Source organism: Ligilactobacillus sp. 110_WCHN, from assembly GCF_030518115.1.
Classification (GTDB): domain Bacteria; phylum Bacillota; class Bacilli; order Lactobacillales; family Lactobacillaceae; genus Ligilactobacillus; species Ligilactobacillus aviarius_C.
Genome location: NZ_JAULLI010000015.1, coordinates 1 through 47947, shown reverse-complemented (window position 1 = coordinate 47947; position 47947 = coordinate 1). Strand labels below are relative to the sequence as shown.

Here is a 47947-nt window from a genome sequence, read left to right as displayed (position 1 = left end):
ATAGTAAAAAAACAAAGATGTAACAGAATTGTAAATTATTAAGAAAGCATTAACGTCCCAAACGCCTTTTAAATCAACATTTTTGGCACTTTATGTTTTTTTTTATTCGAGCAATAATTTGACACATTATATAAAGAACTTTAAAATATAATACGGGTGTATTTTTAAAGACTATATTAGTTATAGGAGTGAAAATTTTTGAAGAAAACAGCAAAGAAAATCGTTGCAGGAACGGTAGGTGCCGCTGGATTATTTTTAGCTTCAGCTGCAACTGCTGTCAATGCCGATTCTGTTCACCGCGTCGTTAAAAACGATACTGTGTGGGCCTTATCTCAAAAGTTCGGAGTTTCAATTAAATCAATTGAACAATTAAACCATATTGATCAAAACACCAATTTGATTTATGTTGGCCAAGATTTACAAATTCCAAATAAGGACGCACAAGCTCCAAAGAACAACACACATACATATACTGTTCAATCTGGAGATTCTCTTTGGGCAATCGCTCAAAAATTTAATACAAGTGTTGACCACTTAAAACAATTAAACGGTTTAACATCAAACTTGATCTATGTTGGTCAAACATTAAAAGTTGACGGTCAAGCTACTGCTCAACCAGCTAAGGCTGCAACGCCTGCTCCAGTTAAGACAGTTGCGCAACCAGTTCAACAGCAAGCACCAGTTGCAAAGGCTTCAGTTGCTTCATCAACTCAAAAAGCAGCTCCAGTTCAATCTGTAACAAGTTCAGTTACAACTTCAAAGGTTGCTCCTGCAGTTATAAGTTCATCAGCAACAAGCTCAAGCAGCTCTTCACAACAATCAGTTGCAAGCAGTTCAAGTTCACAATCTTCAGTTGCTTCATCTGTTAGCTCACAAAGCAGTTCAAAGCAAGCTGTTATTGCAGCTAACCACGTAACATACACGGTTAAGTCTGGAGATACACTCTATATTATTGCCCAAAAATATGGGGTATCAGTTGCCTCATTGCGTGAAGCTAATCCGAACTTAGGAAACTCATTAATCGTTGGTCAAAGCATTATTGTTAATAATCCAACTAAGAATCCTGCTGCAGCTGCTTCATCTTCATCACAACAAGCTCAAGCAAGCTCAAGTTCTCAACAACAGCCTTCACAAGTACGGACAAATAATAACCAAAGTAACCAACAAACTGCTCAGAACAACAATCAACAACAAAATAACAATAATAATCAAGCTGTAAAGGCCAGTTCACAAGCTCAACCAGCTTCAACAACGCGGACAGGCAGTGGAAGTAATGTTGTTTCATTTGCTGAATCTTTGGTTGGGGTTCCATATGTATACGGCGGAACAACTCCAAGCGGTTTTGACTGCTCAGGCTTTGTTCAATACGTATACAGCCACTTTGGCGTAAACTTACCACGGACAACAACGCAGCAAGAAAATTGCGGTACTCAAATTCCTGTAAGTCAGGCTCAACCTGGTGACTTATACTTCTGGGGACCAAAAGGCGCTACATACCACGTTGCCATCTGTGTTGGTAATGGTAAATACATCGCCGCTCCGGAACCAGGTCAAAGCGTTTCAATTGGAAGCACTCAATATTTCCAACCATCATTCGCTGTTCGGTTGTAGGATTAAAAAATAAGGTTCTCTATCAACACGTACTGGTAGAAACTTTTAGGCGACTTCGTCATATGGCGGAGCCGCTTTTTTAATTTCAATTTTCACATTATGAAAGCGAGTAAGATTCTTAAACGGAAATTATTAAGGTTACGGAACCCGTAAGCAGTTCTTTTGATGACTTTTATTTTATTATTAATACCTTCAAGTGCACTGTTTGCCAACCTTGTTTGAAGACTAATCCCGACTTCGTTGTAGTGTTTTTTCAATGTTTTGTGAGCGTTATGTTCCTCAAATGGAATTTTTTCATCAAAGCGAAGATATTTGTCTTTAATATTGAACAAAAATTTGATAGTATTGTTCATGTAGGTTTTATGTCCTTTCTATAAGGATTATTTTAAGCGGCTTGGCGGAGTCGCTTATTTTTTACCCTAATTTATCATTATTTGAACAAAAGAAAAAGGCACTGGTAGAGAAGTTTAATCTCCATCAGTACCAAAAAGTATACAACCTTCTTAAAATAGTCTCACTTTTATATTATATATTCACCTGTCCAGCTGTTGATTTATTCCAACTTCCTTGTTGATCTCCTTTAGGAATCATAAATGAACATTTATCATTCCATTCATTCGGATTTTCACTTCCAACGTCAAAATCAGCATCGTCCACTTCCCAATGACCCGATTTTTCTGAATAGACCATTGTTACGTCAACTGTTCCATCATTTGACCTAATACTTGTATCCTGATCGTTGTTAGCTTGATCCTGATCAAGGTTTAAAGTCTGCTTCCGGTCCACAAAAGCTGTAAACTTAACGGTCGGTTGGGCTCCATAAGATTGAATTTCAACCGACGAATTATCGAGTGTAACCTTGTCAAACTCATTACTATATGAGTTTGAAACTTCTTTCAAATCGTTATACGTATCGTTTAATAATTTGCTTTCACTTGAAGTTGCAAATGGTAAGTTGTTAAAGCTCATCGTTGGGATCACTCTGTTCCATGAAACTAGAAATGCTGAAAAGCTCTCAATCAATGTTTGATGAAGTCGATTACTTTTCTCAAAGGAAACTTCAGGACTCAATACAATATTTTGATTATCTTTAGTCAAATCAATCTTTTCGGATTTTTTTACTGTTCCATACGCTGAATTATTCATCTTCAACGTTAACTGGTACTTTCCTGGGAAAAGGTTAACATGGTTCATATTTTTTACAGGGATGGCTTGCTTTCCATTAGCCACTGTTACAGTCGTTCCCGAAACGTCATCTAATCCAGAAATCGAAATCACTCTTTTCTGAGGTTCCCAGAGCTTAGATCTAAACATTCCGTGGTTAACTAATTGACAATCATCAGTTAAAAAATGACGGATCTGTTTTCGCGAAGGATCTGTTTCCATAAAAGTTTGGTAGGCTGATTTATCAATCTTAGAATGATTACTGTACTCCGGTAAATATTTCTTTACAGTTTTTAAATCCTTTTTTTGAATCGCATTAACCAGCCGATCCATCGTTGCCGGAGTTGATTGATAATATCCCCAACCACAAATCCCCAAAATTCCAAGTATAACTACAACAATACTAAGTTTCTTTTTCATTAATCAATTAATCCTGCAAGGAATTGGTCTCTCATTGAATTGTAATCGCCCGAATCAGATCCAGAAGTTGCAACTTCCCACTTACCATTTTTCTTAGTTAAATGAAGTTGGTAACCAGAATTTTCATCAGTTGAAACTTGCGCCTTTGAAATCATATCAGGTAACTTATTAAGGACATACTGTGCAGCTTCTTTATCAACCTCATCTTCATTGATATTATCATCATCTTTATGACTATTCATAAAGTCTTTTTCAAAATCTGATGACAATTGATCAAAATTCATATCATCAATATTAACATTTTTTGCAACTACATCGATTGTAACCTTGTCTGGTTCAGCTTCGTATACTTTGTATGAAATGCTGTCCCGTTTAGCTGCATCATTGACATAGTCTTGGAAGATTTTATCTGCTTGTTGGTCCGTAACATTATTTTTGTCAACGCCATTACGTAATCCGTTAACAAAGTCATCATGATACTTCTTAGCATCGGCATTTACATTATTAGCCAAATCATTATGCTGTTGGTCCGTCTTATTGTTTAAAAAGACGGCTTCAATATATTGCTTAGCCGCTGTTTTAGCACTTTCACCCGGATCTTTGAAGCTACTTGCATTAACGTTCGTTGTTGATGATCCGAGCTTATTGTCATTTTGAGAGTTAACTGCATCTGGACTAAACTTTAATTGATACTTGTCCTTTTTATTAACTTTAAAGAAGACATACCCATTTGTCGAATCTCCCTTGTCTAACTTTTGATCATCAATTTCATTGATTCCATCAATCGATACTGACGCTGGAGAAATCGATTGTTTGCCTTTCATCAACTTAAAGTCATCATTCGAAAGATTCAATTCCTGGCCAGTTGTATTCCGAATATTAACTTTCAATGCTAAATATCCCTGACCACTTTTAGCAGGTTGATCTGCTTCTTGAACGTAACTTCCACTCAAGATCTTAATATCGGCTGTCTTTTTCGATCCGCAAGCCGCCAAAACCAATAATAAGCAACCAATTAATGCCGCTGTGATTAATTTTTTGCCTGCTCGCAATTTATGCTTTAAGCTTACGTTTTTGTGTTGATTATTTTTCATCATCACATTCTCCTTTATCCATTTTATTTTTTAATTATTTGCTTAATTCATAAGTAAATAATCATCAAAGGTATAATATCAATGTTTCTTAATAAAAGCAACTAAAATTCGACAAAAAATAATTTTCCTTATTATATTACAGCATAATATTCACTATTTTAATAAAAATACAGGCTTAAAGTTAACACTAAGCCCGTATCAAAAAATTATTAATTGTCTAATTTTGTCATTATGACCTTTCCATAATCATCATCTGATTTAAGCGAATAATCACCAATAATTTTCTTACCCTTATTTTCAACCTTCAAATTAGACATTGAAATTGATCCTTCTTTGCTTTTAAGCTTTAAGCGGTCACCTTCAACAGTGTAACGAATTCCTTTTCGATATGCTTGATGCATTTGGCGATCATAACTAATGGGATGCTCATTACTTTCTGCTGTAATTTTTTTCAAAACACTTTGGCCTAACCTACTATCATTTGCGGGAATCATAATATATGAGTCAATTTCATCATCCTCACTTGCATTGTCAGTATAAAATTTTACATAGTAATTCGAACTTATTCCCAGACCGTCTTCCATGCTAACCAAATACGTATTGTTTTGAATAGCCATTTTAACTCCTGGTGCGAAAGTGGCTAAACTAACTCCTAAGCCAATCAACATTACCACATAAACTGATGCAATCCAATTAGCACGTGTTAATGATCGGTTATTAATCCGAATATCTTCTTCGATGTCAGTACCATCAGGGAAAAATACGGTAGTTGGTTGAAGTGCTTGCTTTTGACTCAAATCTCGATAAAAAATCATCATTCCGACTTCCATATATGATCCAACCCAAAGCATTCCAATAAATAACGGCAACATTCCAAGAATTTGCCATCCTGAATAACTAAGTTGAAAAATAAAGAAATCTTCCTTATATCCATTCATCATTAATGAACTTTCCTTTAAGCACTGACGAGCAGTTATATCTTCATCATTATCATAGTGATCTTTCATGATAAACAATGCTTGCGAATATTCAAGTTGCTTAATCCAACCAGGAACAATGAAAATCATTTTCCAAAATTCTTCAAAAAAAGCTGAAGCGTATGCCACGCGGATTACTTTCCCTGCTAAACGATGATCACTAAAAACTTGCCAAATTTGTTTAAACCAATCATCAGCAAGTTTACCTTGACGAACCCAATCAAGAAATACATACTGTACACCAGCGCCAACCATGACAATAACCGGAATGAATAGAACAAAAAATAATGCCCCCATTCCAAAGTTTCCACTCATCAACAATCCGATTGAGCCGCCAAGCCAAACTCCAAATGATAACCAGGTAACTAGCACCATTGTGATTGCCTTTCCCCAGTTTCCTTTTAAAAGATCTTTACTTTGCTGTTTAATTAACGCACGTGACTTCATTATTGAACTGCCCCCTTCTTAACCATCATAAATTGTAAAAATTTATTAGGACTGTTTGTTTTAAACTGTCCACTTGGAACAAAAATGGCAATCCAAGGCATTGCAAACATTGAAAGTAAGGCCAGAATATCAATAATTGGAACAAAAAGTAAAATAATCTGGACAACCATAATCGCTAATGTTGCCCGAGCCTTAAATCCAATATCACGCATTCGACGAAAATAAGCCGCTAGATACATCATAAAATAAGCCAGCATAATAACGTCCATTCCAATCGCCGCAAACGTTACGTATTTTGAAGCTTCGATAAATACATCTAAAATTAAAATCAATGGAATCAACCAAAGGAATCCAATTGACAATCCCCAACCGAAGCCCCGGCGCGTTGTTACGCCTAAATAGTTAAAAATTCCTTTAAAGAAGTCAATTGTTGCTTCTTTAATTGTCACTTTTCCTTTTTCAAGAATGTGCATGATTACATCTCCTTCGAAGAATTACTAAACTTCCCGGTTGGCATGCATCCAAGAATTGCAAATATAATAATTAGGATGATACCTGCAAATGAAACAAATGGAACAACTAATGAAGCCAATAATAATATAATATAAATTGCAATAAGTGCTGTTATAACGCCTTCCTTTAATCCTGCATCGCGAAGACGGCGTGCAAGGACTGATAATATCGGAATAAATAATACTAAATGAATGATACCTGTAATAAAAATCATTGTCTTATCTAATCCGATACTATATAAGACGTGCATATTGTATGATTTTACAATTGAATTAATAATGTTCCATACAAAATTAATAATGAAATAATCTAACATTGCCCACCAAAATCCAGCACGAGCTGATGTTCCTTTAAAGTCAACATACCCTTTCCAAAAATCCTTCCATGCTTGTCCAAATGTTACTTTTCCTGATTCGTTAACCTTATTCATTTTCTTCTCCTTCCAACTCTTTAACATTAAAATGTTTGCCACGAAAATTTTTCTTACCATTTTCAATGCTTATTTGAATTTGATCTTCATTTTCATCTGTAAGACCGTAAAAATTTACTTCCTTTATATCCTCATCATTAAAATAAAAATTCGATTTCATTTCTCCTTGAGGAAACAGACATCCACCATAGTCAAAATATCCAACTTCGTTATTTATTTCTAAAATTGGTACTCGATTTGTTATTAGAATTTTTTGACCATCTTCACTATTTTTCAATGAAACTACTGAGCCCAATGGTAAATATTGTTGCATGGTTCACACCTCATTTCTTTAAAAGATCTAATAACCTTGTAAGTGGGTCTTTATTTTTTTCATTGTTTTTGAGTTTCTTCCAGGGCATCATTTTTTCACGATTTTTAAGTTCTTGTTTTAATTTGTCTAACTTTTCAGAAGTATATCCTTTAAAAATAATTTCTTCTATATCCTCATTATTAAAATGAAAAATATTTTCTCCCTTTCCGTTAGGATATAAAACAGCGCCATAATCAAAGTACCCGTTTCCTATTTTTCTTGTATATAACGGCAGATACTCCGTGATCATATATTTTGAATCTCTCGCATCTTTTAAAGTAACGATAGTTCCAATTGGTAAATATTCTTTTTCTACCACTGATCAATTACTCCTTCTAACTCACTAAGTGAGATTTTTTGAATGTTGTTGTCTTTATATTCTCCTTTCAATTTATTAAAATAATCAACTTCATCTGAGACTCTATATCCTTCAAAAAAGACTTGCTGAATATCTTCAGAATTAAAATATATTTCTATATCTTCTATTTGCCCATCTGGATAAACAACGCCACTATATTCTACAAAGCGTTTAAGATGATTCGACTTTACATACTTATCAGTAATCATTACCCAAATATCATTTTTAGCTTTTTTTAATTTAACGACTGATCCTAAGGGGAATAAGGACATATTATTCATCTCCATTTTTTGAAATCTTCTTATATATTTTCCTTTCTTTAAAATATTCTGGAATGCTTGTAATAAATAAATCTTCCAAAAAATATACGCCAATGGTTCTTCCACCACTTGGCGGACATCCTATTAATCCAATTAAAAATATTATTACAGCCAATTCCATACACATTTCTTTAAAAAAATTTTTTCTATAAATCTTAATAGCCTCAGCATTCGATAATGATAAATATTGAAAATTATTTTCTTCATTGTCGCGAATACATCTAACTACAAATGTAATGATTCTATCAAGAATAGGTATTAAAATTAACAATGATAATCTTATTTTGGAAGAAAAAATAGCATCATATGGATCACCATATTGACTTACGAATTTATCATAAATAGAGCCTAAAATTACCATTCCTACATACCCTAAACTCCTCCACTGTCTATTACGTCCAGTTACAAAATTATTATTTTGACAGTCATAATAAATCCATTCGCTTTTTCCGTCGCTTAGCTTATGCGTAGTAAATCGTCTAAATCTTATATTTTTAATAAACATATTTTTTCACCGCATTATTAAAATTATTTTTCAATTTATCAGCTTCAGAGGTAATTTCTGTAGAAGCTATCCCTGGAAATCCTCCTAATTTTTCATCTGCTTTGCTTCCAATTAAAGAACCTCCTTCATCAATTACAGTATCTCCAATAGCTGCTGTAGCGGCTTGTTTATCCGTTTCACCTTTCATCTTATTTTCCATATAATTTGCTTTAAATGTTGTATATACCGTAAATTCTGTATAACCTGGAATAGCTTTTATAGCATCTCCAGCTGCAATACTCCCTGCCTCTTTTAAAACATTTCCAATTTCTCCTAATTTCTTTCCTTTTTTTAGTTGTGATGTTCCTGTTCTTGAATGAGTAATTCCTCCCGCTTCCATACATTTACTCATTCCTTTAGATCTCTTCTTTTTTCCCTCAGTGGTGAATGCATCGCCTGCTGTATTTAATCCCCATGCAATTACACTCGTTACCTTATTTCCAATTGGATCTTCCCAAAATTCATTATCCTTTCTTTGCTTGCTATGCATATATTGAGAATACCACTCACTATTTACATCTTTTGTCCAACCTGTATCCTTGCACTGAAATATTCCTTTTCCTTGATATCCTTTTGACATCGAATGAATTGCACAACTAATCTGCCTTAGCTGGACTTTTTCCCCTTCCATTTGAAAGCCACTTAAGTATGAAGCTGAGGTTGAATTATATTGGAGTAATTTACTTTTAATTTCTTCATACTTTTGAGCCTGATCTGTTAAAACGTCCATTTGTTTGTTATTATTCTTAATTTGATCTTTATCTTTAGAAGCATCTAATCCTTCATTATTGCTAGCTATTTTTGCTTTTTGACTATTTATTTTTTCTATAAGATCATTTAATTCTTTTTCACTCCAATCCTTACTATCAACTTCTGATGCATAATTATCTGCAATTTTAGCCAAATCTTCAGCTAAACTATTTCCCGTTAATAAGACAGACTTTACAGCGGGAATTACTACCGAATTCATATAACGTCGAGCTGAACTATACGCCTTTCCCCTAAAATGAGTATCATCATTAAATGAATCAATATAGTGCATGACCTCTTGATAGCTTTCGTTTAAATTTGATACTGCTGTCTTTAAGCTCGATGCTTGTTTTTTTGAATCTGATTGTTTCATACAAATACCCTTATCAGCCATTATTCATTACCTTCCTTCTTTATCTCTAAATATTTTTTACGATTTTCTTCTTGTGACTCACTATTCTTTTTCAAATCTTTTAATTTGTCGTTTAACTTTTGGTCTAACCTAGTTAACGTCTTATTATCGTTTTGCTTTATAATTTCTCCGATTTCATAAATTTTATTTTGAATTCTGCTTCCTGAACTAGCTTCATATAATTCTTTTTGCAAAGTTCTATTTTGAGATGTCATTTCTCTTTGTGAATCAATATTTCTTCTCAAGCGCTTAATGTCTTCTCTTAATGTATCTTCCTCTTCTTCAAGATCCTTTTTTCTTCGAAAATATTCCTCTTCGTTAAATTCTGTCATTTACTTAACCTTTCTAATTTATTGGATTAAACCTGACATACCATTAGCTGTCGCATTATCAGTATCTTCAAAATATTGCGCCGCTTTATTTAAATTACTTACTACATTTTTCAACTCTTCATTAAAAGATGAAATTGCGCTTTTATATGCATCAATACACTCTGATGCTTTAGTATTTCCTTGCAAATTAGTCTCTGTATCTTTCTTAACACTTAATTTATTCTGTGGAATAGATGAACTTATCCCACTTATATATTGCTGTAATTCTACAGAATCACTTTGTATTTGATTATCCATAATATTCGCTCCCTTTAATTAAAATATTTAACTTTAATGAACTGCCGATCCAATTCTGCCCAGGCATCTCCAATTTCTGGATCAATTTCATTTTGATCATAATTAGCTTGGACAATATTTTGATCTTGTTTCCGCATTGTTAATACCATTGACTTGATGTACTTTTTATACAATCGAGCTACGCCTGTTATATCACTCGACATAAATGTACTATCTAGTCCCATTACTAAGGCAATTTTTACTTCAGTACTCATATGTAGAATCTTTTCCAATTCTGAATTATTCATATTGGTCTTTTCAATAAATTTCGCCATATCAGTGATATAAACATAAAGCCATGGCATATCTTCTTCTAAATTATTCAAACGATAGTCAATATTTTCTAAAATAGTCTTCTTTACACTTTGTAGCTCATCGTCAGAAGAAAATGTATCATCAAAGCCACTTAATGATCCATCTGAATCAATCAAAAGACTAGTTGAATTTTCTGATAGTTTAATAAATGTTTGTCCTACCACTTTCTTCAACGGATTAAATCTCTTCGTCTGATTTCCCATCAACAACAAGTTTCCATGTTCTTCCGGATCATACACAACTGCTTCAACATCTTCGTAGTCCAATCCAATTGGTAATTTTTGATTTGCCAATGCTTCTTCGACATCTTTCCGATTGAAGAATTCATCTGCTGGCAATTCGTCCTTCATCATTGGAATTGGTGCTGGTAAGCTGCCAACCCAGTCTTCATTGATTTGATCAACTTCATTCCGTAAGTTACTGATAATTTCAACATCATCTTGACCTTTAATCGGTAACGCTGTTTGGAATAAGCGAACTTCATCTAACATGATTAATCCTCGACCAGGCGTATCATCAATACTTAATCTGGTCTTTCCTAACAATTGATATAAATCATCATCACTATTTTGCTTCAATGCGATCCGCCGTTTGATATTATTCAACAATGTTGAATGCATGGCCCGCACTGATGACGCACTCGCAATTAAGTGAATCCCCAAGCTGTTCCCATCACGTGTCATCTTAACCATTGTATTCAAGAACTGTTCGCCATACTTGGTATCGTTGATCCCATCGAAGTTATCGATCACGACCATTACTTCCGGAATGATTTCACCGGTCATTTGTTGATACATTTCAATGTTTGCCACTGAATGCTTACCTAACATGGCCTGGCGTTCCTTCATTAAGCGGTTGATGCGCTTAATGAATTTGCGAATCTTTTCGTCTTCGCCTAAGCCAATTAAGTCAGCAACATGCGGCAAGTTCCGTAATGGCATTAACCCATTTGTGCCGAAATCAAGTAAGTAGAAGTTAACTTCGCCCGGCGTATTCTTCCGTGCTAATTCCATGATCACCGTTTGTAAGAACGTTGACTTTCCATAACCTGCGGCTGAATATAATCCGATATTGCCATCTTCGCCAATATTAATTTCCACTGGCCGTTGGTCTTGTTCACTTGGCACATCAACTTGCCCAATTGTAACCGTCAAATCTTTCTGATCTTCCTTAAAGACTAATTTTCGTAATTCAGATACAAAAATTCGCTCTCTTAATGGCGGCAACCATGGTTGAGCTAATGGCTTCGCGCCACTTTCTTCAAACAGATCATGCACCTTATTGACAACTGCCTCCAACTGCGTTGGCACTTTTTCCACATGACCAGTTTCATCAAGTCCGCTGAGGTCTTGACTGATGACTTGTTGTTGCCCCATCTTATTGATTTTCTTAATCAAGAAGCTTTGCTTTGTGTCATCCTCGTCTGGGCGGTAATCAGCACCACTATATGCGCTTTGGAACAGTTCGTATAGCTCGTTATTCCCGACTTCAAGGTATGCCCGTCCGGGTAATGTAATACTTGCGGCATCCGGGGTCTTCAAGACTTCCATTGAATCTTCACGATCTGAAACCTTTAATGAAATCTTGAAGTTTGAGTTTGACCAGATTTGATCGTTAACGACCCCCGCTGGTTTCTGCGTTGCCAAAATCAAATGAACCCCTAAAGAACGTCCAATCCGGGCGGTTGAGATCAACTCATCCATGAAATCTGGTTGTTCGGACTTCAATTCCGCAAATTCATCAGAAATCATGAATAAGTGTGGCATTGGTTCTTCTGCTTTCCCTTCCTTAAAGAGCTTTTGGTAAGCATTGATGTGGTTAACGTTATATTTTGCAAACAAACGTTGACGTTTCTTCAATTCAGCATTGATTGATTCCAATGCCCGCATACTTTGAGCTTTATCCAAGTTGGTGATCGTTCCAACTAAGTGTGGTAAATCTTTGAACAAGTTCGCCATTCCCCCACCTTTGTAGTCGATCAATAGGAACGCCACATCGTATGGGTGGAAGTTAACGGCTAAACTCAAAATATAACTTTGAATTAACTCAGATTTACCTGAACCAGTTGTTCCGGCAATCAATCCGTGCGGCCCATGAGCCCGTTCGTGCAAGTTTAAATCAACGATTTCATCCGGACCACTAACGCCTAACGGGACTGCTAAAGTCTTATATGGCGAGTGTTCATTCCACCGTTGGGTAATATTCAAATCTTCAACTGTTTTAACGCCGTACATCTGCATAAAGGTCAATTTTTCTGGAACTGAACTCTTCAATGTTTCTAAGTGATTCAAGCTCGCTAATTGGCGGGACATTAATTCCTTATTCTCATTGTCTAAGTGATCTAACTTAAATTGTTTTTGGAGTAACTTTCCTTGTTCCATGACCAATTCACCAGTATGACGGTCGCGAATATCAATAACGGTCTTAATGTTTTCAGGAAGACTACTCATAACGTCCTTAACATAAACCAAACTCAACCCGAGTTTTTCAGGTTCTGCCCCTAAGATTTCCATGATGGCGTGATCAAGAATTAAACGTTCATCTTCAACGATCAATACATACCGTGGCGCAAACTTCATCTTCTTTTGCTCATTTTCACTTGTTTGATTCAACTCATTCTGGCGATCTTTCAAAATCTGATTTAAGTAATTCATGATTGTATCGCGGCTTTTAGCGTCAAAAACAAACCCAGTCATTTTTAATTCCGGTAAATTAAATTGTTTTAACCATCGCAGCCATGACCATTTATCATAATCGTCTTCATTAAAGACCGCGATAAAACGAACATCATGATAACTTTGAAATGTTGCTAACTGACACAACATCCATTGTAACTGTTCGACCACTAAATCTTTCGGACCCACGTAACCAACCGGTTGATGCATTAAATCCGTTGTAATTGGCATGTTGTTTAATGTTTGCTTATTATTAACTAGCCGGTAAGCCTGTTCCATTAATGGATCATCAAGGTCGATCGAACTGCTACCACTGTTATTAATTTCGGCTGAACTTTCAGCTGTTCCCAATCCTAAACGGTATGTTAAGAAATCAAAATCATCGGCCTTCTTTTCATAAATTCGTGAATCATATTGACCAACCATTTTAAAAATTTCATTTGGTGATGGGTAATGATAAAAAGCATTTCCCCGTTGATCTTTTTGGACTTGGTAAATTTGCTTTTCCTTATCTTCAAAGTATTCTGTATATTTTTCTTTACGCGCCTTAACATCATGTTTATACTGTTTTTTATTTTTAAAGAATTCAATAACTGCCATCACAACCGTAACTGAAGTTGTGGCCAATGACATTAACATAAAAAGGGCATTTGCCCGAATTAATGCCATTACAATACTGACTCCGACCATTACCAATGGCGGAAGGATTGTTTTTAGTAATCCTTGATTATTTTTCTGAATCGGAGCAGGCGGATTTTCAACCGTAATTTTATCTTTGGGTGCTCGCTTAATAATCCGTGGTGAGCGATGATAATCCGGGTAATCCTTCGGTAAAACATGAGCTGATTTTTTAATTCTTGTTAGGGAAGTTTCAATTTGCCCTTCAAGAACATGCAACTCATCATTAAACAATTTCAAAGTTGTTTGCCCCAACTGAATAATTGATCCTTCAACCAACTTAATTTCTTTTTCTTCTGGATAGAAGTAATTAACAATTACGTCACCATCTAAAATATGTAAATTCCAACTGTCTTTTAAATCTTTCTTTGTTAAAAGCAACTTGACTGGTTCTTCAACCTGAATATCAGCACCAGGCTGATTTGTAATATACAATTCTTTTGAAGTAAAGAAATCATAGAGTTCCATTCGTCACTTTCCTCCGTTTTTATTGTCCTGGGTTAGGGGTTACTTGCTGTTGATCATTATTAATCGTTGAATTTGAATTTTTATTTAAACTCTTACTATACTTACTGTATTGGCTTTGTAAGCTTTCCAACTGTTGTTCCCGTTTGGTAGGGCTAAGCTTTTTGTTGGTTTTTACACTGTCCATCTTTTCAAGCAACGCATACATAATTAAATTCGAGTCCTGTAATTGCTTAGCAGTTGCCAACGCATCATCTAATTGGCCCCGACCATCCATAATCCAAAAGTTTAAATAATTTGTGTTTGATTGCAACGTAATATTTTTCATAATATTATTCCGCTGTGTCGTATCAAATCCTTTTCCTTGAACGTATGCATAAGCTAATTCATATTTCTGAGTTTTCCCGAGTTTCGACAATTTAACATGTTGTAAATCATTAATCGTCTTGTCATATTTTTGAGCAAGAAAATCCGTATTGGCATTTAAACATGAAGTATCAGTTGGGACCTTATTAATTAATAGGTATCCTAATGGAATTAACGTTAAAATTAACGCGATTCCAAACCACAATGCTAATTGTTTAAAAAGGAAAAATTTCTTTCGCGGAACCTTAACAACTGATTTTTTCTCTTCTTGGGCATATTGTTCATATGTTCTCTTCAAGAAATCCTGCATTGCCGTTAAGTCATCGATTGCCAATATATCCTGTAAAAATCGACTTTCTTTAGCAATTTCTGGTAACAATCCATTATACAGATCATCAAATGAATGCTTGGTAAATAAGTAACCTGCTAAACATTTAACTTGCCGTAAAAATTCTTCATCACTCGGTTGACTCCCGGGCATTAAACCAACAATCCCCCGGTAGATTAATTTTGGATTTCCATTATAGTCAAGGTAAATATTTTGCGGATGAATAAAAGTTGTTAACTTGCCATCTTCTAAAATCTTTTTAACAGGCATTAAATTCAACAATAACTTTAATTTCTGACTGGTTGTTTGATTTTTGACTTCATTTGCAAAATATCCAACCGGTAACGCGCTTTTTAAGTTTACAAAGTCTTCCTGCCAATCAAGGGTAACGCTTAAAAATAAATCATTTTTTAATTGTAATAACAACAAATCATCTGAATTCTGCGTTGTTACATCTGCCCGACTAATCTTTTGAATTAATTGCAAGCTTTGTTGATTGTATTCATATTGATATTGTTGATGATTGAATTCATACTTCACACTTTGACTATTCATGTAGATCCTCCATTACCTTTAAAACATCACCTGTTGTAATTTTTAATTCAGCCAACGTTTGATTACTTCGTAATACCATATTCTTAGTTAAAACCAAAACTGTATACGGTCGTTCTGCCAACCCATATATTTCTTTCAGTTGGTCGATTAATTGCTCCAACCTAATTTCAGACGAAACACTAATATCCTCTCGAATATTACCCGGCAATTCGACGGTGATTTGCACTTCGTTGTCCACGTTTTTCACTCCTTAACATTCTCCATGTAATTAACAGTCCAATTAAAATTCCTAATCCAGCAACCATCCAATAACTAAAATGAAACTGCTTTTTAGTCTGTGACTGTTGGGTATAATCATAGTTTGGTTTCTGAGCCTTTACATGCTTAATAAATACATTTTTAGTCGTATACGGATCTGGTTCTTTTCGCTCCTTTTGAAATACTTGAACTCGTCCCTGTTTTTCAAGTTTTTGACGTTGTTTTCCAAGATCGCCGACTTGATCAGTTTGAAAGAGTTGTTGATTATCATTGCGAGTTTGCTGTTTTCCATTCTGTCCAATTTGATTTAATGGTAAATTTAAATTTTGATTAGTATAATGGTTCCGCTCAACCTGGCCAGCAACAATGGAGTTTCCTCCTAATAAAAATACTCCAATCACAATCCCTAAAAAGAAGTTAAACCATTGCTTCTTCATGAAGAACCTCCTGATTTCGTTCCGGTACAAATAAAATCACTAAACTTGCAGCAATCATCAATACTCCCATTACCACTAAGCCTAAAATGGCATTTGTCGTATTGAACATCGCAACACTTAACAATTGATTTCCAACCAGTCCTAAAACGTTCAAATGTTGCAAAATTACATTCTTTAAGAATTGAGTTTGGTTAAAGACATAGTTTAGTAAAGAAGCAATAATTAAACCTGTCCCCCAAATCTTTGCGTAATGCATTAAACAATAAAATACAAGCGTCAAGGTCATACTGAGGAAAATAAAGCTTAAGTTCCATAATAATCGATTAGAATCAATGATTGGGAATTGTTTAGCTGCAATTGGAGCCAAAATAACTCCGCTCAGCAAGCTTGCAATCCCAAGGAAGATCAGTTTCCGTGCATGAATGTTTAATTTGGTCTGCTTCTTTGAGAAATATTTTCCACTTTGGAAATATTTCATATTCTCAACTGCATAAGCAATAAACCATGCTAAAATTGCAAGAACGATTGTCCACATTCCCATGTTATATGACTGAGTTCGTTCAGAAACAACTTCATTTCCAGCACCACCGACTGGATTTGTAATAAAGTTCAGTAACTTTTGATTAGGAACTCCATTCTTATAGGCAGCATTTAACACATTAATGAATGACTGTGCAAAATCGCCGCTCTTCGCTAATTCATTTCGGAATGTCTTTTGTAAATTCATCGATTTACCATTCAAACTCTTTCCGCTATTTTGAATTGAACCCAATGAACTATTCAAACCTGTTAACTCTTGATAAATCCCATCAAAAGCCCCATTGTCTTGAGAAGCATCTTTATTCGTACTATCGGCTTGGTCACTTAAATCAGATAGATCACTCGTATCTGATGAACCACTATCTGTACCCATTTTTTGAGCCATTTGATTTAATTTATCTTGTGCTTGCTGTAACTTTTGAATTTGACTTTGTGCATTCTGCAAAGTTTGCTTTGAATTAGCCCCTACGGCAGCTAATTCTTTTTCGTAATTAGCTTTTTCCTGAGCCAATTTTGCACTATCTTGATCGAGGATCGTCATTAAATTAGAATTGTCTTTCTCATTTTGATCATTTGCCTGTTTTACTAACCCGCTTAACACATCGCTTAATTTTTCGTTCATCAACTTCTGGATTGGTTGATCTTTCAACAAGTTAGCACGGGCTTGTGCCATTTTGGCAGCGTCATCGTACTCAGCGAGCCATTTACCCGTTAATTTAGCCATTTCGGCTTTTGAAGATAATTTGTTTTCATTCATAGCCGCTAAATTAAACGAAATCGAAAAGCTTCGATCTTTATCATTCGAAATATTTTGTGTTTGGAAAGTTGTTTTCGGTTGATTTTCTGTCTTTGCAGCCGCATTATTTGCTTGATTTTGATTATTATTCTGATTTTGTTGTTGCGAGTTACTCTGACTTGTCTGGCTTACCTGGTTTTGATTTTTATTTTGATCTTGTTTCTGAGGTTCAACTGTTTCAACAACTTGTTGTGTTGTTTGATTTGATATTGTAACCTTTTGAGGTGCATCCTCCTTATGATTATATGTAACTGTTACTGTTGAATCCTCATTTTTCAAATCAACTGGTCTATAACGTAATTCCAACGTTATCTCTGAAGCGTCTCCTGGCGAAACCCGATATTTATTATTTTCAATCTTCTGAGCTACTAAGTTAACGACCGTTACCTTATTTGGAACGGTTACTTCAAATTGATCCTGACTAACATTCTTTAAATTGTTTAATACAATTTTTTGAGTTTGTGGCTCAGTATTATTTTCATTTTCTTTTTTAGCTAACTTATCATATAAATCGTTAAAACTTGAAACTTCATCCCGATTTCCATTAAATTTCGGATCCGCACCTTCATCTTTTAGTTGGCGATTATAGTAGTTAATACTATCAATATTATTTTTAATTTGCTTATATTCTTCACTACTTAAGACGTCTTTTGCTTGATCTGAAATTTTATTATTGAATGGTAATGGTTCATATAAATCGTTTAAATCATCAGCTTTACTTAAATTCATTAATTGATCATACAAATTCTTATCATTGTTTTGTAAATATTCACCTAAAGTCGTTGTGCTTTCATTTGCTTGGCTGCTTTGACTTGAAGAACTTTGCTTTATTGGGTTTGTAACTGATGTATCTGGCGACTTTTGATGATCAATTTCATTCTTAACCTCATCTGGATCAAGCTGTCCATTCGTACTTTGTAGGGCTTTTTTAATTGTATTAATTTCTTCTTCATATCCCTTACTATATGCCTCAAAGTCTTTTTGTAACTGACTTGCAGCATCATTTTTAGAGTCCCCGATTCCTTGATTTAACTGCTTATTCTGATTATTTAAAGCATTAATTTCTTGAGGAATTTGATCATCAGTCGATTCAGAAGTTTGCATCATCGACTTTGCCAATTCAGCCTTATTTTGGTTATTTTTAGCTTGCTGCTGCATAATCTTAGTAAGGTTGTCCTTCTCACTTTTAGCCTGGGCGGCTTCAGAAAGGGCAGCTGCTTGATTAGCCTGCTTTTGCGCTTGTTGATATGCTTGACTCTCGCTTAGTAATGATTTAGTTCCCTCTTGTAAATCTGGGAATCCTTGACTTAGATTTGAGATTGGCTCTGCTAGACCGTTACGATATATTGCAGCTAACGTTCCCTGACGTGCATAAATTCCTGCTACTTTATTTTGTGCGTCAAACAAATTGCTCATAATTCCTAAATCATAAATCGAAACTAATTTTCTATTCAGTCCTTGAATAATATCATCAGCTTCACCATGACAACGTGACTTCATTGCTTGACTTTTAGCATTAATCTTATATTGGATATTTAACTTTTGCGGGTTAGGATTATCAACATCAACAATTTTGGCAGAAAAGTCAGTTGGAATAAAAATTGCTAATTGATAACTATTATTCTTTAATCCACTTTCTGCAACTCCACGTGGAACAACATCCATTGAAACATTTTTGGGAAGCTTCAATCCGTTCAAGTAACTCTTGGCTAAAAGGTATTTTTTGCCACGATAAGTTGTCCCGTTATCTTCATTAACAACTGCCATGTTTAACGTCGGGATATGTCCTGAAGCTGAGTTCAATTTCTTTTGAATAAAGTTTTGACTTCCAAAGAAAATTAAAACTAACAATAATAAAACACTCAAAAGAGCTAAAACAATATTTCGCACATTATGATTTTTAGTTTTTTTCAATGTTTTCCTCCGATTCTTAATATCCAGTAACAACTTATTCCTTTTATATAAAAAAGCCATCAGCCAGGATAACTGATGGCTTTCAAACCACAAATTTAATTAAATTGTGACGCAATTTGTTGGTCTGTATCTTGCATTGCTTGTGCTGATCTGTTTAATTTGTCGCCAATTTCATCAAGTAATTGTGCAAATTGATCGACTTTTGGTTTTAATTGCTTAAATTCAGCATCAAATTGATCAAAGCCTCGACCTTGCCATTCTTGTTCAATTGTGGCTTCTAAACTATTTAAACTATTTGATAAGTTTGTAATTTCTGATGAACTTTGCTTATAGCGAGATGCATATGTATGCATCTCTTCAGGGGTCATCATAATCTTTCCAGCAGCCATATTACTTACTCCTTTCGTTTAAATAAATTTGTAACCTTAACTATACGATCACAAAAAGCAATATTATCAATTTTTCTTCATAATTTCAACTTAATTTTTTCATAAATTGTATCATTTAGTCCATCTTAGAATACATAAGTCTTGATCGCCCCCCCCCCCATTTAAAATTTTTTAAATTTTATAAAAGCTGATATTTCAACGATTTTCCATCCACTCTCTTAGACAAAAAGAACGCCTAAATATAATATTAAGATTCCGTTAAATTTTAAAAATATACTCTAAGTAACATGATTTTAAATGATCGATACTAATTTATAGTGCTTTTATTAAAGCTTCAGACAAAATTATAGATATTTAGAAGACTCCTGTCTTCAAGATTAAAAAATTCGATAGCATATATTCATATAAGTTTTATGGTCTTTTTATAAGAATTAATTTAAGCGACTTGACAAAGTCGCCTATTTTTAACCCCAATTTATCATTATTTAAAACAAAAAAGGTACTGAAAGAGAAGTTTAATCTCCATCAGTACCAAAGAGGATATAGCCGATTTTTATTATGTTTTTAAACTTTCAAAATCACAAATCCATTTTGAGCGATTTTATTTTCATCTTCCATTAAGTTCTGGCTCAAGACAACTTCGGAATTTTGCGGAATAACGACCTTCACACTTCCGTATCCAAAGTTAAACAAACAGAACAGTTTCTGACCGTCATATTCACGGGTCAACGTAAAGTACCGGTATTTATTGCTTAATTGACCCCATTCAAGGGTGCCGTCATTTAATAGATCAGCGTATTCCCGCCGCATTGCAATCGCTTTTTTCATAAATTGCAACATTGACGAGGATTGCCCTTCATCTTTCCATTTCATCGGGGCAAGATTCGTTGGAACGTCCTCGCCAGTTACTCCAACCTCAGTACCATACATGAACGATGGAATTCCAATTTGCATAAATGTAAATGCAATGATTGCCCGTGCCAGGTCTTCTTCGCCGTTGCACTCACTGATCAGCCGCGGGGTTACAAAACTTTCAACCTCGTTGATCAGCGTTTGGTTCGTATAAACGGTATTCTTCATTAAGGCATCATTGATTCGCGAAATCATCTCCGTAACGTTTAACTGATGGGTAACGAAGAAATCGTGCATGATCGTATAAAAGTCGACGTTATTCGCACTATCAATGTAGTCCTTGGCTAAATCACCGTTTGGTAAATATTGATATTGGCCCATCACAACAAAATCGGCCTTGATACTGTGCATTTGCTGGGTCATTAAATTCAAAAATGTTTGGTCGATCTCGTCAGCATTCAAAATTTCCCAGCCGTCAATATCAAACGTCTCGATCCAATACCGGGCAGTCTCCAGCAAATACTGCTGAACCGTCGGGCTTTGCAAGTTTAATTTCGGCATATGGATATTGCCGTCAATCGTTAAGTAATACTTATCCGGATCTTCATTTTCACTTGGAATCTGGACCGGGAATTGTCGAACCTTAAACCAGCTTGCAAACCGTGATTGTGCTCCGAACCGTTGAACGTCTTGCCACTGAAGCGACATGTCACTCATCCGGTCAAGCGGCAACTGTACCATTACGCGCATTCCGTGCTGATGAGCCTTTTGGACAAACTCGCGGAAAAGTTCCTTTGAACCAAACATGTAGCTCAAATCATAAAAATCGACCGGGTCGTTTTTCTGATTCGAATATGATGCAAAGATCGGTGAAAGCTTAATGCCGTTGATCCCGAGTTCATCAAGGTAATCAAGATGATCAATCACCCCTTGCAAATCACCGCCATAAAAGTTTGTCGCCGTTGATTTATCAAGATCCCACCGGGCTTTTTCAAGCGGTTCATTGTTTTCGTCGCCGTCAGCAAACCGATCAAGCATAATTTGATACCATACCGTGTGCTTCGTCCATTCAGGATTTGAATGCATTAAAAACATATTTTGATAATATGGGGTGTTAAACGGGGTTGCCTTTTCCAAAAAATCAGCCATGTAAAGACGGACGTTAACCGCATCATAAAGCAGTTCACCATCATGATCGCCAATCAAATGGAAAAGATATTGGGTCCGTTCCCGAACTTTAACCGGAATCGTGATCTCCCAGTAATCATACAAATCCGTCTTTAAGGTACATTGCATTGCTTCCACGTTTGGCCGGATGATTTCCATATCTTCACTGTCAGCTGCCAGTTTTTGTTGTTTAATGCGATCCAGTCTTCCGTAAATGATTTCAACCTGATGCACATCGGCATGTTTCGTTCGAAGCCGAATCCGAAACTGGTTTTTGCCCGCCAAGTAAGCCATTTCGCTTTCCGGGCGGTGATAAATTGCCGCCTTTTCCATAAACTAATTCCTCGCTTTTATTTCATAATAATTTTTAAGTTTGTTGGTTGAACTGCCTTGATTTCAGGATGTTTTTGCAAGTATGCGATGATCATCCGCGGCATTTCGTTTTCAACCTGTTTGACCATTTTATCCATACTATACATTGGATAATCACCGCCACCAACAGCCCGGTACTGGTTGATCGCAACGTTTAATTCATCGGTATCTTGGACATCTTTGTCATGATACTTCAATTCAGTTACCCGATGGCCTTGCGGTTGCCGTAAATCAAAGGTGTAATCAATTCCTGAATAGTAGTCGTAGTTATATAACTGCATCTTTGGATATGAAAAGTCCTTTGAAACGCTAAGCTTGCCATCCTCACCAACTTCAAAGAATGATGCACAGCGTTCCAACGCCGCCTTAAGATCCTTTCCAGTGATCTTTTCAACAACTAAAGTATTCGGGTAAACGTAGCTGTTCATGACATTTCGAATCGTAACTTCATGGCCTAATCCGGTAACTTCATCGTTAAACAAAGCTGTTCCGGCAATGTCAGCGCCCGTGGCATCCATTTCAACTTTATTGACCAGGTCAAGGTAAGCGTGACCGTGTAGCCGGGCTTGCATCGGATCATGGATCTCCATATCACCGTCGATCGTCGTCAAAGTTTGATCAAGCCAATCTTCAACATCATTGCGCCAATCAGCAGTCAGGGCATTCATCCACATTTCTTCATCGGCATCAGCCGTATCGATCAGTTCAGCCTTTGAACCAATGACTTGTTTTTGATCATTCAATTCAAGTGTAATGCAGCCAACCTTTTCGCCACGAAATCCTGGTTGAGTCGTTGGAATTCCATTGACCACTTCCGCAATTTGGCGGTGTTGGTGGCCAGTAACTAACGCATCGATCCCTGGGACTTCCGTCAATAATTGATAGCCTTCATTTTCGCCGGTCAAACTTTCAGTTGGTTCGCCAGTTGCTAAGTCACGTTCAAATCCGCCATGATATGCAACAACAACGATGTCAGCCTTTTTCCGCAGTTCAGGAACGTACTTTTGCGCAGCCTTTAATGCTGGTTCAAATTTCCAACCTTTAATATGATCAGGTTGTTCCCAATGCGGAATGTATTGCGTTGTCAGTCCGAGAACCCCGATTCTAACCCCGTTCTTTTCAATGATTTTATAAGGAGCATCGATAATATGGTAATCCGGTCCTTCTTGCATATTGGCATTTAAAATTGGATAATTCCGGTCTGCAAGCGTTGGGTTCAAATAGTCTGGGCCATAATTAAATTCGTGGTTGCCTAAAATTCCAACGTCTGCTTGAAGGTGATTGACCATCTTAACCAGATCAAGGTTATAGTGCTTTTCATCGCAAGTTTGATATGCATAATCCGTCATCGGCGAGCCTTCAACAAAGTCCCCGTCTTCAACGTATAATACGATATCCCCGTCTTGTTCTGCTTGGCGCCGAATCTTTTCAATAACTGCGCCTGCCTTTAAATACCCTAATCCATGATAGTCATTCCGACTTGTAAAATTCGTGGGATAAATATATCCGTGAACATCACTTGTTGATACGATCTTAATTTTCATGACGACACTCCTTCTCAAATTTTACTTATAATCTAATTTTACCCTTTTCGATCATTAAAAATAAAGTAAAGACATAAAAAAACAGTGATAACAAAATAAAGAGGCTGGACACATGTCCCGCCTCCTTATAATATCCGCATAATCGGGTTCCAAAACAAACGAGCTGCGACGCGAAGCTAGTGGAAGGACGCAAACCTCCGAATCTATGCTACGCGATTCGTTCGCTTTTCTGCTTCCACCACGCTCGTTTTGACTGTTTTGTCACACCTTCGATTTTTAACCAAGTTTTCTTCTCAAAGTTCCAGAAATCCAATCGATTACCGTAACCGTCACAACGATTCCCAAAAGGATGATGCCGACCCGGCTCCATGTCCGGGTTTGAATTGCGAACAACAATGGCGTCCCAATTCCGCCAGCGCCAACCATTCCTAAGATTGAAGCCGAACGAACCGCAATTTCAAACCGGTACAAAGTGTATGACAGGAACTGTGGCATAATATCCGGCAACGTTGCTAAGAAAAGCGCATCACTTTTCGTTCCGCCAACAGATAAAATTGCTTCTTCAGCCCCGTGATCCATGTTTTCCAATGATTCACTAAAGAGCTTTCCCAGCATCCCGATCGAGTGGATCGAAACGGCTAACACCCCGGCAAAGGCCCCTGGGCCAACCGCTTTGATGAACATGATCGCAAGCACGATTTCCGGAAATGTCCGGATAAATACCAGAATAAACTTTCCAATTTTTGACCGAACTTGAAGATGCTTTGATGACCGGGCGGCCAAGAAAGCGAACGGCACACTCAAGAACGCTGAAACAAATGTCCCAAGAAACGCAATCGCTAATGTTTGAATGATTAGTGATACTAAGTCTTCGCCGCTGCCGTTATAGACATAATGCCAATCCGGATGGCAAATTCCATTAAAGATTGATTTTGTAACTTCAACTGCTGATGATTGGATTCCAGACAAGTTCATTCCAAGAATTGCCCACACATACACTGCAATGATTAAAACCCCCCAGAATATCCAACCATATTTTTTATTTTTCGATGCTTTAACCATTTAATCCAATTTCTCCCGTAAATAATTACTTAATCCATCAATTACCAGAACAACAATTAACGTTGCAATGATAATAACCGCCGTTTGACTGTAATCAAAGGAATCCAATGACTGCTGCAACAGCATTCCGATCCCGCCGGCACCTAAATATCCTAAAACCGTTGATGCCCGCACGTTGATTTCAAACGTGTAAAGGAAGTAACTGATAAAGTTTTCAATTACCTGAGGCAAAACGGCAAACACGATAATCTGGAAATAATTGGCTCCGGCTGCTCGTAAAGCTTCGAGCTGGCCATTGTCAATCGTTTCGATCGATTCATAAAACAGCTTGGAAATCATCCCGAATGAGAAGATTGCCAATGTCCAAACCCCTGCGCTTGGCCCGATTCCAACGATTGCAACCATGATGGCTGCTAATAATAAATCAGGCAACGTCCGAACAAGGTTCAAGATAAAGCGAATTATTCCGCGGATCACTGGATTTTTAACCAGGTTACGCGCTGCAACGACTGAAAATGGCACTGCAACCAACGTCCCAATCGTTGTTCCGACGATCGCCATCTGCAACGTTTGGATTACAGGTTGAATCACGATTTGAACATATTTCCAATCCGGGTGCGCCATCTTCCCGATCAAACTGAAGAATTGACCAATATTACTGAAAAATTCTCCCCAATTAACTCCTGTTAACGCCGCTGAACCGCAGAGCAGGACGATAAACAAGACCGACCATGCAACGGACTTAAGATGGAACCGCTGCGCAAACGTTCTTTTCGGTACTTCATTCATTTTGCTTTGCCGCTCCTTCATAAATCGAATCAAAGTCTGCTTCTTGAACTTCTTCAATCGGCTTATCGTAAACTAACTGGCCTGCCCGCAAACCGACAATTCGATCAGCGTATTGCATTGCCAGTGGAACGGAGTGCAAGTTGACAATTACCGTAATTCCAAGTTTCCGGTTAAGTTCCTTCAATTCATCCATTACAGCTTTCGTTGTCAATGGGTCAAGCGAAGCAATCGGTTCGTCGGCTAACATGATTTTCGGGTCTTGCATCAATGCCCGTGCAATGGCAACCCGTTGTTGCTGACCACCAGAAAGTTCATCAGCCCGGGAATAGATCTTATCGGCCATTTTAACCTGTTTCAACGCATCAACTGCTTTTTGCTTATCTTCCTTTGAAAAAAGCCCCAGAACGGACTTCAGCGTTGAATAGTAGCCAACTCTTCCGGATAAAACATTGCGTTGGACGGATGACCGTTTTACCAAATTAAAGTTTTGGAAGATCATCCCGATTTTCCGTCGTAACTTCCGCAGTTCCTTTCCCTTGTAGTGAATGATCGACTTCCCCTCGATCAAAATATCGCCGTCCGTAACATCGTGCATCCGGTTGATCGTCCGTAACAACGTACTCTTACCAGCCCCTGATAACCCAACAACGACCACAAATTCACCTTTTTTAATTGTTAAATTAATGTTTTTCAGGCCAACAGTTCCACTGTCATACACCTTGCTGACATTTCGAATATCGATTAACGGTTCTTCCATAAAAAATGTTCAACCTTTCCAATTACTGATTGATCTTTTGAACGATCTTGTCATATTTCCGAACAGTATTAAAGTTGCTGTCCTTTGCTGGAACATATCCTTCGTGTTGGTAAACACTTGAAATAATTGCGTGGCCCTTCTTTGACTTAGCAATGTTTTGGAAAGCCTTGATCAATTTCTTTTGGAATGCCGGACTCATATCGCCGCGAACTGAAATTGTATCGTTTGGAATCTTTGGGGTCGTGTAAATTGGAACAACCTTTTGCATAACGTCTGGAGCGTCCTTCTTTACAAGATTCCGTGCGCCTTGGAAAATGAAGGCGGCATCGGTATTGCCGTTATAAACTGACATTACAGCTTGATCGTAACCCTTAACTTGAACGGTTTGGATGTGATCCTTGTTAATGTTGATCCCGTGTTCTTCCATGCAAGCAACTGGGGAGACCCAGCCTGAACTTGAAGTTGTATCTTGAACCGCGATCTTCTTGCCTTTCAAATCCTTAAGGTTCTTGATTTCGCTGCCTTTCCGAACAACGATTTGAGCCCGGTAGTAATTTACAAGTTGATTCGTTTGTTGATCATCAGGTTCCTTGTAACCAAACCGTTGAGCTTGTAAAAGAACCTTAACGCCATATTGTTTGTGGGCTTGAACGTAAGCATCTGGTGGCAAGAAACCAACATCAACCTTCTTCGAACCCATGGCTTCAACGATCGTATTGTAGTTCGTTGACACGGTAACCGTTACTGGAATGTGTAATTGTTGTTCCAATAACTTAGCAAGCGGTTTGACGCGCGCCGACATCTTTTGCGCATTTGATGATGGAACGAATTCCACGGTTAAATGCTTGGGAGTATAGTCGCCATCAGCGTGAACGCTTGAAGCGGCGGTCATCGTTATTAATCCTAAAATTGCAAGAAGTGAAAGCAAAACTTTCTTGATCTTCTTCATTTAAATCCCTCTTTTCTCAGTTTCGTCATTTTTATTATAGTAAAATGCAAATTATAAAAGCAATATCATTTTACATAGTTCGTTTTTAGTTGATAATATTCTTCAAAATAGAGAATTTTTCTTTTACATTTTTTAGGAAATTCCTGATTAATCGTTGCCGAAATATTAATTTTTTATAAAATCACGGATAATTGTCGCTATTTTTATGAGAAAAAGACGAGGTTGGATCTTCAATCACAACCTCGTCTTTAAATTTTAAATCTCTAAGCTATTTATTCTCCCAGCGTTTCTTTAAATCATATACGATTTGTTTGGGCTGCCGGTCGCGAGTAAAGACGCCCTTCTTATTACCGTTGACCCGGATCAATCCAGCCGGCGTTGCAAAGTCCGCAAAATTCCATAACAATTCACCGCAAACAAAATCACATTGATCAAAAACATCAAAGTTCATCTGGTAATAATCATGCTGGTATTCTTCCGAATATGGTTCCCGGTTAATTGAATGCATTCCGCTTAGCGTATCAGCCCCAAACTCTGTAAAGAGGATCGGTTTATCTGGGAATTTTTGATGCCATTTTTGAAGTTCAGTCATCAGGTCTGATTTGGCTTGACCTAAATCATTAAAATCGATGTACCAGCCGTAATACCGGTTTAATGCAATCACATCAAACAAGTCGCCCGTTAAATCAACGTCAACCGTTGCTGATGCAATTTTTGGTGCCACCAACGGAAGATGTTGCCAATCCAATTGCCGGGTGTAGTCGGTAATCTCCTTAAAGTATTCATGCACGCCTTCTTGCTGGCTTGCCGGTTCATTGGCAACCGACCACATAATAACTGATGGATGGTTCTGATCACGCGTGATCGTTTCTTGGATAACCTGTTTATGGGCATCCATTGTTTGCATTGTTTTCCAAGTATTCGCTGCTTTCTGCCCCATCATTGAAACCGAGAAGCCAGCATACAATCCGACTGCCGGGACTTCATCGATCACTAAAAAGCCGTCGCGATCTGCAAGCTGCATTTCTTCTTCGGAGTATGGATAGTGTGACGTCCGAAAAGCATTCGCATGCATCCATTTCATTGTCTGATGATCATGGTTTCATTCCTTTACCAATGATTGGGAAATCTTCATGCCGCCCAAATCCTTTAAGGTAAATTGGTTGGTCGTTAATATATACGCCCGCATCTTTGACTTCGACTTTTCGAACCCCAAATTCTTGGGTGTACGTATCGATCACCTCGTCTTCAACCAACAAGCTGATTTTTAGGCGATACAAGTAAGCGTTCATTGGTTGCCATAAGTGCGTATCGCTGATTACTATTTTTTGAATTTCGTTCAACGAACTTCCCTGAACCTGTTCAACCTGTTTTCCGTCTTCATCCAGAATTTCAGCAACCACCTGATCAAAATCTCCGGTAACCTTCACTTCCGGGTTAATAGTTGTCTGCTTTAGATCCGTATCGTACTTAACAACGATTTCGTCAATGTGAGCCGTTCGTGACGTTGTATAAAGTTTAACGGGGCGGTGGATTCCAGCATAGTTAAAGAAATCAAAATTCGGGTCCACATGGTAATTTCCATTTTCTTCCGTCAGCTTTCCAACCGGAATCGTCTTATTGCTTAATAGGTTCGAAACCCGGACTTTAAGGTCGTTTTCGCCGAGATGAATATGCCCATCAAGTTCAATTTCAAATGGCGTAAATCCGCCCTGATGATAACCGACTTGCTTGCCGTTCACATAAACCGTTGCTTCGTGAGTAACCGAGCCAAACCGCAAAACATTGCGTTGCGCCAGTTGCATTTTTGAAACATTAAACGTTGTTTGATACCAAAAATAGCCGTCATGATTACGAATTTGGTGATCGATCACCTGATCATTAAACGATGCCGGCACAGCCATCGTGATCGGGTTCGACAACGGTTGGGCGGGATCGATCGGCTGATCTTCAACCTTGAAATTCCAAAAGCCATCAAGACTGGTTACCATCCGGCATTCATTTGATTCTGGATAAAGCATTCAAAAACCTTCTTTATTAATAAGATACTTCCATTGTAAAATAAAGCGGTTTCAAAGTTAATTTTTTAAATGCATAATTTAGTCAAAAATCTTCGTTTGAAAAATAAAAGTACTTTTTAAGTTGGTATGAAAATGTTAATTAAGCCCTTTTTTCTTATACAGCAAGGTTCTACGGCTCTTCTCGTCAATCAACTCAATCTTCAATATTGCATATCTTTTTTGGCCAGCTTCATACTTTGTCGTCTCGTTAAAAAATAAAGAATTACATACAAGATTATCTTTGACATTTTTATCGCAAACAAAAAAGATATATCCATTTTGGTTGTTTAATTCAAAATTAATTAAATAATCCCAGTTAATTTTCGTTCTAGCACCTGTGTGTTTATTAGAATGAAAGTGGACTTTGATGGTTTCATCATTAAAGATATCCATCATTCTACTTAAAATTTCCAAACGATCAGATATTTGAGAATAAAAATTACTATTTTCAATAATTCGAATACTTTTATCGCTCAATTTTAAGCTGTTAATTTCTTTTTTGATTTTGCGTCTCGTTTTATTATTTAAATCATTTAATTTATGAATGCCAAACAAATGAGGAAAGGAGTAACAATCAAATTTTATTTGTTTAATTGTTAACTTTCCCTTGTAACCTAACGTTAAAATAAAGGTATAATTAATTAATTTTTTACATGATTTGATACATTGTTTTAGCACAATAAATACCTGCAATTCGATTTTAAGTAAAAAAAATAAATGTTTTCCTCGACTACCGGATGACATTTAAAACCGACATAGTGCCATAATAAAAACGTAATATAATTAAATATATTAGTCGAGTCGAATTTATTATGATAACACACAATAGACACTCTAGTTGCCTATAAAGAGCTTTAACTCTTCACCTAGATACTATCATGTTGGATTTTTTTAGTAAAGCAGAAAATAATAGTTTTTACGCTATTATTTTACAATCTGCATCCAAATAATAATTTGTTTTCTGTAAATAAAAAACGCTGTGATTCAAATCACAGCGTTTCTTTTATTTCTTCTTTTCATACCGCCAGCACAGCACTAAAATTGCCCAGGTGATCAAAGTTACAATGATTCCAAGGGTTAATAGCGGTGGCCAGAACGACAAGGTTACATGGTGCCGTCCCGGAGTCATTGGAATTGCTAAGAACGTTCCAAAGGCTTCCCGCGGTTTAACTTTTTGCCCATCAACCTTGGCGCTCCACCCTTTGTTAAATGGAATCGTGGTCATCATCACGTCTTTATCATGCGGAATATCAATGTCGCCTCGTAATTGCAACCGGCCATTATGGGTCAGGTTCCATTGATTATTCATCACAGAATAGATCGTCTTTTCAAATGCTGAAAGGTTAAATTTATAAACCTCAAGATCGTTCAAATAGATCGTCTTGCCGTTATTTGGATTAATATCAATCGTAACATCTTGTCCAGGAGTGTTGGCTGAAACGTTAAATAACGTTGGTTGCGAGCCATTCCCCATTCCTGGCATACTATTGCCGTTGATCGTAATCGATGAGTTCCAAACAATTCCAGTTGTTAACTGAATGTAATATGGTTCAGCGCCGACATTTTTCAGCTGAATCTCATAAGTTGATGGTTGGTTCGGATCAGTGGTGATCAAATTACCGTTAGCTCCACCATCTAATGTGCAGTTAGTCATCTTAGTATGATAGCCAACCTTATCAAAGTATTGCCGATGAGTTCCCGCAATCGTGTTCAACAGATAGCTTTGGTTATCCGCCGTAAAATCACTTGATGGGAAATTATTCTTCGATGACAAAACATCCTTTGTGGTTGCAAACCCGACTGATAATGCCAACGGATTCTGATAAATCGTTACCCCATTGATTCGTTTGACCGGACCATAGAACGAAATATCCGGCCGGTATGAGGTTGCCGGTGTAACCCAGTTGTTATTTTTAACTAAGTTATCAAACTGATCGGTTGGTGCAAGGAAGTACTTAGCTCCCATGACTGAGTCGGTCAGTAACGTTCCTTCCATGTAATTTTCCTTTCCAAGGTAGTTCGGCTGTCCCATTGAATTCATGAAACTTGTAACTGCCGCATTTTGCGTTGAAGTAAATCCTGACAATCCGCGATATCCAGCATTCAGCGAATCATTTTCACTGCGTTGGAAAGTCTTGCCGATCCGGTAGAACGTATGCTCGTTATCCTGATTATTGATCCATGCAATATCACGGTCGAGGTTGGCTACAAAATTCGTATAGCTAACTTCGTTGGCGCCCGGAATATTCTTAATCGTTTGATAACCATTCATTCCGCATTCAGCCGCAATCAAAACAAGCATCAAACCTGAAGCCAGCATCTGCAAGTTAAACTTCTTGATTCGCTTATTCCAGCCCATTAACATCCAGGTCATAATTCCAAAAATTACGATCCAGAATACTAAGGTTGCAATCGCATTCGGAACCGTCAAGAAGTTGAACTTCTTCCGATTAATAAAGATAACAATCCAGCAAATCACTGGAATGATAAACGTAATTGCTAGCTGATAAATTTTCGGCTTTCTAATCTTCGCGAATCCTCGCAAAGCAAGTAAAATCATCCACGTACTTACTAAGTAACTAAACCGGTATGGATAATATACCGGATATTGGAAAGCATGCCATACCAAGTCAAGCGGTTGCCAGCACATTGCAAAGAACATGAAGACACAGACTAACCCTGCCGTGATTTTTTCTCTCCACGGAATCTTCTTTGCTAAGAAGTACAAAATAAAACCGCCGATAATCAAGGCGCCAACAAACAGATTAGGAAAACCGTTTTGAATTTGATTATCATTGACCGTTCCAATCATGAATTTGCTGAACATCTTCCATGGTTGATATTCAATCACGGATTGAATCGTTTGTTGGGTATAAACCCCTTTACTCTTGGTAATATCAAAATAGGTTGGTAAAAGCAGAAAGGCAACGGATCCGGCCGCTAAAATCGAACTGATACTGAACCGGGCTGCTTTCTTTCCAAGCGTTTTCCAGTTTTGCCACTTGCGAACAGCTGTCCAAATGAAATACAAAACTACAAAAATGCAGACCATGTATCCCATATAGAAGTTAATAAACAGCGTTAATGCTAAGAAAATCGTATAGTAAAATGACCGGTCTTCATCAAAAATCTTTTCAATTCCGTATAAAATGAACGGTAAAAGAACTAAAACGTCAAGCCACATGATGTTAAATTCATTAGCTAAAATCCAGCCCATCAAAGCGTAGCAAACCGTTGCAGCCGGAATCCATTTTTGATCTGTCCAGTGCATCTTTTCTAAGCAATAGCCAAGCGCTAAGCCGGCACACCCGTATTTGATCAGCGTCATTATCATTATTCCAACCGGCAGCATGCTCTTCGGGAAGAATAGCAAAATCAAGTTAAATGGACTCAATAAATAATAGGCCCATAATCCTAATGTTTCGCCACCAATTCCATTTGTAAATGAATACAATAACTGGCTTGGATGATGCAACAGTGTATCCTTATAAAACGCAAAAAAGTCAACGTATTGTTCCCCCATGTCATACGTTAACAATGAAAGCTTGCCAAAGGGATACACATGCAATATTGCATAGATAATCGCCATAATGATCAAAGGTAATCCGAAGTACAAAGTCCGGCGAATAACCATTTCGCGTTTTTCTTTACTTATTTTCTTCATCGAAATACCTCTCTCTTATTTATTTTTCTCACAATCATATGGTAATTATAAACCAGTCTCTTATTACTACCAAACCTTTACCTTTAAAAAAACTCCCATGTTTAGTTATAAACTTATAAATAAACCATAAGATGTCCATTAAACCAATCAATTAACATACCGATAATTCAGGTAGGAATATTTTATAAAGCCACTAATTAAAACATCTTACCCATCAATCTTTATAAATTATAATTTGTTGTTCAGAAGTTAAAAATTTAACCTAATATTTTATATTGTCTAACCATTTAAAAGGGTATATATTATTGGATGGAGGGGGGTAACCCCCTTATTTCTAACAATTTAACTTACTCACAGCTCCAAGTTCCCCGCTTGGAGTTTTCCATTTTAGAACCAACACTTACAGTACTCAAAAAAGCCTTAAGGCCAACTTTTCATTTGACCTTAAGACTTTTACTTTTATGAACTAATTTTTCTTCTTTTCAAAAATTATAATTCCCGAAACAATCAACAGGGCTCCGAGAACTGCGACAGCTGATAGTGCTTCTTCACCCGTTTGCGGCATTTTGCCTTGGTGTTTGTTACTACCTGCTGTCTTGCTACTTTCTTTTGTAAAACTCTTACTTGTCTGTTGGCGCGAGTTTGAAATATATTTTACAGGTTGTTTGTGATTTGAAATTGACTTACTGCTTAAGCTCTTTGAATTTGATGTACCCTTGCTGCTTGAACCGCTTAAACTCTTTGAACTTGATGAGCTCTTGCTACTTAAACTGCTTAAACTCTTTGAGCTTGATGTACTCTTGCTGCTTGAGCTACTTAAACCCTTTGAGCTCGATGAGCTCTTACTACTTGAGCTACTCAAACTCTTTGAGCTTGATAAACTCTTGCTGCTTGAAGTTTCAATTGTATCTGGAACTGAAATCTTTACAGTCGTCTTCGTATCTGGAACGTTTACCAGGTATAACTTATTATTGATATGATATCCCTTGGGTGCAACGATTTCCTTTAAATAGTAATCACCAGCATCCAATCCCGTGAAGTGTGCGATTCCGTCAGCACCTGTTGTAGCTTCTCCAACTGACTCATGTCCTTTTGTAAATAAGGCAAACTTAGCCCCTGCAAGAGGCTTATTAGTATTGGCGTCCACTTTCATTACATTAATTCCACCTTGCTTATAGGTAACATCGCCCTTAAGCGTTCCTGGCAGCGTTGCTGAATCCGTTCCGGTTTGAGTCAAATTAGCAGCTGAAATCGTTGCTTTATTCGAATATTGACTCTCATTCGTATTGGTAATCTTGGCTTCATAAGAAACATGGATTGCCAGATTAGTACTTGGAAGACTAATCTTCATTTCAGACCCATTAGTTGTGACCTGTGGGTTGGGGGCGTCAATTGCACCTGTAAATGCCCCGTTAACGTAATATCCTTCCTGAACTTTAACTGAGCCTGGGACCAATTCCATTCCCGGTCCCATGTTATCGGTAATAACAGGATTAGTTAGGTTCGCATTATGGATATTAGCTACAATATCCCAATGAATAATATCGGGATTTGTTTTATCAAACCAACCGACCTTGTTGATAGCCGTGGCCAACGCGCCTGGATTATTATCTCCACTTGGAGTATTACCGGAGCCTTGTCCTGGAACATTGGAGTTATTGGTTGTTGTCGTTGTTGTTCCAATCGTTCCAATGCTAAGACTGATTGTTCGACTTAACTTTCCATGGAGATCGTTATTAAATGTAATAACACCAGTATGTGAACCGGCCTGAATAGATGCGGTTCCTGCAATATTACCGTTCTGATCATATACATTGCAACTCTGGTCAGTTGCAATCTGGACATTATTAGGTACAGTAAAAATGGCTGTGTCTCCATTATTAATTTGAGTTGAATCTGGGATACTTCCTTGATACTTAACCGTGTACGCACGGAATTTACTCAAATCGTTTTGACCCGTAACAATCTTTCCTGTATCGTCGGTAACAATTGCGCTACCAGCATCTAATCCGCTAATGTTGACAGTACTAGCACCTACCCCCCCCATCGAGGTAATAAGGGCTGTAATAAGCATCAGCCCTGTCAAAAACAGGGCACCAAATTTATGTATTTTTTTCATACACTTCACTCCTTAATATATAAACGACTACATTAGGGGATTATGAGAAAAAAACTTTTCATAAATATAAAGTAATTGCAAAGAAAACATTAAGATTTTTCAATCCAAAAATACCCTGTTATCACTTTCAATAATAATAAATAAAAAAGCTTCATCTCCGTCACAAGATAAAGCTTCTAACTTCCAGTATCTATCTTATTCTGTTTGAATCGTTGATGGTTTCAATCCTAATGATTTCCGAATAATGTCAGAAATGTGTTGCCGTTCTTGAACAGAAACAACCTGGAAATCAATCCCATCAAGGGTTTGATTTGATCCTTGAGCGTATGTGCTTTCAACATTCTTTGATGTTCCACGATATGAGAATGCAAGTTTCTTCATATCGCTTAACGTTAAGTCAGTCTTAACTTGAGCAGAAATCAAATCAAGGAAGTCTTTATTCAATACTGTTGATGGTGAGATTGACTTCTTCATCAATGCGGTAATTACTAGACGTTGACGTTCTTGCCGACCATAATCACCCATTGGATCTTGGTGCCGCATCCGGGCGAAATTCAAGGCAGTCTTCCCATTCATGTGTTCTGCTTGACCCTTGGTAAAGCTTGAGCCACCATAACTAAAGGTCAATGGTGAAGTTACGGTTACTCCGCCAACATCGTTAATGGCTTTTTCAAGACCACCCATATTAATCAAAATATAGTAGTCAATTGGAATATTAAAGTGGTTTTCAACCGTCTTGATGGCTTCCTTTACGCCACCATATGTATAAGCTGAGTTAATCTTGGCTGGTGAATACTGTGGGAAGTCAGGGAAGTTAACTTCCATATCACGCGGAATACTTACCAACGTTGTTTGATGCTTTTTCGGATTTAAAGTCATAATCATCATCGTATCTGTCCGACCCTTATAACTTCGGCCTAAAGCACCCGTATCAGTCCCAAGAATTAAAATTGAAACGGGCTTCTTTTGAGCAAGCAACGACGAAGCATTCCGTGAATCACTTGTGCCTGCTTTTTGATACATTTTACTAGTAGTTCCCTTTAAATTATTAAACGCCATCAAAGCGAATACGCCGGTTAAAATAATTAGGACTGCTAAAATTCCTAAAACGACATTTCTTACAATGTGTTTTTTCTTTTTCGGCACTCGATGGTGACTTTGTACCCGTGATAGTTTTTCATCATTATTCATATGACTAGCCTCTTTCGCTTATTTATATAAAACAGAAAATAGCTTTATATCTCATCCTTTCAGATAATGCTACTTTACACAATAAACCCCTTTACGGTTTTTCCCCGTAAATAAGGTATCCCCAGAAGACCTCTTCATTTTAACATATAAAAAATTTTCTAGGAAATGCACCTATTATATATATCTTCCATATCTTTGGTGCATTTAACAATATCGAAGTTGTCGTACTTTTGGAAATCAACCGTTCGTTGTGGCTTTTTTTTCCTATCTCCTAAGATCCGCCTTACCCAATCTTCCATATTCCGCTTACTTAGAACTGTTAAATTATTGCTTATTTTTACTTCCTCTAATGTTCCTTCCTTGGATGTATATACCTTTAACCCGTTAATTTCTGCCTCAACAATTGAAGCACCCAATCCTTCATGTTTTGTCGGTAACACATACGCATCTAAGGCACTTAAATATTTTTCAGGTTCCCTTACATTCCCCGTAAAGATTATTTTATCTTTATGGTCTTGTTGCATGATGCTTTTTTTATATTTACCTTCCCCGACAAAAATACATCTGATGCCATCAACTTTTATAAGTCTTTTAAATATCTCATTGGTATATAGTGGGTCCTTCTGGTCGTCCATCCGTGCAATACACCCTACCAAATACTCATTAGATTTTACCCCAAGTTTATTTCTAATGTCATCACGGTCTTTCTCTGAAAAAGTAAATTTTTCAGTATCAAATCCAAAAACCAATTTAACATCACTATTTTTAGTAAACATAAACTGGGCTGCCTTCTTGCTAACGGCGCATTTCACATCAATATTATTGTTAAAACCTTTTTTTAGTAGTTTATGAACTAGTAGCTTCTTTCCAAGCTGCTTAGAACTATGCGAATGGACAACCACCTTTTTCCCCAGCTGCTTTGCCCACTTGGCTTCAAAATAGGAGAAGGCATATGAAGAATGAATATGAATAATATTATAATTCTTCATTAATTTCACTAGCTCTTTTTTATACTTAAAAATATGTTTAGCCTTCGGAAGTAAGTGATAAACTCTTCCACCCATCTTTTGGATCTCTGCTTCAAAATAATTTTCTTCTGGTGAATGAACCACAAAATCAAACTGATAGCAAGATTTGTCCAAGTTTTCATACATTTCCATCAGGAAGCATTCAATTCCTCCCATATTCATACTTCCGGGTAAAATTTGTAAAATTCTTTCAACCAAAGTCATCAACTCCTTCCCTTAATGATTCCGTGAGCTATTTTTTCTAAAAGCCCCAGTGCATAATCAAAGGCAGCATCTTTATGATAGAAGACTACAAACAGCATATTGTAAAGGAATACACAAAGAATAATATTAATTATTATTTGTAATAATATGTTTGATATATTCCATAAAACAAAGATAGACGTAACCCTAATAATCACAACACTTATTATCGCTGTTACCGTATATTTAATAAATATTTTATAATACTCAAAAACATTTGAATGTAGTCCATATTTATACAAAATTAACGGTTCAATCCATAAATTTAAACACGTCATACTTATGATGGTTCCCAATAATGTTCCTAAAATTCCCAAATGCTTTGCTAAAATTATAGAAAAGCCAACGTTTATAACCGCTTCAATCAACGGCAAGAACCGGTCATACCAGTATATCCCCAATGCATCCCGGTAAGTTAGTACTGGTCTTCTCATTTGATAAATGTAAAAATTCAGAACAATTGCAATTAGAACACTTTCTTTTAAAACAAATCCGCTTCCTACCCATATTTTTATAAACGGATTAAATACCATATATAAGCAACAAGAAACAAACGAAATTAACCAAAAACTAAGGAAGAATATCTTTTCAAAATTGTTTTTTAACTTTCCAGCGGCTTCCGTACCTAGGTTTCCCACACTCGCAATTACTGAATTAAAAATCTGACCAAAGACTATATTTAACGCGTTGGTCACCATCTGATAATTTGAATATTTTCCAACTTCAACAATTCCAGAAAATTTCGAAATAACAATGTTATCAGTTGATGTAACTACAGTCCCGCCAATCTTGTGCAAACTCATTGCATATGTATTTTTGGCAATTAACTTTAACGTTTTGGAATCTAACTTCTTTGCATCCTTTTCTAACAAATACGGATACATTTTATCTGCCTTTTTTGAAATTAAAAAATTCTGAATAAACGTGAAAAGGATCATCACCAAGAGATATACAATATAGTTTCTGTTAATGAGCAATAGCACTCCTTGAATAACACTCATTATTACAAAAGAAACATATGTGTATACCACAGTAATATGTCTATATTGATCTGCAACTATTAGTGATTTTTTATATGAATAAAAATAAGATATTGAACTGTTTACAATAAATAACATAAAAATTAAATCTAGATGCTGAATATTTCCCTTATGTACGAAGAAAGGCAATGTTGGTATAAGTAACATTCCAATAACAAAAACAACAATACCAATTAAAATGTATGCTCTTTTATAGAGTCGCATTAATGCTTTAATCTGCTCGACATCATTTTCAGCCAAAGGTTTATATAAACTATAATTAATCGCCGATCCTATACCTAACTCTGTTAGTGAAAGAGCTGAAACGATACTTGTAAATAAACTATCTATCCCTAAATAGTCCTTTGATAAGGTATGAACAAATATAATCCGTAATATAAAACTAGATAATAACCCAAAAATTTGTCCTACCACAGCATATATAATATTTTTTACTGAATTTTTTGTTCTACTTTCCAATATTATTACCTACTCATAAATATTCTTAACGGGACTGGATAATCATTATAAATCGTTGAATAGTTGAAATAACTCAATTCTCCAGAAAAAATCGTGAATAAGAAGCAAAATACAATTAAAGTTATTCCTAAATAAATTCTTTTGTTTCCGTCTATTATTTTCTTTTCTATTCCATCCGCCAACAGCAAAGAAATAAATTGATAAAAGTAATATGATAGTCTGGCCACGTATACAAAACGTATACCAATAATTGAAAAACAAATTCCGACCATTATTAAGGTTAAGTACTTATTCATATACTCTGGAATCTTACTTTTTGAACTATAGAAAAGACAAATAACAAATAAGTAAAAAATTAAATTTATACATGGTCCCAACACTAACCTTAATTGCACCTTTTGAAAAGTTGCTAAATAAATTGCATATTTTGAAAAAATTGGAATTTTTACTATGAGTTCAATACAAGGAACGATAAAGATTGCTAGCATACAAGTAAGTCCAACCCAATAAGTAAATTTACTAATACTAAATTTAACATTTCGAACGATAATAAAAATTATTCCGACAATAAGGGCCGAAACATGAAATAAACTTGCCAAAAAAGTTAGTACACCAAAACTTAAATATCTTTTTCTTTGTAAAGCAAAATATGCAAAAAACATAATTAGCATTGCCATATATTGTTTTAAGATATTACATGATACGGCAAAAAAGCCCGCTAAGAGCCATATTATAACTGAATAACGTGGATTCATTGAACGCTTTTTAAAAATCATCCATGTCATTAAAACAAAAATTACCGAAGTTACAAAAAATATCGTATACGTCCCACCAATATATTTCTGCACTAAATAACATAATGCTTGAAAAGCGTTTTGATACCTGAATGTTATGACTGCTTTCAGGGAACTAAAATAGTTTAGGACCTCATTGTACAAGACATAGTAAACTTCACCGTCCGATGAGAAGTTACAACTAATTGCAGATACAGTTCCTAATACAATCAGGCTAAGCAGCGCTCCCCGCTTTTTATTTTTCTTAAAAAGATGATTACAAAACAAAAGAAATGCAACAACCATCAAGCACACCAACGTATATTTTAAAGAAAAAACAAACATTCTTGCTACTCGCGGCATAATGCACCTCCAATCTATAATTCAAAAACCGATTTTTCTTTGAATTTTAAACTATATAATTTTTGTAATCTTTTTGTGCTTATCCTAAAATCAGCATTGTTAATTTTAGGAGTATCATTTATACATATAACCTTATGCTTACATTTCTTGATGTCTTTTTCAATACTTTGCAGCTGAGTTAAATCATACTTTTTCCCAAATCGATAACTTCTTGGCTTAAAGTTTCCTAATGCTAATTCCTGATAACGGATTCCATTAATAGATATGTCATTTGTGCTCCGAAATCTATTACGCATTGTCTGTTCTACATAGTCATTATTCTCACTTATAAAATTTTGAAAGCTACTTCTTGTGAATGAAAAAGGAATATGCGGATCTACAAATCGCGTAAATCTTGGCCATGGAAGCAAGCACAGGCTTAGAACGTTCCAATAACCATATTTAACATTAAAATACTTAAAAGGAGCCTTTAAAAGAACGTTTTTCTTATTAAACCTTCTATTGACGGTAATCATATTATTAGCAGTTATGTGATCAAAATCCTCAATTGGCATAATTGCATTTTGGGCAGCAATGTCCTTCGGCAGACCTGTTTGCATATCAAAAAAATCATCTGGCTTTACATAGTCATTTAAAAAGATATCATCATTAAACACCACAAAGTGTTCTGTTAGATCCGAAATATTGTTAATGCTTAACTCAATGACATTCGAATTAAAAGTTGGTAAATACTTTGCTTCAATAATATCTGTATGATCAATTACTCTAATCTTTTCTGAACTTATATCAAGCCAACTAGGGATTTGGTTATCAGTAATTAAATAGATTCTATGCACCCATGACGCATACTTTTCAACTGCTCTAAACCAATACTTAAATATTCCATAATCGCGGAATCTTTCTTTATCCTCTTTTTTCAAAAATCTTTCCTTTTTTGAAATAAGTTGTGGATCACTTCCATCTACCCACGTGACCACAAAATCTATATCAAAACTCATACCATTAATTCTACTTTCTGTTCTAACCCATTAATTCCTTGTAAACATTATTGGTTTTGCTTACCATTTTTTGAATTTCAAAATCTTTTTCGTACAACATACGGGAATTTTCTCCCATTTTTTCTAATAGTTTTGGATTACTAATTACTTTTTCTAAGCAACGCTTTATAGCTTCCTGTGTATTATCAACACAAAAGCCGTTGTCCGCACTTACAATCTCAGGAATTCCGCCAACATTGGAAGCAATAATTGGTTTTCCAAGTGGTAATGCTTCGATTAACGATATCGGTAATCCTTCAAAGTTAGAAATCAGCATTACAATATCTGCATTTTCATAATATTTCGATACATCTTTTACCGTTCCCTCAAAAGAAAAAATTGATTTTTTCTTTTGAGCAAGTTTTTCACATTTTGATTGAAGTTCTCCTTCACCTAAAAAAGTTATGTGTATTTTATCGGAAAGCGAACTTTTATTGATAGTATCAATTAATAGTTCTTGTTTTTTTTGGGGGGAAAACCTAGCTGCCATACAAAGTTCCAGGATATTAGTATTTCGAACTTTTGGAAAATATCCTTTATCCTCAACTCCGTTATAAATAACGATTCCTTTGTCACTTTTTTTAAAACCTTTCAGCTGAGTATTCCATAAATTTTGATCAAACTTTGAAACAAAAATTATTCTATCAGTAAAAGGAACAAGGATTCGCTCCACTATTCTAGCAAAGCGTTCTCTTTTTCTTCCTACTCCCGGGGTAAAAGAACTCCCATGGACCGTAAAAACGACTTTTAAGTTTAATCCAAGCGAAGCAATCCTTCCCAGCGTCCCTGCAACGGTCGAATGTAAATGAACAATATCTGGTTTTGATTGTTTAAGAATTTTTCGTATCTTGCTTATCGTTACTAATACCTTATCTGGCCTTAAATTATTAGTTAGTGTCTCTATTGGATAGACATTAACCTGTGGGAAATTTTTTATAACATCGTCTACCAATCTCCCACATTGACCAACAATCAACTCAACATCATTTTCTCTAGCAACCTGATCTTTAATTAAACTAAATACATGGGACTGTGCGCCTCCCCATGTTCCTTTAGTAATTACATATGCTATTTTCATTATCTTGCTCCATCACCTGTCAAAACAACGCGAATTGTTTCGAGAATAATCTTTAAGTCTTCCTTTAAACTGATATTATCCATGTAGTACTTGTCTAACTTATACTTTTCTTCAGGAGTAACATCGTATCCGCCATGAACTTGGGCATAACCGCTCAATCCAGGAAGAACCCGTAACCGTTGTTCGAAGTCCTTAACTTCTTTACTGAACTTTTCGGTCAATTCAGGCCGTTCTGGACGCGGGCCGATCATACTCATATCACCCTTGATAACGTTCCATAATTGCGGAAGTTCATCGATTCGCGTTTTCCGGATAAACTTTCCGACCTTTGTCACCCGTGAATCGTTCTTTGATGCCCAAACAGCCCCACTGTTCTTTTCAGCATCCGTATACATTGAACGCAACTTGGTTACCTTGAACCGCTTGCCCATTAATCCAACGCGTTCTTGACTGTAAAACATGCTTCCGGGAGTTTCTAACTTAACCAAAATTCCAAAGAGTAATACGATTGGACTAGTTACAACCATTAATCCGCTAGCTGATAAAATATCAAACAACCGTTTAACTGGTAAATAGTCGCTCCTGATTGGTTCTTTAAGTTTATCTTCGTATGAATAGTTGGTTGCAACTTTCTTCGTTGCTTCAACCTTTTTCTTCTTTAATTCTTGACGTTCAACTGGTCGAACCCGGCTAACACGCCGAATACGTGAAATTCCCTTTGGCACACCACTACTTTTCACGATTCTACATTCCTCTTATTTATTGATATATTCCCAATACTTTTTCAAACCAGTTTCAATGTTATAAATCGGTTTGTAACCTAGACCTGCTAACTTACTAATATCAGCATATGAGTACTTGATGTCGCCTTGTCGTGCGGCTTCTTGGTTAATATCAAGTTTCTTGCCCGCGATTTTTTCATATGCTGCAATCATGTCATTAACACTTGTTTTCTTTCCGGCAGCAATGTTATATGTGCCGTGAACTTCAGCTGCTTTATCGCTTCGGGTCAACAGCAGCAATGCATCGATAACATCATCGATGTAGACAAAGTCCCTGACCTGCTCACCATCACCGTAAAGGTTGAATGTCTTTCCTTCTCGAATGCAATCCGTAATAATTGAAATTACTCCTGAATATGGTGAAGATGGATTTTGCTTTGGCCCGAAGATATTGAAGAACCGTACTGCAACGGTTGGAAGATCATATAAGTTGCCATAGTCGATCATGTAACGTTCTGACGCAAACTTATCGATCGCATATGGCGTCAATGGTTTGATTCGCGATAATTCTGTCTTTGGAAGTTGCGGATCGTCACCATAAACCGCTGCTGAAGATGCAAACAAGATCTTCTTTACCGGTAATTTACGCTTCCGAATAACTTCTAACAGGAAAACATTTGCTTCTTGGTTTACCTGGTGGGTTTCATATGGCCGTGCAACTGAATCTGCAACACTGGCAACCCCGGCAAATAAGTAAATGTAGTCAAATTTATTTTTCACTAATAAGTGCTCCATGAATTCCTTATTCGTAATTGATTCTTCGTAGAATGTTACTAAATCTGAATCCGGAATGTTTTCAACTAACCCCATCGATAAATCATCAACGATCGTAACTTTGTCCCCCTGTGCTACTAACCGATCTGCAAGGTTTGATCCTACAAAACCTGCACCTCCTGTGATTAATACATTACTCATGAATATAGTCATCCTCTCATTTTACTTCTTACTCTTAAAAAGTTTGTTCCAAAAACTTTTTTTCTTTGTACGAATTTCTTGAATACCTGGCATCGGAACATCTTCGCCGTTTAAAATTGCCTTGGCATTTTCAGTATATGTAACTGCTTTGTCGCGATCATTATCAACTAATTTTTGATAGGCCGCATTCATTCGGCTTCGTCTTCCCTTATATGCATGAACATCTGAAGAAAACGTTGAGCCAAGATTTGCATCAATAATTTCTTGTGTTAACTGGGTAACTTGTTCGCCAAACGTGTCCAGATAACTGTTCGCTGTCAGTTGCGTCAAACAGCCAGCCTTCACCATGTCGTATAACAATTGGTGATCACGTTGGATTCCTTGATTCCGTTCAGGGTGAACAATTACCGGCGTAATTCCGCGAGCCTGCAGTTCCGGAAAAATATTCCGCATGAAATATTCCGGGACATGCGTATGCGGAAGCTCCAACATAATATAGCGATTATCCGCATCGGCATACAGAATATCATCATGATCGATTGCTTCGATCAAATGTTCCGTTAAGTGAACCTCTTGCCCTGGAAAAACTTTTAACGGAATCTGTTCCCGGTCAAGAATCTGTTGAAACGCCTTTGTCTTCTCAATCACATCTCTTTTATGGTTAACATAGTTACTATCCATATGGTGCGGTGTCAGCAACATGTGCGTTACCCCATCTGCAACTGATTCCCGCGCTAACTCTAAGGATGTTTCTAGGTCTGGTGAACCATCATCAACCCCAGGCAAAATATGTGAGTGCAAATCAACTAATGTCATTATTTTTTACCTCGTTTTTTCGATCCTTTTCTTGAAGAAGAATCGTCGGTGCCATAATAACTGCCACCATAGTAGTTACCATAATATCCGCCGTAGTAGCCGCCTGCTTCTTGAGCAGTAAACCGGTTCATGATAACGCCTAAAATGTTGGCGTTAACCCGTTGAAGAAGTTTAACTGCCCGCATAACGGCATCCTTGGTTGCAATTCCTTGGGGAGTAACCAAGGCAACTCCATCCGCCCGTGCTGCAACGATTTGACCATCAGTAACCGTATCAACTGGCGGGGCATCTAAAATGATGAAGTCATATTTTTCTCTTAAGAAATCCAATAATTGGCTTAACCGTTCTGAACCAAGCAATTCTGCCGGGTTCGGCGGTGTCGGTCCACTTGTTAAAACATCTAGATTTTCAATTTCTGTTTTATCAATCATTTCAGAAACATTAACCGTACTTGCTGAAGACGTAATGATGTTTGATAAGCCATAACGATTTGATACTTTAAAAGTCCGGTGAACTGTTGGCCGCCGTAAATCGGCATCAACTAACAACACCCGTTTCTTTTCTTCCGCCCAGGTAACCGCTAAGTTCGCACTGACCGTTGACTTTCCTTCAGACGGAAGGGCCGACATTACCGCCAAAATCTTGAAGTCTGGATCTAGGAATGAGAATTTCAAGTTCGTCCGAATTGTCCGGTACTGTTCTGAAATTCCAGATTTTGGATCGTCACGGGTAATTAATGCGACCCCATACTTCATACTGTCTTCGTCAAGTTTTGTTTTATTCTTTTTAAACCGATCAAAAAGTCCCATTAACTAAACCCTCCGTTTTCCTGAACCACGTGAAGCAATGTGGCCTGTTGAAATTAACTTCTTAACCTTGCTTGCTGGAATTTCACTAATAATTCCTAATTCATTAAGCCCTAATTCTTCTGTAATGAACGTTTCATCAGAAATCGTGCGATCAAGTCCGTCAAACACAAACGCCAAAACGATCCCTAGAATTATTCCACACAGAGCACCCAAAACGGTATTTACTAAAACTTTAGGGGAAACCGGTCTAGGGTTTTCAACCGCTTTTGATAAAATTGTTACGTTATTAACGTTCATTATCTTGATTACTTTATCTTTAAATACATTTGCAATTGTATTAGCCGCGTCAGCCGCTAGCGCAGGATTATTTGTTTTTACCGTTACTGTAAAGACCTGTGAATTTTGTTGATTGCTAATACTAATCTCTTTCTTTAGCTGACCAGCAGATGTCTGATACCCATCGTTTGCCATCTTCTTACTAACACTATTTAAAATGGTAGGACTTGTAATGATATCTTTATAGGTACTAATCATTTGCACGTCCGCCTGGATTTGTGCCTGGGGAGCATTATCTGCTTGATTGGTATTCATTTTACGATTAACCAGAATATCTGTACTCGAGCTATATTTAGGAGTAACAATGAAAAATGAAATAAATAGCGTTAGAAACGCACAGATCACCGTTGCCCACGCAATTATTTTTTTTCGTTTCCGTAAAACTTTTAAAAATTCTTGTAAATCACTAAACTTTGATGAGTCTTGTTGATTTCTTGATTCATCCATTCAAAATTCCTCCTAAAAATTATTTCAAATCAGCATATGCTTTTTTAACAAGCGAGGTTAAATCATTTTTCCCGTTCGAATCATTGCTCATTAAGACAATCCCTTGCTTGCCATCCTTACTAATTGCAATTGCAGTTCGGTAACCAACAATCTTACCTGAAACGTAATACATATCACCGTCTCTGATTAACCTTCCGCTTGGCTGTTTCCCGATGAAATTCGGGTTATTGCCATATTTTTTGACTAGGAACTGAGTCAATTTTAATAAGTCTTTTGGAGTAGCTACCAACTGATTCTGCCCCATCTGACCATTCATTGCCTTAGCCAATGTTGAGTTATCTGCTAATTGACCATTGCTATAAGGCGCAGCCATCTTACTACCATCAACCTGCGAAGCAAACTTAGTTTCACCCAATTTGGATGGTTTCAAAAACGTATTGGTAATATAATCTTGATAAGACTGATTCGTTACTTGTGAAATGATTCCTTCCAGTAATACATAGTTCACTTCTTGATAATTATATTGACCCGTTGCCCCTAACTCAACGTGGTTAAGATTCCAATTCAATACGTTCATTAATTGATTGTTGGGAATCGAATCATTTGATAATCCTGACGTCATGTCTAATAACGTTTGAACTGTTACTTTATCTGAGGTTGATAATGAATCATAATACTTATTGATTGGCGTTGATAGTTTTAACTTTCCTTGATCAACAAGCTGTAACACTGCAGCTGCAGTCAGCATATTTTCCGTATCGGTTGCTAGATAATATTTATTATGATTCTGTTTGGTACCTTTTCCAACATAGTGAGTACGCGAAATTTTGCCATTTGCTACCGTAGCATAAGAGCCTACGTAACTTTTATCTTTTAACAATTGAGAGATATCTCCCTTTTTAAAAGAACTTGTCTGATCTTTCTCTACCTTAGTTTTAAGTGATGATTTATTTTTCTTTTTTGGCAAACTATCTGTCTTCGAATGTACAATCTGTTGATAAAAAACATGTGCCATACTATTCGTATTATAACGTGCTAAGACACACCCACCAACTCCAAGAAAAACAACAGTTCCTATAATCCAACCGCTCATCTTCTTTGACATATGTAAATTTCACTTTCTATAAAATATAATTAGTACTTCAATAAAATTCCAATATAACCGACAGCATTTTACCATAAACTCAGGTTGGCTTGCCCAAGAAATGGGAAAATTTTAATGTTTTATAAATAATTTCAATAATTATTTTTTCACAGAACAGACTATATCCATCTGCGGCTGTCAATTTTTTGTTTTCAAAATCTTATTGGATTCGTTTATTTCTAATTGCTGTATATAGAAGGTGTAGCAAAGCAACAAAAATAAGCGTAGTAGCAGAAAAGCGAACGAAGCACACAGCAAAGATTCGGAGATTCTCGAACTTCCTCTAGCAGCTCGTTTGTTTTGGACCCCCAATTACGGATATAGCAAAGAGGCTGCGACTTATGTCACAGCCTCTCTAACCACTATTTTTTAATT

At 36.6% G+C, this 47947-nt stretch carries 43 protein-coding genes; 1 reads left to right on the top strand and 42 read right to left on the bottom strand.

The features are described from left to right. Positions 1 to 198 precede the first annotated feature (198 nt). Positions 199 to 1611 (top strand): peptidoglycan endopeptidase, encoded by a 1413-nt coding sequence (locus Q3C15_RS06350; protein ID WP_302704681.1) that lies wholly within the window; start codon positions 199 to 201, stop codon positions 1609 to 1611. Positions 1612 to 1703: 92 nt separating this feature from the next. Here the strand turns inward: Q3C15_RS06350 and Q3C15_RS06345 are convergent, their stop codons facing one another. From Q3C15_RS06345 to Q3C15_RS06140, 42 genes are all read right to left on the bottom strand, one after another. Continuing rightward, positions 1704 to 1964, bottom strand: a complete 261-nt coding sequence (locus Q3C15_RS06345; protein WP_302704680.1) for a transposase — start codon at positions 1962 to 1964, stop codon at positions 1704 to 1706. 172 nt (positions 1965 to 2136) lie between these two features. After that, on the bottom strand, positions 2137 to 3195 hold the full coding sequence (locus Q3C15_RS06340) for a hypothetical protein (protein ID WP_302704679.1): 1059 nt from the start codon (positions 3193 to 3195) through the stop codon (positions 2137 to 2139). Continuing rightward, positions 3195 to 4292: a DUF4352 domain-containing protein gene (locus Q3C15_RS06335; RefSeq protein ID WP_302704678.1), complete on the bottom strand. Its 1098-nt coding sequence runs from the start codon at positions 4290 to 4292 to the stop codon at positions 3195 to 3197. Before Q3C15_RS06335 ends, Q3C15_RS06340 begins: the two co-directional genes overlap by 1 nt. 206 nt (positions 4293 to 4498) lie before the next feature. Continuing rightward, the gene (locus tag Q3C15_RS06330; RefSeq protein ID WP_302704677.1) at positions 4499 to 5713 is read right to left on the bottom strand and encodes a DUF975 family protein; all 1215 of its coding nucleotides are present in this window, start codon (positions 5711 to 5713) and stop codon (positions 4499 to 4501) included. After that, complete coding sequence (locus Q3C15_RS06325; protein ID WP_302704676.1) at positions 5713 to 6186, bottom strand: hypothetical protein; 474 nt, start codon at positions 6184 to 6186, stop codon at positions 5713 to 5715. The genes Q3C15_RS06330 and Q3C15_RS06325 overlap by 1 nt, the downstream gene beginning before the upstream one ends. Positions 6187 to 6188: 2 nt before the next feature. Further along, positions 6189 to 6656, bottom strand: a complete 468-nt coding sequence (locus tag Q3C15_RS06320) for a DUF805 domain-containing protein (protein WP_283600906.1) — start codon at positions 6654 to 6656, stop codon at positions 6189 to 6191. Then, positions 6649 to 6969, bottom strand: coding sequence for a DUF4176 domain-containing protein (locus tag Q3C15_RS06315; protein WP_283600907.1), 321 nt, complete (start codon positions 6967 to 6969; stop codon positions 6649 to 6651). Before Q3C15_RS06315 ends, Q3C15_RS06320 begins: the two co-directional genes overlap by 8 nt. A gap of 10 nt (positions 6970 to 6979) precedes the next feature. Next, positions 6980 to 7327, bottom strand: coding sequence for a DUF4176 domain-containing protein (locus Q3C15_RS06310; RefSeq protein WP_283602257.1), 348 nt, complete (start codon positions 7325 to 7327; stop codon positions 6980 to 6982). Next, positions 7321 to 7653 carry a DUF4176 domain-containing protein gene (locus Q3C15_RS06305; RefSeq protein WP_283600909.1) on the bottom strand — a complete coding sequence of 111 codons (333 nt, stop codon included), beginning with the start codon at positions 7651 to 7653 and terminating at the stop codon, positions 7321 to 7323. Before Q3C15_RS06305 ends, Q3C15_RS06310 begins: the two co-directional genes overlap by 7 nt. Next, positions 7640 to 8191, bottom strand: a complete 552-nt coding sequence (locus Q3C15_RS06300; protein WP_283600910.1) for a hypothetical protein — start codon at positions 8189 to 8191, stop codon at positions 7640 to 7642. The genes Q3C15_RS06305 and Q3C15_RS06300 overlap by 14 nt, the downstream gene beginning before the upstream one ends. Continuing rightward, positions 8181 to 9374, bottom strand: a complete 1194-nt coding sequence (locus Q3C15_RS06295) for a hypothetical protein (RefSeq protein WP_302704675.1) — start codon at positions 9372 to 9374, stop codon at positions 8181 to 8183. Before Q3C15_RS06295 ends, Q3C15_RS06300 begins: the two co-directional genes overlap by 11 nt. Further along, complete coding sequence (locus tag Q3C15_RS06290; RefSeq protein ID WP_283600912.1) at positions 9374 to 9724, bottom strand: hypothetical protein; 351 nt, start codon at positions 9722 to 9724, stop codon at positions 9374 to 9376. Before Q3C15_RS06290 ends, Q3C15_RS06295 begins: the two co-directional genes overlap by 1 nt. 18 nt (positions 9725 to 9742) lie before the next feature. Next, on the bottom strand, positions 9743 to 10021 hold the full coding sequence (locus Q3C15_RS06285; protein ID WP_302704674.1) for a TIGR04197 family type VII secretion effector: 279 nt from the start codon (positions 10019 to 10021) through the stop codon (positions 9743 to 9745). Between the two features lie 14 nt (positions 10022 to 10035). After that, complete coding sequence (essC, locus tag Q3C15_RS06280) at positions 10036 to 14196, bottom strand: type VII secretion protein EssC (protein ID WP_302704673.1); 4161 nt, start codon at positions 14194 to 14196, stop codon at positions 10036 to 10038. A gap of 19 nt (positions 14197 to 14215) precedes the next feature. Then, positions 14216 to 15442, bottom strand: coding sequence for a type VII secretion protein EssB (essB, locus tag Q3C15_RS06275; RefSeq protein ID WP_302704672.1), 1227 nt, complete (start codon positions 15440 to 15442; stop codon positions 14216 to 14218). Next, the gene (locus tag Q3C15_RS06270) at positions 15435 to 15668 is read right to left on the bottom strand and encodes an EsaB/YukD family protein (protein ID WP_302704683.1); all 234 of its coding nucleotides are present in this window, start codon (positions 15666 to 15668) and stop codon (positions 15435 to 15437) included. Before Q3C15_RS06270 ends, essB begins: the two co-directional genes overlap by 8 nt. Then, entirely contained in the window at positions 15640 to 16137 is a 498-nt protein-coding gene (locus Q3C15_RS06265; protein WP_283600931.1) for a hypothetical protein, read from the bottom strand. The genes Q3C15_RS06270 and Q3C15_RS06265 overlap by 29 nt, the downstream gene beginning before the upstream one ends. Then, positions 16118 to 19387: a type VII secretion protein EsaA gene (gene esaA / locus Q3C15_RS06260; RefSeq protein ID WP_302704671.1), complete on the bottom strand. Its 3270-nt coding sequence runs from the start codon at positions 19385 to 19387 to the stop codon at positions 16118 to 16120. The genes Q3C15_RS06265 and esaA overlap by 20 nt, the downstream gene beginning before the upstream one ends. A 95-nt stretch (positions 19388 to 19482) precedes the next feature. After that, entirely contained in the window at positions 19483 to 19776 is a 294-nt protein-coding gene (locus Q3C15_RS06255) for a WXG100 family type VII secretion target (protein ID WP_283600933.1), read from the bottom strand. Between the two features lie 564 nt (positions 19777 to 20340). After that, positions 20341 to 22128 (bottom strand): alpha amylase N-terminal ig-like domain-containing protein, encoded by a 1788-nt coding sequence (locus Q3C15_RS06250; RefSeq protein ID WP_302704670.1) that lies wholly within the window; start codon positions 22126 to 22128, stop codon positions 20341 to 20343. 17 nt (positions 22129 to 22145) lie between these two features. Then, positions 22146 to 23711, bottom strand: coding sequence for a bifunctional UDP-sugar hydrolase/5'-nucleotidase (locus Q3C15_RS06245; RefSeq protein ID WP_278852419.1), 1566 nt, complete (start codon positions 23709 to 23711; stop codon positions 22146 to 22148). 276 nt (positions 23712 to 23987) lie between these two features. Further along, complete coding sequence (gene phnE, locus Q3C15_RS06240) at positions 23988 to 24773, bottom strand: phosphonate ABC transporter, permease protein PhnE (protein WP_302704669.1); 786 nt, start codon at positions 24771 to 24773, stop codon at positions 23988 to 23990. Beyond that, a complete protein-coding gene (phnE, locus tag Q3C15_RS06235) occupies positions 24774 to 25562 on the bottom strand; it encodes a phosphonate ABC transporter, permease protein PhnE (protein WP_283580449.1) in 789 nt (262 codons plus the stop codon). Further along, positions 25555 to 26319, bottom strand: coding sequence for a phosphonate ABC transporter ATP-binding protein (phnC, locus tag Q3C15_RS06230; protein WP_057827030.1), 765 nt, complete (start codon positions 26317 to 26319; stop codon positions 25555 to 25557). Before phnC ends, phnE (Q3C15_RS06235) begins: the two co-directional genes overlap by 8 nt. 22 nt (positions 26320 to 26341) lie before the next feature. Next, positions 26342 to 27268 (bottom strand): phosphate/phosphite/phosphonate ABC transporter substrate-binding protein, encoded by a 927-nt coding sequence (locus tag Q3C15_RS06225; protein ID WP_302704668.1) that lies wholly within the window; start codon positions 27266 to 27268, stop codon positions 26342 to 26344. A 268-nt stretch (positions 27269 to 27536) separates the two neighbouring features. Continuing rightward, positions 27537 to 28352, bottom strand: a complete 816-nt coding sequence (locus Q3C15_RS06220) for a glycoside hydrolase family 2 TIM barrel-domain containing protein (protein ID WP_302704667.1) — start codon at positions 28350 to 28352, stop codon at positions 27537 to 27539. A 10-nt stretch (positions 28353 to 28362) separates the two neighbouring features. Next, positions 28363 to 29289 carry a sugar-binding domain-containing protein gene (locus tag Q3C15_RS06215; RefSeq protein ID WP_302704666.1) on the bottom strand — a complete coding sequence of 309 codons (927 nt, stop codon included), beginning with the start codon at positions 29287 to 29289 and terminating at the stop codon, positions 28363 to 28365. Between the two features lie 135 nt (positions 29290 to 29424). Next, on the bottom strand, positions 29425 to 30072 hold the full coding sequence (locus tag Q3C15_RS06210) for a PBECR4 domain-containing protein (protein ID WP_302704665.1): 648 nt from the start codon (positions 30070 to 30072) through the stop codon (positions 29425 to 29427). Between the two features lie 259 nt (positions 30073 to 30331). Beyond that, positions 30332 to 32992: a YfhO family protein gene (locus tag Q3C15_RS06205; protein ID WP_302704664.1), complete on the bottom strand. Its 2661-nt coding sequence runs from the start codon at positions 32990 to 32992 to the stop codon at positions 30332 to 30334. 466 nt (positions 32993 to 33458) lie between these two features. After that, complete coding sequence (locus tag Q3C15_RS06200; RefSeq protein ID WP_302704663.1) at positions 33459 to 35111, bottom strand: LPXTG cell wall anchor domain-containing protein; 1653 nt, start codon at positions 35109 to 35111, stop codon at positions 33459 to 33461. A 195-nt stretch (positions 35112 to 35306) separates the two neighbouring features. Next, positions 35307 to 36302 carry an LCP family protein gene (locus Q3C15_RS06195; RefSeq protein ID WP_302704662.1) on the bottom strand — a complete coding sequence of 332 codons (996 nt, stop codon included), beginning with the start codon at positions 36300 to 36302 and terminating at the stop codon, positions 35307 to 35309. A 158-nt stretch (positions 36303 to 36460) separates the two neighbouring features. Further along, positions 36461 to 37528: a glycosyltransferase gene (locus Q3C15_RS06190; protein ID WP_283600943.1), complete on the bottom strand. Its 1068-nt coding sequence runs from the start codon at positions 37526 to 37528 to the stop codon at positions 36461 to 36463. Between the two features lie 5 nt (positions 37529 to 37533). After that, entirely contained in the window at positions 37534 to 39072 is a 1539-nt protein-coding gene (locus Q3C15_RS06185) for a lipopolysaccharide biosynthesis protein (RefSeq protein WP_283600944.1), read from the bottom strand. Between the two features lie 5 nt (positions 39073 to 39077). Further along, a complete protein-coding gene (locus Q3C15_RS06180) occupies positions 39078 to 40208 on the bottom strand; it encodes an EpsG family protein (RefSeq protein ID WP_283600945.1) in 1131 nt (376 codons plus the stop codon). 14 nt (positions 40209 to 40222) lie between these two features. Next, positions 40223 to 41206 (bottom strand): Stealth CR1 domain-containing protein, encoded by a 984-nt coding sequence (locus Q3C15_RS06175; protein ID WP_283600946.1) that lies wholly within the window; start codon positions 41204 to 41206, stop codon positions 40223 to 40225. 22 nt (positions 41207 to 41228) lie between these two features. Continuing rightward, on the bottom strand, positions 41229 to 42323 hold the full coding sequence (locus Q3C15_RS06170) for a glycosyltransferase family 4 protein (protein WP_302704661.1): 1095 nt from the start codon (positions 42321 to 42323) through the stop codon (positions 41229 to 41231). Continuing rightward, the gene (locus Q3C15_RS06165) at positions 42323 to 42910 is read right to left on the bottom strand and encodes a sugar transferase (RefSeq protein WP_302704682.1); all 588 of its coding nucleotides are present in this window, start codon (positions 42908 to 42910) and stop codon (positions 42323 to 42325) included. The genes Q3C15_RS06170 and Q3C15_RS06165 overlap by 1 nt, the downstream gene beginning before the upstream one ends. Positions 42911 to 43078: 168 nt before the next feature. Then, entirely contained in the window at positions 43079 to 44020 is a 942-nt protein-coding gene (locus tag Q3C15_RS06160; protein WP_302704660.1) for an NAD-dependent epimerase/dehydratase family protein, read from the bottom strand. A 21-nt stretch (positions 44021 to 44041) separates the two neighbouring features. Then, complete coding sequence (locus tag Q3C15_RS06155) at positions 44042 to 44836, bottom strand: tyrosine-protein phosphatase (protein WP_302704659.1); 795 nt, start codon at positions 44834 to 44836, stop codon at positions 44042 to 44044. After that, positions 44836 to 45645 (bottom strand): CpsD/CapB family tyrosine-protein kinase, encoded by an 810-nt coding sequence (locus tag Q3C15_RS06150; protein WP_302704658.1) that lies wholly within the window; start codon positions 45643 to 45645, stop codon positions 44836 to 44838. The genes Q3C15_RS06155 and Q3C15_RS06150 overlap by 1 nt, the downstream gene beginning before the upstream one ends. Before the next feature lie 3 nt (positions 45646 to 45648). Then, the gene (locus Q3C15_RS06145) at positions 45649 to 46428 is read right to left on the bottom strand and encodes a YveK family protein (protein ID WP_283600952.1); all 780 of its coding nucleotides are present in this window, start codon (positions 46426 to 46428) and stop codon (positions 45649 to 45651) included. Between the two features lie 19 nt (positions 46429 to 46447). Beyond that, on the bottom strand, positions 46448 to 47533 hold the full coding sequence (locus Q3C15_RS06140; protein ID WP_302704657.1) for a serine hydrolase: 1086 nt from the start codon (positions 47531 to 47533) through the stop codon (positions 46448 to 46450). Positions 47534 to 47947: the final 414 nt, after the last annotated feature.

Coding starts and splice junctions, on each gene's coding strand:
- Q3C15_RS06160 (WP_302704660.1), bottom strand. CDS start 44,020: ATGAGTAATGTATTAATCACAGGAGGTGCAGGTTTTGTAGGATCAAAC.
- Q3C15_RS06255 (WP_283600933.1), bottom strand. CDS start 19,776: ATGGCTGCTGGAAAGATTATGATGACCCCTGAAGAGATGCATACATAT.
- Q3C15_RS06150 (WP_302704658.1), bottom strand. CDS start 45,645: ATGGGACTTTTTGATCGGTTTAAAAAGAATAAAACAAAACTTGACGAA.
- Q3C15_RS06300 (WP_283600910.1), bottom strand. CDS start 8,191: ATGTTTATTAAAAATATAAGATTTAGACGATTTACTACGCATAAGCTA.
- Q3C15_RS06245 (WP_278852419.1), bottom strand. CDS start 23,711: ATGAAAATTAAGATCGTATCAACAAGTGATGTTCACGGATATATTTAT.
- Q3C15_RS06175 (WP_283600946.1), bottom strand. CDS start 41,206: ATGAGTTTTGATATAGATTTTGTGGTCACGTGGGTAGATGGAAGTGAT.
- Q3C15_RS06290 (WP_283600912.1), bottom strand. CDS start 9,724: ATGACAGAATTTAACGAAGAGGAATATTTTCGAAGAAAAAAGGATCTT.
- essC (WP_302704673.1), bottom strand. CDS start 14,196: ATGGAACTCTATGATTTCTTTACTTCAAAAGAATTGTATATTACAAAT.
- Q3C15_RS06145 (WP_283600952.1), bottom strand. CDS start 46,428: ATGGATGAATCAAGAAATCAACAAGACTCATCAAAGTTTAGTGATTTA.
- phnE (WP_302704669.1), bottom strand. CDS start 24,773: ATGGTTAAAGCATCGAAAAATAAAAAATATGGTTGGATATTCTGGGGG.
- Q3C15_RS06315 (WP_283600907.1), bottom strand. CDS start 6,969: ATGCAACAATATTTACCATTGGGCTCAGTAGTTTCATTGAAAAATAGT.
- Q3C15_RS06325 (WP_302704676.1), bottom strand. CDS start 6,186: ATGCACATTCTTGAAAAAGGAAAAGTGACAATTAAAGAAGCAACAATT.
- Q3C15_RS06335 (WP_302704678.1), bottom strand. CDS start 4,292: ATGATGAAAAATAATCAACACAAAAACGTAAGCTTAAAGCATAAATTG.
- Q3C15_RS06330 (WP_302704677.1), bottom strand. CDS start 5,713: ATGAAGTCACGTGCGTTAATTAAACAGCAAAGTAAAGATCTTTTAAAA.
- Q3C15_RS06170 (WP_302704661.1), bottom strand. CDS start 42,323: ATGAAAATAGCATATGTAATTACTAAAGGAACATGGGGAGGCGCACAG.
- Q3C15_RS06140 (WP_302704657.1), bottom strand. CDS start 47,533: ATGTCAAAGAAGATGAGCGGTTGGATTATAGGAACTGTTGTTTTTCTT.
- Q3C15_RS06220 (WP_302704667.1), bottom strand. CDS start 28,352: ATGAAATGGATGCATGCGAATGCTTTTCGGACGTCACACTATCCATAC.
- Q3C15_RS06210 (WP_302704665.1), bottom strand. CDS start 30,072: ATGTCATCCGGTAGTCGAGGAAAACATTTATTTTTTTTACTTAAAATC.
- Q3C15_RS06200 (WP_302704663.1), bottom strand. CDS start 35,111: ATGAAAAAAATACATAAATTTGGTGCCCTGTTTTTGACAGGGCTGATG.
- Q3C15_RS06345 (WP_302704680.1), bottom strand. CDS start 1,964: ATGAACAATACTATCAAATTTTTGTTCAATATTAAAGACAAATATCTT.
- Q3C15_RS06215 (WP_302704666.1), bottom strand. CDS start 29,289: ATGCTTTATCCAGAATCAAATGAATGCCGGATGGTAACCAGTCTTGAT.
- Q3C15_RS06225 (WP_302704668.1), bottom strand. CDS start 27,268: ATGAAGAAGATCAAGAAAGTTTTGCTTTCACTTCTTGCAATTTTAGGA.
- Q3C15_RS06195 (WP_302704662.1), bottom strand. CDS start 36,302: ATGAATAATGATGAAAAACTATCACGGGTACAAAGTCACCATCGAGTG.
- essB (WP_302704672.1), bottom strand. CDS start 15,442: ATGAATAGTCAAAGTGTGAAGTATGAATTCAATCATCAACAATATCAA.
- phnC (WP_057827030.1), bottom strand. CDS start 26,319: ATGGAAGAACCGTTAATCGATATTCGAAATGTCAGCAAGGTGTATGAC.
- Q3C15_RS06305 (WP_283600909.1), bottom strand. CDS start 7,653: ATGGAGATGAATAATATGTCCTTATTCCCCTTAGGATCAGTCGTTAAA.
- Q3C15_RS06205 (WP_302704664.1), bottom strand. CDS start 32,992: ATGAAGAAAATAAGTAAAGAAAAACGCGAAATGGTTATTCGCCGGACT.
- Q3C15_RS06180 (WP_283600945.1), bottom strand. CDS start 40,208: ATGCCGCGAGTAGCAAGAATGTTTGTTTTTTCTTTAAAATATACGTTG.
- Q3C15_RS06295 (WP_302704675.1), bottom strand. CDS start 9,374: ATGGCTGATAAGGGTATTTGTATGAAACAATCAGATTCAAAAAAACAA.
- Q3C15_RS06155 (WP_302704659.1), bottom strand. CDS start 44,836: ATGACATTAGTTGATTTGCACTCACATATTTTGCCTGGGGTTGATGAT.
- phnE (WP_283580449.1), bottom strand. CDS start 25,562: ATGAATGAAGTACCGAAAAGAACGTTTGCGCAGCGGTTCCATCTTAAG.
- Q3C15_RS06250 (WP_302704670.1), bottom strand. CDS start 22,128: ATGGAAAAGGCGGCAATTTATCACCGCCCGGAAAGCGAAATGGCTTAC.
- Q3C15_RS06340 (WP_302704679.1), bottom strand. CDS start 3,195: ATGAAAAAGAAACTTAGTATTGTTGTAGTTATACTTGGAATTTTGGGG.
- Q3C15_RS06265 (WP_283600931.1), bottom strand. CDS start 16,137: ATGAAGAAGCAATGGTTTAACTTCTTTTTAGGGATTGTGATTGGAGTA.
- Q3C15_RS06320 (WP_283600906.1), bottom strand. CDS start 6,656: ATGAATAAGGTTAACGAATCAGGAAAAGTAACATTTGGACAAGCATGG.
- Q3C15_RS06285 (WP_302704674.1), bottom strand. CDS start 10,021: ATGGATAATCAAATACAAAGTGATTCTGTAGAATTACAGCAATATATA.